The sequence below is a fragment of the Providencia sp. R33 genome (genome assembly GCF_019343475.1).
GTDB lineage: Bacteria > Pseudomonadota > Gammaproteobacteria > Enterobacterales > Enterobacteriaceae > Providencia.
The window spans coordinates 1,721,705-1,779,375 of the sequence record NZ_CP072453.1 but is presented as its reverse complement, the minus strand read 5'-3'; the positions used below and the strand labels follow the sequence as shown (position 1 = coordinate 1,779,375).

At 42.4% G+C, this 57,671-nt stretch carries 56 protein-coding genes and 1 tRNA gene (2 of these 57 running past the window's edge); 33 read left to right on the top strand and 24 right to left on the bottom strand.

Going from position 1 to position 57,671, the window contains the following annotated elements; genetic code table 11:
* The 6 genes in view from prfA to J6836_RS08360 are tightly spaced (at most 45 nt apart) and all read left to right on the top strand, a layout consistent with a single transcriptional unit that may run on beyond the window.
* Nucleotides 1-469 carry the 3' end of a peptide chain release factor 1 gene (prfA, locus tag J6836_RS08385; RefSeq protein WP_219248445.1) on the top strand. Its footprint begins 614 nt before the window's first position, so only the last 469 of its 1,083 coding nucleotides appear in the window; its start codon lies beyond the left edge, outside the window; the stop codon is at nt 467-469.
* Nucleotides 469-1,302 (top strand): peptide chain release factor N(5)-glutamine methyltransferase, encoded by an 834-nt coding sequence (prmC, locus tag J6836_RS08380; protein ID WP_219248442.1) that lies wholly within the window; start codon nt 469-471, stop codon nt 1,300-1,302. Before prfA ends, prmC begins: the two co-directional genes overlap by 1 nt.
* 23 nt (nt 1,303-1,325) lie before the next feature.
* The gene (gene sirB1, locus J6836_RS08375) at nt 1,326-2,135 is read left to right on the top strand and encodes an invasion regulator SirB1 (protein ID WP_219248440.1); all 810 of its coding nucleotides are present in this window, start codon (nt 1,326-1,328) and stop codon (nt 2,133-2,135) included.
* Between the two features lie 45 nt (nt 2,136-2,180).
* Complete coding sequence (gene kdsA, locus J6836_RS08370) at nt 2,181-3,035, top strand: 3-deoxy-8-phosphooctulonate synthase (protein WP_219248439.1); 855 nt, start codon at nt 2,181-2,183, stop codon at nt 3,033-3,035.
* A gap of 11 nt (nt 3,036-3,046) precedes the next feature.
* Complete coding sequence (locus tag J6836_RS08365) at nt 3,047-3,949, top strand: TIGR01212 family radical SAM protein (RefSeq protein WP_219248437.1); 903 nt, start codon at nt 3,047-3,049, stop codon at nt 3,947-3,949.
* Nucleotides 3,950-3,969: 20 nt separating this feature from the next.
* On the top strand, nt 3,970-4,707 hold the full coding sequence (locus J6836_RS08360; protein WP_219248435.1) for a tetratricopeptide repeat protein: 738 nt from the start codon (nt 3,970-3,972) through the stop codon (nt 4,705-4,707).
* Nucleotides 4,708-4,765: 58 nt separating this feature from the next.
* Here the strand turns inward: J6836_RS08360 and dauA are convergent, their stop codons facing one another.
* From dauA to J6836_RS08330, 6 genes are all read right to left on the bottom strand, one after another.
* A complete protein-coding gene (gene dauA / locus J6836_RS08355; RefSeq protein WP_219248432.1) occupies nt 4,766-6,499 on the bottom strand; it encodes a C4-dicarboxylic acid transporter DauA in 1,734 nt (577 codons plus the stop codon).
* A gap of 289 nt (nt 6,500-6,788) precedes the next feature.
* Complete coding sequence (locus J6836_RS23160) at nt 6,789-7,190, bottom strand: hypothetical protein (RefSeq protein ID WP_219248430.1); 402 nt, start codon at nt 7,188-7,190, stop codon at nt 6,789-6,791.
* Nucleotides 7,187-8,527 carry a phosphatase PAP2/dual specificity phosphatase family protein gene (locus J6836_RS08345; RefSeq protein WP_219248428.1) on the bottom strand — a complete coding sequence of 447 codons (1,341 nt, stop codon included), beginning with the start codon at nt 8,525-8,527 and terminating at the stop codon, nt 7,187-7,189. The genes J6836_RS23160 and J6836_RS08345 overlap by 4 nt, the downstream gene beginning before the upstream one ends.
* Before the next feature lie 206 nt (nt 8,528-8,733).
* The gene (locus tag J6836_RS08340) at nt 8,734-10,500 is read right to left on the bottom strand and encodes a bifunctional alpha/beta hydrolase/class I SAM-dependent methyltransferase (RefSeq protein WP_219248425.1); all 1,767 of its coding nucleotides are present in this window, start codon (nt 10,498-10,500) and stop codon (nt 8,734-8,736) included.
* 9 nt (nt 10,501-10,509) lie between these two features.
* Nucleotides 10,510-11,133: a CDP-alcohol phosphatidyltransferase family protein gene (locus J6836_RS08335; protein ID WP_219248423.1), complete on the bottom strand. Its 624-nt coding sequence runs from the start codon at nt 11,131-11,133 to the stop codon at nt 10,510-10,512.
* Nucleotides 11,134-11,378: 245 nt separating this feature from the next.
* A complete protein-coding gene (locus tag J6836_RS08330) occupies nt 11,379-12,182 on the bottom strand; it encodes an AraC family transcriptional regulator (protein WP_219248421.1) in 804 nt (267 codons plus the stop codon).
* Between the two features lie 154 nt (nt 12,183-12,336).
* On the opposite strand from J6836_RS08330, the gene J6836_RS08325 reads away from it, so the two are divergent.
* The 5 genes from J6836_RS08325 to J6836_RS08305 all read left to right on the top strand — a co-directional run bounded on the left by J6836_RS08325 (nt 12,337) and on the right by J6836_RS08305 (nt 18,529).
* Complete coding sequence (locus tag J6836_RS08325; RefSeq protein ID WP_219248418.1) at nt 12,337-13,287, top strand: proline racemase family protein; 951 nt, start codon at nt 12,337-12,339, stop codon at nt 13,285-13,287.
* 10 nt (nt 13,288-13,297) lie between these two features.
* Nucleotides 13,298-14,545, top strand: a complete 1,248-nt coding sequence (locus tag J6836_RS08320) for an NAD(P)/FAD-dependent oxidoreductase (RefSeq protein ID WP_219248417.1) — start codon at nt 13,298-13,300, stop codon at nt 14,543-14,545.
* A 17-nt stretch (nt 14,546-14,562) separates the two neighbouring features.
* Complete coding sequence (gene dapA / locus J6836_RS08315; protein ID WP_219248414.1) at nt 14,563-15,429, top strand: 4-hydroxy-tetrahydrodipicolinate synthase; 867 nt, start codon at nt 14,563-14,565, stop codon at nt 15,427-15,429.
* Nucleotides 15,430-15,439: 10 nt separating this feature from the next.
* Nucleotides 15,440-16,924, top strand: a complete 1,485-nt coding sequence (locus J6836_RS08310) for an aldehyde dehydrogenase (protein WP_219248413.1) — start codon at nt 15,440-15,442, stop codon at nt 16,922-16,924.
* Between the two features lie 87 nt (nt 16,925-17,011).
* A complete protein-coding gene (locus tag J6836_RS08305; protein WP_219248410.1) occupies nt 17,012-18,529 on the top strand; it encodes an alanine/glycine:cation symporter family protein in 1,518 nt (505 codons plus the stop codon).
* A 9-nt stretch (nt 18,530-18,538) separates the two neighbouring features.
* On the opposite strand, the gene J6836_RS08300 is transcribed toward J6836_RS08305, so the two are convergent.
* Nucleotides 18,539-18,626, bottom strand: a tRNA-Ser gene (locus tag J6836_RS08300).
* A 336-nt stretch (nt 18,627-18,962) separates the two neighbouring features.
* Here J6836_RS08300 and ghrA point away from each other — a divergent pair.
* Together ghrA and J6836_RS08290 are read left to right on the top strand one after the other, a co-directional pair.
* Nucleotides 18,963-19,904 (top strand): glyoxylate/hydroxypyruvate reductase GhrA, encoded by a 942-nt coding sequence (ghrA, locus tag J6836_RS08295; protein WP_219248408.1) that lies wholly within the window; start codon nt 18,963-18,965, stop codon nt 19,902-19,904.
* Nucleotides 19,905-20,048: 144 nt separating this feature from the next.
* Nucleotides 20,049-20,600, top strand: a complete 552-nt coding sequence (locus J6836_RS08290) for a TorD/DmsD family molecular chaperone (protein WP_219248406.1) — start codon at nt 20,049-20,051, stop codon at nt 20,598-20,600.
* A 134-nt stretch (nt 20,601-20,734) separates the two neighbouring features.
* On the opposite strand, the gene J6836_RS08285 is transcribed toward J6836_RS08290, so the two are convergent.
* A complete protein-coding gene (locus J6836_RS08285; protein WP_206084148.1) occupies nt 20,735-21,295 on the bottom strand; it encodes a lipoprotein in 561 nt (186 codons plus the stop codon).
* 38 nt (nt 21,296-21,333) lie between these two features.
* Nucleotides 21,334-22,539 carry a multidrug efflux MFS transporter MdtH gene (gene mdtH, locus J6836_RS08280; RefSeq protein WP_219248404.1) on the bottom strand — a complete coding sequence of 402 codons (1,206 nt, stop codon included), beginning with the start codon at nt 22,537-22,539 and terminating at the stop codon, nt 21,334-21,336.
* 761 nt (nt 22,540-23,300) lie between these two features.
* Here mdtH and rimJ point away from each other — a divergent pair.
* The 4 genes from rimJ (at nt 23,301) to J6836_RS08260 (ending at nt 26,704) form a co-directional block, all read left to right on the top strand.
* A complete protein-coding gene (gene rimJ / locus J6836_RS08275; protein ID WP_219248402.1) occupies nt 23,301-23,888 on the top strand; it encodes a ribosomal protein S5-alanine N-acetyltransferase in 588 nt (195 codons plus the stop codon).
* Nucleotides 23,889-23,971: 83 nt separating this feature from the next.
* Nucleotides 23,972-25,510, top strand: a complete 1,539-nt coding sequence (gene murJ, locus J6836_RS08270; protein ID WP_219248400.1) for a murein biosynthesis integral membrane protein MurJ — start codon at nt 23,972-23,974, stop codon at nt 25,508-25,510.
* Nucleotides 25,511-25,842: 332 nt separating this feature from the next.
* Complete coding sequence (locus J6836_RS08265; RefSeq protein ID WP_219248399.1) at nt 25,843-26,079, top strand: hypothetical protein; 237 nt, start codon at nt 25,843-25,845, stop codon at nt 26,077-26,079.
* A gap of 52 nt (nt 26,080-26,131) precedes the next feature.
* A complete protein-coding gene (locus J6836_RS08260; protein ID WP_219248397.1) occupies nt 26,132-26,704 on the top strand; it encodes a helix-turn-helix transcriptional regulator in 573 nt (190 codons plus the stop codon).
* Nucleotides 26,705-26,723: 19 nt separating this feature from the next.
* Here the strand turns inward: J6836_RS08260 and argS are convergent, their stop codons facing one another.
* On the bottom strand, nt 26,724-28,454 hold the full coding sequence (gene argS / locus J6836_RS08255) for an arginine--tRNA ligase (protein WP_219248395.1): 1,731 nt from the start codon (nt 28,452-28,454) through the stop codon (nt 26,724-26,726).
* Between the two features lie 166 nt (nt 28,455-28,620).
* Between argS and J6836_RS08250 the strand changes: the two genes are divergently transcribed.
* Together J6836_RS08250 and cutC are read left to right on the top strand one after the other, a co-directional pair.
* Nucleotides 28,621-29,175, top strand: a complete 555-nt coding sequence (locus tag J6836_RS08250; protein ID WP_219248393.1) for a VOC family protein — start codon at nt 28,621-28,623, stop codon at nt 29,173-29,175.
* A gap of 184 nt (nt 29,176-29,359) precedes the next feature.
* On the top strand, nt 29,360-30,121 hold the full coding sequence (cutC, locus tag J6836_RS08245; protein WP_219248391.1) for a copper homeostasis protein CutC: 762 nt from the start codon (nt 29,360-29,362) through the stop codon (nt 30,119-30,121).
* 78 nt (nt 30,122-30,199) lie between these two features.
* Here the strand turns inward: cutC and cmoB are convergent, their stop codons facing one another.
* From cmoB to J6836_RS08220, 5 genes are all read right to left on the bottom strand, one after another.
* Nucleotides 30,200-31,171 (bottom strand): tRNA 5-methoxyuridine(34)/uridine 5-oxyacetic acid(34) synthase CmoB, encoded by a 972-nt coding sequence (gene cmoB / locus J6836_RS08240; RefSeq protein ID WP_219248389.1) that lies wholly within the window; start codon nt 31,169-31,171, stop codon nt 30,200-30,202.
* A gap of 2 nt (nt 31,172-31,173) precedes the next feature.
* Complete coding sequence (cmoA, locus tag J6836_RS08235; RefSeq protein ID WP_219248387.1) at nt 31,174-31,923, bottom strand: carboxy-S-adenosyl-L-methionine synthase CmoA; 750 nt, start codon at nt 31,921-31,923, stop codon at nt 31,174-31,176.
* Nucleotides 31,924-32,047: 124 nt separating this feature from the next.
* A complete protein-coding gene (locus J6836_RS08230; protein ID WP_219248386.1) occupies nt 32,048-32,446 on the bottom strand; it encodes an MAPEG family protein in 399 nt (132 codons plus the stop codon).
* Between the two features lie 149 nt (nt 32,447-32,595).
* Nucleotides 32,596-33,000: an NUDIX hydrolase gene (locus J6836_RS08225; RefSeq protein WP_219248384.1), complete on the bottom strand. Its 405-nt coding sequence runs from the start codon at nt 32,998-33,000 to the stop codon at nt 32,596-32,598.
* Nucleotides 33,001-33,111: 111 nt separating this feature from the next.
* A complete protein-coding gene (locus tag J6836_RS08220) occupies nt 33,112-33,435 on the bottom strand; it encodes a DUF4377 domain-containing protein (RefSeq protein WP_219248382.1) in 324 nt (107 codons plus the stop codon).
* Nucleotides 33,436-33,952: 517 nt separating this feature from the next.
* On the opposite strand from J6836_RS08220, the gene aspS reads away from it, so the two are divergent.
* From aspS to ruvB, 6 genes are all read left to right on the top strand, one after another.
* The gene (gene aspS, locus J6836_RS08215; RefSeq protein WP_219248380.1) at nt 33,953-35,722 is read left to right on the top strand and encodes an aspartate--tRNA ligase; all 1,770 of its coding nucleotides are present in this window, start codon (nt 33,953-33,955) and stop codon (nt 35,720-35,722) included.
* An 8-nt stretch (nt 35,723-35,730) separates the two neighbouring features.
* Complete coding sequence (gene nudB / locus J6836_RS08210; RefSeq protein ID WP_219248378.1) at nt 35,731-36,162, top strand: dihydroneopterin triphosphate diphosphatase; 432 nt, start codon at nt 35,731-35,733, stop codon at nt 36,160-36,162.
* Between the two features lie 30 nt (nt 36,163-36,192).
* Entirely contained in the window at nt 36,193-36,936 is a 744-nt protein-coding gene (locus J6836_RS08205; protein WP_210835615.1) for a YebC/PmpR family DNA-binding transcriptional regulator, read from the top strand.
* 232 nt (nt 36,937-37,168) lie between these two features.
* Nucleotides 37,169-37,690, top strand: coding sequence for a crossover junction endodeoxyribonuclease RuvC (gene ruvC / locus J6836_RS08200; RefSeq protein WP_206084169.1), 522 nt, complete (start codon nt 37,169-37,171; stop codon nt 37,688-37,690).
* A gap of 141 nt (nt 37,691-37,831) precedes the next feature.
* A complete protein-coding gene (gene ruvA / locus J6836_RS08195) occupies nt 37,832-38,449 on the top strand; it encodes a Holliday junction branch migration protein RuvA (protein WP_219248376.1) in 618 nt (205 codons plus the stop codon).
* Nucleotides 38,450-38,465: 16 nt separating this feature from the next.
* Nucleotides 38,466-39,476: a Holliday junction branch migration DNA helicase RuvB gene (ruvB, locus tag J6836_RS08190; RefSeq protein ID WP_219248374.1), complete on the top strand. Its 1,011-nt coding sequence runs from the start codon at nt 38,466-38,468 to the stop codon at nt 39,474-39,476.
* Nucleotides 39,477-39,535: 59 nt separating this feature from the next.
* On the opposite strand, the gene J6836_RS08185 is transcribed toward ruvB, so the two are convergent.
* The 3 genes from J6836_RS08185 to znuC all read right to left on the bottom strand — a co-directional run bounded on the left by J6836_RS08185 (nt 39,536) and on the right by znuC (nt 41,693).
* Nucleotides 39,536-40,003 (bottom strand): hypothetical protein, encoded by a 468-nt coding sequence (locus tag J6836_RS08185; RefSeq protein ID WP_219248372.1) that lies wholly within the window; start codon nt 40,001-40,003, stop codon nt 39,536-39,538.
* A gap of 144 nt (nt 40,004-40,147) precedes the next feature.
* Nucleotides 40,148-40,933, bottom strand: coding sequence for a zinc ABC transporter permease subunit ZnuB (gene znuB, locus J6836_RS08180; protein ID WP_219248370.1), 786 nt, complete (start codon nt 40,931-40,933; stop codon nt 40,148-40,150).
* Nucleotides 40,926-41,693, bottom strand: coding sequence for a zinc ABC transporter ATP-binding protein ZnuC (gene znuC / locus J6836_RS08175; protein WP_219248368.1), 768 nt, complete (start codon nt 41,691-41,693; stop codon nt 40,926-40,928). Before znuC ends, znuB begins: the two co-directional genes overlap by 8 nt.
* A gap of 76 nt (nt 41,694-41,769) precedes the next feature.
* Between znuC and znuA the strand changes: the two genes are divergently transcribed.
* From znuA to J6836_RS08155, 4 genes are all read left to right on the top strand, one after another.
* The gene (znuA, locus tag J6836_RS08170; protein WP_219248366.1) at nt 41,770-42,729 is read left to right on the top strand and encodes a zinc ABC transporter substrate-binding protein ZnuA; all 960 of its coding nucleotides are present in this window, start codon (nt 41,770-41,772) and stop codon (nt 42,727-42,729) included.
* 29 nt (nt 42,730-42,758) lie between these two features.
* Nucleotides 42,759-44,093 carry a murein DD-endopeptidase MepM gene (gene mepM, locus J6836_RS08165; RefSeq protein ID WP_219249445.1) on the top strand — a complete coding sequence of 445 codons (1,335 nt, stop codon included), beginning with the start codon at nt 42,759-42,761 and terminating at the stop codon, nt 44,091-44,093.
* A gap of 118 nt (nt 44,094-44,211) precedes the next feature.
* Complete coding sequence (lpxM, locus tag J6836_RS08160; protein ID WP_219248364.1) at nt 44,212-45,186, top strand: lauroyl-Kdo(2)-lipid IV(A) myristoyltransferase; 975 nt, start codon at nt 44,212-44,214, stop codon at nt 45,184-45,186.
* A gap of 161 nt (nt 45,187-45,347) precedes the next feature.
* Nucleotides 45,348-45,776, top strand: coding sequence for a DUF7832 domain-containing protein (locus J6836_RS08155; protein WP_219248362.1), 429 nt, complete (start codon nt 45,348-45,350; stop codon nt 45,774-45,776).
* A gap of 48 nt (nt 45,777-45,824) precedes the next feature.
* Here the strand turns inward: J6836_RS08155 and J6836_RS08150 are convergent, their stop codons facing one another.
* The 4 genes from J6836_RS08150 to J6836_RS08135 form a co-directional block, all read right to left on the bottom strand.
* Entirely contained in the window at nt 45,825-46,685 is an 861-nt protein-coding gene (locus J6836_RS08150) for a substrate-binding domain-containing protein (protein ID WP_219248360.1), read from the bottom strand.
* Nucleotides 46,686-46,696: 11 nt separating this feature from the next.
* Nucleotides 46,697-48,661 carry a TonB-dependent receptor gene (locus tag J6836_RS08145; protein ID WP_219248358.1) on the bottom strand — a complete coding sequence of 655 codons (1,965 nt, stop codon included), beginning with the start codon at nt 48,659-48,661 and terminating at the stop codon, nt 46,697-46,699.
* A 219-nt stretch (nt 48,662-48,880) separates the two neighbouring features.
* A complete protein-coding gene (pyk, locus tag J6836_RS08140; protein WP_219248356.1) occupies nt 48,881-50,323 on the bottom strand; it encodes a pyruvate kinase in 1,443 nt (480 codons plus the stop codon).
* Nucleotides 50,324-50,522: 199 nt separating this feature from the next.
* Entirely contained in the window at nt 50,523-51,368 is an 846-nt protein-coding gene (locus J6836_RS08135) for a MurR/RpiR family transcriptional regulator (protein WP_219248355.1), read from the bottom strand.
* Nucleotides 51,369-51,837: 469 nt separating this feature from the next.
* Here J6836_RS08135 and zwf point away from each other — a divergent pair, with 469 nt between their 5' ends.
* Nucleotides 51,838-53,313, top strand: a complete 1,476-nt coding sequence (zwf, locus tag J6836_RS08130) for a glucose-6-phosphate dehydrogenase (RefSeq protein ID WP_219248353.1) — start codon at nt 51,838-51,840, stop codon at nt 53,311-53,313.
* A 74-nt stretch (nt 53,314-53,387) separates the two neighbouring features.
* Here zwf and pdxK read toward each other — a convergent pair whose 3' ends face one another.
* Complete coding sequence (gene pdxK / locus J6836_RS08125) at nt 53,388-54,236, bottom strand: pyridoxine/pyridoxal/pyridoxamine kinase (protein WP_219248351.1); 849 nt, start codon at nt 54,234-54,236, stop codon at nt 53,388-53,390.
* Between the two features lie 633 nt (nt 54,237-54,869).
* Between pdxK and mdtJ the strand changes: the two genes are divergently transcribed.
* Both mdtJ and mdtI read left to right on the top strand, forming a co-directional pair.
* Complete coding sequence (gene mdtJ / locus J6836_RS08120) at nt 54,870-55,298, top strand: multidrug/spermidine efflux SMR transporter subunit MdtJ (protein ID WP_219248349.1); 429 nt, start codon at nt 54,870-54,872, stop codon at nt 55,296-55,298.
* 1 nt (nt 55,299) lies between these two features.
* A complete protein-coding gene (mdtI, locus tag J6836_RS08115) occupies nt 55,300-55,632 on the top strand; it encodes a multidrug/spermidine efflux SMR transporter subunit MdtI (RefSeq protein ID WP_042843883.1) in 333 nt (110 codons plus the stop codon).
* 296 nt (nt 55,633-55,928) lie between these two features.
* On the opposite strand, the gene J6836_RS08110 is transcribed toward mdtI, so the two are convergent.
* Nucleotides 55,929-56,276 (bottom strand): RidA family protein, encoded by a 348-nt coding sequence (locus J6836_RS08110; protein WP_004254978.1) that lies wholly within the window; start codon nt 56,274-56,276, stop codon nt 55,929-55,931.
* A 151-nt stretch (nt 56,277-56,427) separates the two neighbouring features.
* On the opposite strand from J6836_RS08110, the gene J6836_RS08105 reads away from it, so the two are divergent.
* Nucleotides 56,428-57,671, top strand: partial view of an ATP-dependent DNA helicase gene (locus J6836_RS08105; protein ID WP_219248347.1) — the 5' portion only. The gene runs 679 nt beyond the window's last position; only the first 1,244 of its 1,923 coding nucleotides appear in the window; its start codon is at nt 56,428-56,430; its stop codon lies beyond the right edge, outside the window.

The following is a 57,671-nucleotide window of genomic DNA, read 5'->3' as shown; positions in this document are numbered from 1 at the left end:
TTTGCCTGAATTGCCAGAAGCTGAGTTACCTGAAATTAGCCCTGCGGATTTACGTATTGATACTTTCCGTTCATCAGGGGCGGGTGGTCAGCACGTTAACACCACCGACTCGGCAATCCGTATTACTCACCTTCCTACAGGAATTGTGGTGGAATGCCAAGACGAGCGCTCGCAACATAAAAACAAAGCGAAAGCGATGTCAGTATTAGGTGCGCGTATTCGCCAAGCCGAAATGGACAAACGCCATGCGGCTGAAGCGTCAGAGCGTCGTAACTTGCTGGGTTCTGGGGATCGTTCAGACCGCATCCGTACTTATAACTTCCCGCAAGGTCGAGTCACGGATCACCGCATCAACTTGACGTTATACCGTTTGGATGAAGTGATGGAAGGAAAATTGGATGCATTAATCCAGCCTATCATCAACGAATACCAAGCAGACCAACTTTCTGCACTTTCTGAGCAGGAATAATGCAGTATAGCGAATGGCTAAAGCAGGCAGTCAGCAGACTGTCTGCAAGCGATAGCGCAAAGCGGGATGCAGAAATCCTGCTTGAACATGCCACGGGTCGCAGCCGTACCTACCTTTTTGCTTTTAGTGAGAATGAACTTAGCGCGTTAGAACAGCAGCAAGCTGAACAGCTATTGCAACGCCGAGAGAAAGGTGAGCCAATTGCCTATATTATCGGCGAGCGTGAGTTTTGGTCGTTACCACTTTATGTATCACCTGCCACATTAATTCCAAGGCCAGACACAGAATGTTTGGTCGAACAAGCATTAGCACGTTTAACAAATCAACCTTGTCATTTATTGGATTTAGGCACGGGGACGGGCGCGATTGCTTTGGCTGTAGCCTCCGAGTTGCCCAACAGCCTCGTTATTGGCATTGATTTCAATCCTGAAGCAGTAAAATTAGCGCAACGAAATCAACAACGTTTGAATATTGCTAACGTCCAATTTATACAAAGTGATTGGTTTACTTCCCTATCATTTCAACAATTTGATATGATTATGAGTAACCCGCCTTATATTGACGAAAATGATAATCATCTGAGTGAAGGTGACGTGCGTTTTGAGCCAGCAACCGCATTAATTGCAAAAAATGAAGGGCTAGCTGATTTAGCATATATCATTGATAAATCAAAAAACTATCTTAAAAATCAAGGCTGGTTGCTTCTTGAGCATGGCTGGACACAAGGTTCAGCCGTGCGTGATTTATTTGCAAAACATGGGTACACCCAAATTGAGACGTGTCTCGATTACGGTGGGCAAGAAAGAGTTTCACTCGGTCAATGGAATGGTTAAGTGGGCACAGTAGTGGGAATGTAATGAAGACCATAGCGAATATTGAATTTAATCAGCTCCCCTTAAGCGAAGGGATTATGACCGTTTCTCAATGTATCCGTCATGATTTCCCGTTGATGAAAGTCCAAGCTCAACTAGATAGCCTTGTTGTATCTGCAAAATCGACCATCGATTTACATGCAGATAATGAAACTAAAGTAGAGCAATTGATTTCATTGTTTTATCAACAATGGTCATTTGGCCCTGCTCAGGGCATCTATGCATTATCAGATATGCTTTGGCTTGATAAAGTATTAGCGTCCAAACAAGGTACACCTGTGACACTGGGTGCCATTTTGTTGTATATCGCTCAGCATTTAGATATTGATATCCGACCTGCCATTTTTCCAACTCAATTATTAATTATTACTGAAAAACGCGATGGAAAACCGTGGTTTATTAACCCAGCAAATGGTGAGTCACTATCACTGCATACATTGAATATGTGGCTAAAAGGTACTGTTGACCCTTTCTCAGAGTTTTTCCAAGATCAACTCGATGTAGCTGAAAATAGTATTATTGTTCGCAAGATTTTTGACACGCTAAAAGCGGCGTTGATGGAAGAGAAAAAAATGGAGGTAGCGTTGCGAGTGTGTGAAACACTGCTCACGCTAGACCCTGAAGACCCTTATGAAATTCGTGATCGCGGGTTAATACTGGCACATTTAGATTGCAATCATGTGGCGTTAAGTGACCTTAATTATTTTATTGAGCACTGCCCAGAAGACCCTGTATCTGAAATGATCAAAATTCAAATTTATTCATTGGATAACCATCCAATCGTATTACATTAATTAACGTAATGACAGGCAGCCTGTCTTAATTTTAAAGGTAAGAGTATGCAACAGAAAGTAGTCAATATTGGTGATATCAATGTCGCGAACAACTTGCCATTTGTGTTGTTTGGTGGAATGAACGTCCTTGAATCTCGCGATATGGCAATGAAAGTGTGTGAGCACTATGTTACTGTGACGCAAAAATTAGGCATTCCTTATGTGTTTAAAGCGTCATTTGATAAAGCGAATCGCTCATCTATCCACTCTTACCGTGGTCCAGGTCTTGAAGAAGGAATGAAAATTTTTCAAGAACTGAAACAAACCTTTGGTGTGAAAATTATCACCGATGTGCATGAACCTTCACAAGCTGCACCAGTTGCGGAAGTCGTTGATGTAATTCAACTTCCAGCATTTTTAGCACGCCAAACCGATCTTGTTGCTGCGATGGCAAAAACGGATGCTGTTATTAATATCAAAAAACCACAGTTTATTAGCCCGGGCCAGATGGGTAATATCGTTGAGAAGTTTATTGAAGGCGGTAATGACAAAATTATTCTGTGTGACCGTGGTGCAAACTTTGGTTATGATAATTTAGTCGTTGATATGCTTGGTTTTAATGTCATGGTGCAGTCGTCTAAAGGCTGCCCAGTGATTTTTGACGTGACCCACGCACTGCAATGCCGTGACCCATTTGGTGCAGCATCAGGTGGTCGCCGTGCTCAAGTTGCTGAATTGGCAAGAGCAGGTATGGCAGTGGGTATCGCTGGCTTATTCCTTGAAGCGCATCCAGACCCAGATAACGCACGTTGCGATGGCCCATCAGCATTACCTTTAGATAAACTGGAGCCATTCCTCAAGCAAATGAAAGCTATTGATGATGTGGTGAAAGGGTTCCCTGAGTTAGACACTAGCCGTTAAGCTTGGCGTAAATGCAACTCACTGAAGTCGTTTCCATGTTCGGCGCTGATCTCCAGCGCCGATATGGCGAGAAAATTTATAAAATTACCTTACACGGGGGCTTTAGCTGCCCAAACCGCGATGGCACCCTTGGCCGAGGGGGCTGTACCTTCTGTAATGTGGCCTCTTTTTCCGATGAGAGCCAATCCAGCCAAACCATTAGTGAACAAATATCAGACCAAATCTCCCGTATTTCCCGCGCTAAACGTTATCTTGCCTACTTTCAAGCCTATACCAGCACTTATGCAGAAGTACATTTACTCAAACAACTGTATGAAGAGGCGTTGCAACAAGCTGATATTATTGGTTTATGTGTTGGCACACGCCCTGATTGTGTGCCTGAATCAGTTTTATCGCTATTAAGTGAATATAAACAACAAGGTTATGAAATTTGGCTCGAACTTGGGTTACAAAGTGCACATGATAAAACATTGCATCGGATTAACCGCGGTCATGGGTTTGATGCTTATCAACAAACAACACAAAAGGCACGTCAACTGGGCTTAAAGGTATGTACGCACCTAATCTGTGGCTTACCTGGTGAGGATGCACAGATGAATATGCAAACCTTAGAAAAAGTACTTGAATGCGGTACAGATGGTATCAAGCTGCATCCTTTGCATATTGTTGAAGGCAGTGTGATGGCTAAAAGTTGGCGAGCAGGGCGTTTATCAACATTGTCGTTAGACGAGTACACCGCTATTGCGGGGGAAATAGTACGCCATACACCGAAAGACATTGTTTATCATCGCATTAGCGCCAGTGCAAGGAAGCCGACTTTACTCGCACCGCAATGGTGTGAAAACCACTGGGTTGGCATGAATAACTTATACCAATATTTTTTACAATATGGTGGACAGGGTTCTGCACTGTAGCCGATTAATTGAGAGTATCTATGAAATTTACCCTTAAAAAAACAATTATTACCCTTTCCTTATTTATGCCTCCTTTTCAAACGATTGCACAGCTAGACCTGACTCCTGAAGATAAGCAGCTTTTTTCGCAGACAAAGCAAAAAGCAGTGAATAACGATGCATCAGCACAATATCAGTTGGCTGAAATGTACTATTCAGGCTTGGGTGTTATGCAAAACTTAAATAGTGCACGTTTGTGGGCAAACGCAGCGGCAAAAAATGGTAACCCAGAAGGGTATACCTTATTAGCAGATATTAGCTTGCTAAGTGATAGCTATTTTAAGCAAGAATTTGTTGATGCGAGGAAATTTGCAACAAAAGCAGTTGAACAAGGTAGTGTAAAAGGCAAAATTAGTTTAGCGGAATCATTAATTAACCCAATTGCGGGTAAAACAGATTACCCTCAATCCATTAAATTGCTGGAAGAGGTAGTTGAACTTAATAACCAAGACTATTTTACTGCTCCAGTGCTGCTCGGGATCATTTATTTAGACGGGAAAGGTGTTCCAAAGGATGAGCAAAAAGCACAGCAATGGTTTGATAAAGCGGATGCGATGACATATGCAGGTTATGCAGAGTGGATGGCTGCTTTTAAGTTTGCAGAAGATAACACTGGTACAGTGACACTAGATCAACAAAAAGCTAAGAAATTAAGAGGCTTGGCCTGTGAAAAAGGCAGAAAAGAAGGTAATGAAATGTTTTGCTTGGGCGAACAATAAAGAAGAATAACGTATCCCCATTACCACGTTGCTTTGTGGTAGTGGGGATACAGTGCAATTATGCTGTTTCAGCATCATTGTAAGTATTTAGTTTCTTAGATTGCTCAATCGTTTTAACTGCTTCTAGTGCGTTATCCATGGAATTATGGAAGCTCAATACGCCATCAATTGGTGCAACTTTAGCGCGCGCCAAGGTTTTTAGTGGCTGGAATGGAATATCACACACCATCACATGAGTGTCTTTACGCACGGCATCAATGAATTTCTCAAAGGCTTCTAACCCCCCCGCATCCAGTACAGGTACCGCATCCCATTGCATGATAATGGTTTCATATCCTGCACTTTTTACGCGCAACTCATCGAAAATACGTTCTGCGGCGGCGAAAAAGAGTGGGCCATTAATACGCACGACTAATCGGCTATTTTCTTCATCCGTTTCAGCTAGTTGTGTTGAACGTGTCATATTCGCAATACGGCGCATAAATAACAGTGATGCCAACACGATACCTACAGTAATGGCAATGACCATGTCGAATAGAACGGTTAAAGACATACATAACACGAGAACGATGATGTCATCTTTAGGTGCGCGTTTGATGAGATAAACCACTTTCCCTGCTGCGCTCATATTCCATGCCACAATCAACAGTAATGCTGACATTGCCGCCAGTGGTAAGTATGAGAGCATTGGTGCCAGCACCAGTAAGGTCAGCAACACTAAAATTGAGTGAATAACCGCAGAAATAGGGGATGTGGCTCCCGCGCGGACGTTTGCTGCGGAGCGGGCAATTGCTGCTGTTGCGGTGATCCCACCAAAAAATGGCGCTGCAATATTACCAACGCCTTGGCCAATCAGCTCACTATTTGAATGGTGCTTTTTACCTGTCATATTATCAAGTACAACGGCACAAAGTAGTGATTCTATCGCGCCCAACACGGCCATCGAAAATGCCGCAGGCATAAGTGCGGTGATCATTGCCCAACTAATTGGCGCACTACCGGGCAGTTCCCACGGTAAAATAAATTGCGGTAAAATAGGGGGGATACCACTTCCTTCAGTGCCATCAGGCAGAAAATAACTAAATTCAGAGCCAATCGTGGCGACTTCCATCCCAAATAATGAAAGCACCCACATGACGAACGTGCCGACGATAAGTGCAGGCAAGTGCCCTGGGAATTTTAACTTTAACTTAGGCCAAAAGATTAAGACAAGCAGAGTGGATAAACCAATCAGCGTGTCACTGTATTGAAACGTTGAGAACGTATTACCAATGGCAATGAGTTTATCAACATAGTTCTCAGGAACATGTTCCATCTGCAAGCCAAAGAAATCCTTGATTTGCATGGTGGCAATAGTGATGGCAATACCTGAAGTAAAGCCCAAAGTCACCGACACAGGAATATACTCAATAAACTTACCAAAGCGAGCAAAACCCATCGCCAGTAAAATAACACCCGACATCAGCGTGGCAACTAATAAACCACTGAGGCCAAACTGTTGTGAAACAGGATATAAAATAACCACAAACGCAGCGGTAGGCCCTGAAACGCTATAACGAGAACCACCCGTAATAGCGATAATAATACCCGCAATCGCTGCGGTATAGAGGCCATACTGAGGAGGGACACCACTGGCAATTGCTAAGGCCATGGCTAATGGAATGGCAATAATCCCAACCGTAATACCCGCAATTAGGTCTTTTATAAACCGTGCTGCGGTATATTTTTCTTTCCAACATGAATCGATTAATGCGCTAAAAGGGCGCAACCTATTAATATTTTTTGTACTCATTATACCCTACCAAATAACAGGGTGAAAAATAAACGAAAATGTACCTATAAGGATACGCTTAGCTAAGCTCAAAAAATCTGTTATGTATCAATGAAACGCCAATTATCATAACGTTTTCAGTAACAAAAGTAAAAACCATCTAATGTATAGAGTAAATAAAACCAATAAATAATTATAAATATAAAAACTGATCTAAAATCTATTTGGTAAATAAATAATAAGTTAACGATATTAAAAGCTTATATTAAGACTAAATTATAGATTAAAAAAATAATATTAACCTAGCCTATTATAATGCTATTACAGTCACTAATAGCCATATCCAAAGGATAACAACAGACAAGAGAGCACGATTAAATAAGGTTTTTGTGCCTTGCCAACGCTGCTCCATTGTTCGGTTGGTGGGTTTGTTTGGTATCAAAAAATTTAATGCATAATCAAAGGGTTCAATCGTTCCTTGCTGATAAATCACTTTAAAAAAATGGTTATCAAGCCACAAACGATAAATATAATAGTGGCTAATAATAAATAAAATTATGCTGATAAATAAATAATACTTCCCGTTATTTATCCCTAAAAAAAGACTAAGTTGAAAAATTAAACTCAGAGCAGATCCAATCGCTAAATAGGACCAACTTCGCGTCAATACCCGAATGACTTCGCCGCAGTTTTTATCGGTAAGTTGGTTCATTTTTGCTTCCTATTTAAATGATAACGTGCAAACCAATTATTTAATTGTTCTTTAGTTGCTGGGTTTAAAATAACTTGTGGCCTCGCGTGTTCAACCATTTCAACCGCTTTATCTATTGTTTGAGCATCACCATGGTGAACTAACCACGCAACAGCAACCGTGGCACTGCGCGAATAGCCTAGTTTGCAATGAATATAGACTGCACCATGCTGGGCCAAGTCATCCATCGTGTGGACAGATTGCTCAATATCTTCTGCGCTTAGTGGTAACAGATCGATTTGTGGCTGGCTACAATATTTCAGCCCTTTGCTATAAGAATTGCGAGGCCATTCGCAAGTCATGTCTAAAACGGCTGCGGTTTGCAAAGGATAAAGCGGGCGGCCTCCCAAAACGATATGCTGGTTCACTATACTGGGTTGCCGACAATGCTTAGCAAAGTAATGATAGGTTCCCCAAGCAATGAGGCGATAAGGTAACAATAAAATTGCAGCGGACGGGGAAATCTTGCCATCGGGTGTTTTTTGAAAAACACTGGCGCCAGCGCCTAAGTAACCGAGGGTAATAAACAATAAAGCAATAGCGGGCCACAGCAACACCCAAGCTGTACCCTGAATTAAAAAAGCGAGAGCAAAGCAAGCTATTGAGCCGAGGCCGTAATTTTTGCTCATTTTAAAACTACGTGGCGACCCAGTGTAGTGCCATTGCCAGCGTGTATTAATAGGTAACAAATAACTGACAAGCAAACCCACCGCAAAGCCAGAAATAACATCAATAAAATGATGCTGCCATGTAGTGAGGACAGAAACTAAGATTAATACAGACCAACCGTGGAGTAACCAGCGCCATTGTGTTGGTGTATGAGCACGAAAACGTAACCATAGGAGCCATAACAAAATGATATGTAATGAAGGGGCTTGGTTAAATGGCAGGTCAAACAGTTCTAAGCTGTCAAACATCCATCCAAAAGCGCCATCCGTTGTGGGGCGAGGAAAACTAAATTTAAGTGGGAATAACAAGAAACCAACACAAGCACAGATAGAAGCGGCAATTAATCGTAGCCCATGGATTGTTTGCTCACGTCGTGTTGTACAGATAAATAATGATAACCCATAGAATAGGTCAATACTCCAATAGGGAATAATGGTCCAAGGAACAAATGGAATGTGTTTTTCCCATGAATACACAAAGGAAGGGACCTTGGTTAAGGTAGCCGTGTAGTTGTTGACTTGTCCATAAGTGAGAAAGAAAAATGGCGCTAAAAATATCAGCCACAATAGGCCAAACAACAAAATTTGTCGTTTAGATGATGGCTTAGTAGGTTGGCGAAGGGCTGTCATCGTCCTTTTCAATATTCCTTTGTGCTTTAGAAGTCATCTAAGGGGAAATCGTGAGTACTGCAATTACTTGTTTGTAGAAAGAAAATATCTATTTAACTAACAACATAGGGGCTTTGCCAAAAAGAAGCAATAGAGATAGCCAATACTAGCAAGCTTGAGGCTGGCTGCATTAACGGCAACCAACCTCAAATGGCAGGTTAAAAAAATCAACGGCGTCTTGCTATTGATACGCTGAATATACCCCAGTTATCAATAGACTGGTTTAGTTTTTCGAAACCCGCCTCGTCGACTAACGCATCCATTTCTCCTTGGCTGCGGCAGCGCATAACCCAAGCTTGCCCTCCTTGGTGGCTGGGTAAAACGCGGGCAATCATTTCCACTTGAGGGTGCCATGGTTGGCAAGTGTAAATGAGGAGTCCACCTGAAGGTATTGCTCTTGATAGTCCATCTAATGAAGCTTTAATTAATTGGTTGCTTGGAAATAACTCATATAAACCACTTACGACACCTAGCGTTGGAAATGGCGTCACGGAAGCTAAATCATCAGCGTCGAAGGCATTGCCTTCAACAAACTGGATTTTATCTTCGAGGAAGCGCTCTTTAATGTGTAAACGGCCTTGTTCTACGTTAATTGGGCTGTAATCACGTAAAAGAATAGATTCGACTTTGCCATAATCGTTAATTGCATCAAAGATATAGCGGCCTTGACCCGCGGCAATATCCATAATACGTACTGGCATATTGTTATCTGTTAAGTCGCGGATAGCTTGGCGTAAGGTATTCTCGATATTCACTTTTCGCTGGCGGATCCCTTGCCAGCCAATGCTATTGAGGTATTGCCTGTCAATTAAGCGTCCAAATAGGCCTTTGCCATCGGCTTTATCACGATAAACATAGTCTAAGGTTGAGCCTGAATCGAAGCCTTTATCGTAACCAATACGAACTCCTTCAGAAGCTTTTCCCAAAGTGCTCATTGAGTTGCTCATAACTTTGAAGGCGAGGTTTTTTGGGCACCATTTTGGTAGCGGAGTCGCCAGCTTACGGTAATTTTCTGCGCTAGTACTCCATGTATCTTCATACTGATAATCGTGTCGGTAAACAGGGAGACTAAATAATTTACCGATAAAATCACGTATTTTTTCGATAGGAATGTGCCGCTCTTTTTCACCTAACGTATCGTGATAAAAGCCCGGTAAAACATGTTTTTCTTTGATTGGTGTATTTAAGCGCTCAAAAAATTGATGTTGTGGGCGGTGATGAACAACATGGTCGCTGCCAGATATAAACAACTGAGTTGGCAGGGTAATTGCGCTGGCATCAGCAACGACTCTATCTGCCGTTTTATACAATTCAAGTAAGATATTAACGGCAATAGGGCGAGTGATCAGCGGGTCGCGGTTAAACGAATCAATACGCTGCTCATCATGGGTTAGATACTTCGCTTTTACATAAGAATTAACATAGAACAAGCCTCGCATTTTTTGCATCAATGCTAACCCTGTGCGGGCAAAAGGAACATATAGCTTAACTTTAAAAGCAGGTGAGGCTAAGACCATTCCGCGAATTTTTGGTGCATAGTCATGTACCCATGCTGAGACTAAAACGGCGCCTACGCTTTGCCCAATGACAATAATATTTTCTAAGGGGATTTGATATTGGGTGGATACATATCGAACAAATTCATCAACATCATGTATAGATGTGCCGAGGGAAGGGCTATAGCCTCTTGGGCCTTCATTTCGACCATGACCACGTGCATCCCAAGCGAACATGGCATAGTCAGGAAGATTTAACTCATCAACAAGGTGTGCTACACGGCCTGAATGCTCATGGCCTCGATGGAATAGAATAATGGCTTTATCCGTCGGCGCTTGCGTTGGCCAATGGCGATAAAAAAGCGCAGTGTGATCACTGGTCGTAAATTGCGACTCTAAAACAGGGCGTTGCGTCAGATAATCTGTCTGAGCGTTCATAATTATTCCTTAATTATTATCTGAAGGCGTGCGAAGTTCATCCAATGCACGGCGAATACGGTTATAGCAGGTATAAAGCAGCAACAAAGATAGAATAACAAAGAGATAGTTTACCCAGCCTGCAAGCAGTAGCTGCGGGAAAATGCTAATGAACAAACCGAGGGCGCCAAAAATAAAGGCGCGGTCGCTTTTCCCGATAGGGCCGTCATAGCGCCTAGAAGCGCCTATTGCTTGTGCGGTAACGCCAATAAACTCAGTGAGTAATGAGAGAAATAAAATAAGTAAAATTAGCCAAATCGCGTGAGGAAAAATAATGGCGAAAGGTAGGTATAACGCAACATCAGAAACAACATCACCCACCTCATTGAGTATCGCACCTAAGTGGCTTTTTTGGTGATGATCTCGCGCTAACATGCCATCTATTGCATTGAGCGCCATGCGAATAAACAACACAAACGGCAATAAAATAAACAGATGTGGGTTTGGGAAGAAAAACAAAACTAACCCGATAATCACAGAGAGTAATAGCGCAGCCAATGTCACCTGATTAGCCGTGACCCCAGCATTAAATAATTTACTGACTATCGGGCGAAGCAGATCTTGAAATTTTGGTTTCAGATCATAAATGGTCATTTTTTTTCCTTTTATATGCCATGCAAGAGCACTTTTCTTTGTGACATATCAATACGCTATTCATCAACAGCCGCAATAAGAGCTATCTTAAGTTAATATATTTCACGTAGGAATATAGCGAAGGTAAAAGGATGGTTTATTGATTAAGCTATTGAAATAATATGAAAAAGTCACATATCAACAAAACTTAAACCAAGTTTGTTTAATATGAAATAAAAATGGCAAATGGATAATAAGATACCCGATCACGCGATTATTTTTTTCTTATCAATCGACGAGCGCATGCGTTTAAACTGACTGGGCGTCATAGTGGTCATTTCTTTAAATTTTCGGCAAAAAGCACTGTGATCAGTATAAGCGCACTTAATCGAAATATCGGTAATTGAAAAGTCATCTTCTAATAACTCAATGGCGTGTTCGAGACGTTTTTTCTGGATATATTGTTGAGGGGTAATTAAAAAAATAGCTTTAAATTGACGATTTAATTGTGAAAGTGAAAGCCCTGAAATATCGGCAAGTTCCGTGATTTTAATTGCGGTATCAAAATGGTCACTAATATAGCGTTCGACTAGGCTAAGTTGATTATTCAGTTTTGGGCTAACAGACTTAATATCTTGTAAATCTACAGAAATTCCAGCCACACCAATCACTTGATTGCGCGTGTTAAATATCGGTACTTTCGTCGTTAAACACCAACCGAGCAATCCCGCTTTATAAAGATGCAGCTCAAGCTTATTTATTACACTGATTTTCTTTTCCATCACAAGGTAATCTTGCGAACTATAGCTTTGCCCTAATTCTGCGTGAAATAATTCTTCTGCACTTTTACCAATCACATCATTAATTCCCTTCATTTTACAGCGAATTGCCAGATTATCATTGGCAAGTAAATACCGTGCATTATGGTCTTTCACAAAAAAAGTAACATTGGGGAGCGTATTAATTAGTGGCATGACTAAACCGAGATGATTGAGCAAAACTTCAATGTTATCAACAGGAAAAAGCATGTTTTCCTGACTGATTAATAATAACTTATTTAAATTGATCATGCTGCGCTCCCAAATATTAAATTATTGTTAATAATTTTCTTAAATATTTTTAGATTGTGCAGAAAAACGCATAAGTTCGATGGAAAGATATCAAGATTGATTAACAAAAATCAAGCAATCTATTAACAAATTATAATTAATAGGGTGTTAATCAATGCAATCTAAATATTCTAAAATTGAAGTAATAGACTCCCATACCGCAGGGGAGCCAACACGCTTAGTGATTGATGGGTTCCCTCCGTTAGGTGATGAAAGCATGGCGGCACGCTTGGCAATACTGCGTGATAACCATGACGAATGGCGAAGAACTACCATTCTAGAGCCACGTGGTAATGACATTCTGGTGGGTGCACTGTTGTGTAAACCACAAAACCCACAAGCCGCGGCAGGGGTGATCTTTTTTAATAACGAAGGTTACCTTGGGATGTGCGGGCATGGAACGATAGGCTTAGTCGCTTCCTTGCATTTTCTTGGGGAAATTTCATACGGAAAGCATTTGATTGAAACCCCTGTAGGAGAGGTCACGGCGGAACTGCACAGGGATGGTAGCGTGAGCATCCAGAACGTGTATTCGTATCGTTATCGCAAAGGGGTGCAAGTTGATGTACCCGATGTCGGCATTATCACAGGCGACATCGCGTGGGGCGGCAATTGGTTTTTTCTTGTGGAAAACTCACCCGTTTCGATTGATTTCAAAGAGGTTAAATCGTTAACAGAAGTGAGCTTGAAAATTAAACAAGCACTTGTTGACCAAAAAATATTTGGTAAAGACGGGCAAGAAATTGATCACATCGAATTATTTGGCTCACACCCGATTGCAAATAGCCAAAGCTTTGTGTTATGCCCTGGTGGTGCTTATGACCGCTCGCCTTGCGGTACAGGTACCAGTGCCAAATTAGCCTGTTTGGCAGCGGATAAAAAACTTGCAGCGGGAGAAATTTGGCAACAAGCCAGTGTGATTGGCAGTGAGTTTCAAGGGAGTTTCCAGCCTGCGGATGAAAACGGCATTATCCCTACCATTCGCGGAAATGCCTATATTAGCGGGCAAAATACACTGCTTATTGATGAGCAAGACCCATTTCGTTTCGGTATTTCGGTTGCGTAAGGGGATGGCGATGAAGAGTCAATATTCAGTGATTGTTGTCGGCGGTGGAATTATTGGCCTAAGCATTGCGCTTACTGTACAAGCTAATGGTACCGACGTCCTGCTGGTGGATAGAAATGAAATTGGCTCAGGGGCGTCACTTGGTAACGCAGGGCATATTGCGACAGAGCAAGTTTTTCCCATTGCGGACCCTTCTGTTTTGAAATCGATTCCGAAAATGCTGCTCGACCCGCTTGGCCCATTACGTTTGGATTGGCGCTATTTATTACCGCTCACGCCATGGATGTTAAAGCTATTAGGTAACATGCGGCATAAGCCGTTTACTCATATTCATCAGACACTTATGACACTCAATAGTGCAGCTTTTGAATCATGGCAAGCTTTCATTCAAAAGTGGCAGCTTGATGGCCTTGTTAAAATGCAGGGGTCATTATTAGTGGCTGAAAAACAAAAAACACTCGAAAAGCTCCATCAGCATGGCGAGTATTTGCAAAAAATTAACGTACACAACTCAATAATCAATCAATCGGAGTTGCTTGAGCGCGAACCTGCACTTGCTATGAACCAACTTGGGGGGCTATTTTTTCCAAATACTGGGCATGTGGTTGATTTAGCAGAATTACACTCAAAACTTGCGCAATCATTTGTTGCGTTGGGTGGCGCTATACTGACCGGCTGTGAAGTCACTGCGATATCTTCGACATCAAATAAAGAAGCCATTATCACCACAGCTCAAGGGAAATTCACAGGGCAAAAAGTGGTTATCGCAGGCGGTGCATTTTCTAAGTCATTAGTCAAAATGGTCAGTCGCATTAATGTGCCGCTTGAAACAGAGCGAGGCTACCATTTAATGCTACCGCAAGAACAAGGGCGGCTGAGCATTCCTGTATCCAGTATGGACAGACGTTTCATAATGACACCGATGACAGGGGGATTGCGCCTTGCTGGTACGGTTGAATATGCTGGGTTAAAGCGCCCTGCAAATATGCAGCGAGCTCGTCACTTTTTGCCACTGGCAGCCCCCATGTTAAAGGCTCCACTAAATGATGGGCAATCGTCACAGTGGATGGGGTTTCGCCCATCAACATCTGATTCATTGCCTGTCATTGATAATAAAGGTCCGTATATTTTTGCCTTTGGTCACCAACACTTAGGTCTCACACAGGCAGCAATCACCGCTGACCTTGTAAATAGTTTTATTCACGAGCAGCCGACAGCTATCGACTGCACCCCTTTTTCTATTGAGCGATTTTTATAATTTTAAGGAGAATTCAAATGAATTTTCATGGCATTCTTGTCCCTTTAGTTACCCCTTTTCATGATGATTATTCTTTAAATATTAGTGCATTAGCTGATTTAACTGAAAAACTTATTGGCTGTGGCGTCACGGGGTTAGTCGTCTGCGGCACGACAGGGGAATATTACGCGTTAAATGAAGATGAGCGAAAAACCGTTTTATCAACCGTGAGCAAAATTGCGAAGGGGCGCGTAACGTTGATTGCAGGAATTAATGATTTATCAACGGAAGGTGCGATCGCCCGCGCAAAACAAGCAAAAGACCTTGGATATGAAGGTTTAATGTTATCACCACCACCGTATAGTTTGCCTGACCAACAAGGGGTGTACGGGCATTATAAAAAAGTCGCAGAGGCCACAACGTTACCGATCATTATGTATAACTTCCCTGCGCGTATTGGTATCGAAATTGAATATGAAACGGTGGTTAAGCTGGCGGAAATCGACAACATCGTTGCCATTAAAGAAAGTAGTGGGGATTTCAGCCGTGCTTTGCACCTATTGCAGACACCATTTAAAAACTTTGAAGTCATTTGTGGCTGTGATGACCAACCCGTTGATTTCTTCTTTTGGGGTTCAAAAAGCTGGATAGCAGGTGCGGGCAATGTGTTCCCTGCGGAGCAGGTCGCTATTTTTAAAGCAACACAAAAGGGCGATTGGCAAGAAGCGAAAAAAATCATGAATGAAATATACCCGGGAATTTATTCCATGGAATCTGGTGATTATAACCAAAAAGCTAAAGCGGGTTGTTTAAATGGCACATTTAACGCAGGTCCTGTGCGTTTGCCGTTAACCAACTTGGCTGCTGAAGCTAAAGACGAATTCGTCAGATTAATCAAACGGTAAGGGTATAATAATGAGACTAAACCAACAGCAGGTTTTTGACCTCGCTAAGCAAGGGAAGCTGTGGGCAGGTAATTTAATTGATGGGGTGAATGCTTCTCAGGCTAAATTAGAAAACCGCACACCAATCGATAATAGCCTTATCGGATACATCGCTGATGGTGAGGCGCAAGATATTGATGCAGCTGTGAAAGTGGCGCGAGATGCTTTTAAACGTGGCGAGTGGAGCGCACTTTCTCCCCAAGAACGCAAAGAGATAATGCTCAAGTGGGCAGATTTAATTTCTGAACACAGTGAAGAACTCGCTGCACTTGATTGTATTGATGCAGGAAAACCCATTACGGAATGTATCAATACAGATATGCCCGCAACGGTTGAGACATTTTATTGGTATGCCGAGGCGATTGATAAGCTGTTTGGCAAAATAGCGCCCACAAGCCAACAAGAGCTAGGATTGATTGTGAGGGAGCCGATTGGGGTTGTGGGGGCTGTTCTGCCATGGAATTTTCCTGCTCAAATGTTTGCATGGAAAGTTGCACCTGCCCTTGCTATTGGCAATTCAGTGATTGTTAAACCCGCCGAGCTAACCTCATTGAGCGCTTACCGAATGGTTGAGCTGGCGTATGAAGCAGGCGTGCCGAAGGGAGCATTAAGTTTAGTTTGCGGATTGGGCGAAAAAGTAGGTGAAGCACTGGGGCGCCATCCTGATGTGGATGTGGTGTCATTCACGGGGTCAACCGAAGTGGGGCGCTTATTTTTAAAATATTCAGCGGAAAGTAACTTAAAAGAAATTGTCCTCGAATGTGGCGGCAAAAGTCCGCAGGTTGTTTTTGAAGATGCCAACCTAGATGCCGCCGTTCCTCATATCATGGCTGCCGCCTTTTGGAATATGAGTGAAAACTGTAGCTGTGGTTCTCGCTTAATTGTGCATGAAAATATTAAACAGGCACTACTGGATAAACTGGCTGTTGCAGCAAAAGAATGGAAAGTAGGAGACCCGAGACAGTCAGATGTATCAATTGGGCCAATGGTCGAAAAAGCGCATTTTGATAAAGTGAAATCGTTTTTAGCCCTCACGCAGAAAGAGGGAGCAAAGGTTGTAACTGGCGGCAAAATTCACCATGAAATAGGCTCTGGCTGGTATATCGAACCCACTATTTTCGATAATGTGACGCCAGATATGACTTTGTTTCAACAGGAAGTCTTCGGCCCTATTTTAGCGGTGACGTCATTTAAAACGGAAGAAGAGGCTATTGCATTCGCCAATGATACACAGTATGGATTAGCCGCTTCGTTTTATAGTCAAAATATTCACCAAACCATGCGAATTGCTCGCCAAATCAATGCGGGAACAGTGTCAGTTAATGGCTTTAGTGAAGGCAATATCACCACGCCATTTGGTGGTTTTCGTCAATCTGGTTTTGGCGGGAAAGACAATGGGTTAGAGGCTTTTGAGCAGTATAGCCAAACCAAAGTTATCTGGTTTGTTCATCAGTAAAATCACGTTGACCTGAGCCTACAAAGCTCAGGTTTTTTTTACCCTGCAAACACACAATAAACAATTACAATAACGAAGGAGTACAAAATGGAAGCCATCGTTAATACCATCGTTGGTTACATCTGGGGTAATGCACTGGTGTTCTTATCACTGGGCGTAGGACTCTACTTCACTTTAGCGACACGCGGCGTGCAATTTCGCTATCTCATCAAAATGGTTTGTTTATTAAAGGAAAATAAAGCGTCAAAAGAGGGAATTTCATCCTTTCAAGCCTTCTGCTTAGCATTATCAGGGCGTGTTGGGGTTGGTAATATCGCGGGTGTTGCAACAGCGATTGCCGCTGGTGGCCCGGGAGCTATCTTTTGGATGGTAGTCATGGGGTTATTAGGCGGTGCGAGCGCCTTTATTGAATCTACGCTTGCCCAAATCTATAAACAACGTTCAGATGGACAATATCGCGGCGGTTCCCCTTATTATATTGAAAAAGGGTTAAAGCTTAAGCCGTTTGCCATTATTGTTGCTGCGGTGATTTGCTTATCTTATGGCGTCTTAGTGCCGGGTATTCAGGCTAACACGATTGCTGACTCGTTCCAAACTTCATTTAATCTCCCACCGATGGCGACTGGGGCAATTGTCACGGTATTGATGGCATGGCTTATTTTTGGTGGCGTAAAACGTATCGCGAGCGCCGCAGATAAAATTGTGCCTTTAATGGCGATAGCTTATCTGGTGATGATGGTGATCATTTTGGGTAGTCACTATGAAAAAGTGCCTGCAATGTTTAATTTAATCTTCCAAAGTGCATTAGGAATGGATGCGGTCTTTGGCGGAATTGTTGGAACTGCGGTATCGTGGGGTGTTCGCCGTGCAGTATTTTCCAATGTGGCAGGAGCGGGTGAGGCAACATTTAGTTCAGCAGCCGCAGAAGTGAGCCATCCTGTCAAACAAGGACTTATTCAAGCATTCTCAATCTATATTGATACTGTTGTTGTGTGCACAGCCTCAGGCTTAATGATCCTCGTCACCAATATGTACAACGTGTTCCCCGATGGCTCTGCAACCGCGCTGGTGGAATATGTACCAGGTGTTGCAGCGGGAACAGCGTGGACACAAATGGCGGTTTCTACCGTATTTACCTCGGCGGGTTCAGGGTTTGTGTCGATAGCTGTGTTCTTATTCGCATTCACCACATTAATGGCTTATTACTACATTGCTGAAACAACCATTGTTTACCTTGATCGCAAATTAGCTTACCCCATGCTAAAACTGGTGCTTAAATTTGTGTTCTTAATTATTGTCTTTATGGGTAGTGTGCAATCAGTGAGTTTGATGTGGAGTCTAGGTGACATAGGGTTTGGCAGTATGAGTTACCTAAATTTAATCGCGATAGTGTTTCTTTCTAAACCTGCACTAAGAGCACTGCGAGATTATGAAAGACAGGAAAGATTAGGTGTAGACCCAGTATTCGACCCGAAAGTGGCTGGCGTAGAAAATGCAGAGTTATGGGAAGATATTAGCCGCGAATATCATGAACAAGGTATTGGAATTAAACAGAAGAATGATCAAAACAATGGGAAGTTACAGATAAAGGGAGAGGAAAACTAGAAGAAAAAATGGCGGTGAGGGAGGGATTCGAACCCTCGATACGTTGCCGTATACACACTTTCCAGGCGTGCTCCTTCAGCCTCTCGGACACCTCACCGTTTTTTCTAAATCCGTTGCATACCAGAGATAAATCCTGCTGTGCAACGGGGCGCTACTATAGGGAAAATAGCGTCTTGCGTCAACTCCCTATTTATTCTTTTTCTTACTTTTATTACCGTTTAGCTAAATAAAAATCAATTTGATTAATATCTAATCTTAATTGTTGCTTGTTAAGGCAAATCATTTTTTTAATGTTAATAAGAACTGCAAGGGGTAAGCATAAAATTCGTTATCCAGTTAACAAAATCCTCAATGAATGTGATCTTGGTTGCGGTATGGACTTGAAAATAAACGCCATTGCGCACACTCTGTTAGAAACCTAAGAGGAGTTGCCATGAATATTTTATTTTACCATCCATTCTTTAATTCAGAACAATGGATTGAAGGCATGCGTGCTAGATTACCACAAGCTAATATTCGCCAATGGGAAAAAGGGGATAACCAAAGCGCAGATTACGCCATGGTGTGGCTGCCACCCTATGAATGCCTTGCAGGGCGCAATGATTTAAAAGGTATTTTTGCATTAGGTGCAGGTGTGGATGCTATCTTAAAGCAAGAGCAAGATAAATCAGGAACATTGCCGGCAGGTGTGCCTGTCATGCGCTTAGAAGACACAGGGATGGCGATTCAAATGGAAGAATATGCTTGTGCCAAAGTCCTTGCATACTTTCGTCGTATGGATGAATACCGCCAATTGCAGTCACAGCGCCAATGGAAGCAATTGCCAGCATATCAACACGAAGAGTTTGTGATTGGCGTGATGGGCGCAGGCGCTTTGGGGCAAGCCGTTGCAAAGCGCTTAGTCAGCTTTGGCTTTCATGTTAGAACATGGAGCCGCTCCGAGAAACAAATTCCTGACGTAAAAAGTTATTATGGTAATGATCAGCTGTCTACATTCCTTTCGGGGACTCGTGTGGTCATTAACTTATTGCCAAGCACACCCGAAACGGTGGGGATTTTAAATCATCAACTGTTCAGCCAATTGCAAAAAGGCGCTTATGTGATTAACTTAGCCCGCGGCGCGCACTTAATTGAGCAAGACTTACTTTCCGCGCTGGATGCAGGGCAAATCGCGGGTGCGGCGTTGGATGTATTTGCTAGCGAGCCTCTATCCCAAATGCATCCGTTCTGGACGCATCCGCGTATTGCAATTACGCCACATGTGGCTGCATTTACGCAACCCAAAGAGGCTATGGACATGATAGTCAGTAATATCAAACGTATTGAAGCGGGAGAAGCCCCTGCTGGTGTGGTTGATATGGAACGTGGTTATTAATCACATCTAAAATAATTGCAAGCTACCCGCTTTTTGTTAGCTTGCAATTCTCCTGTGTTTTTCTTCTCTAATACGTTTCCTGTTTTTTCGGTATACTTAGCTTAAGAGCTGAGTCGCAACTGAATATTAAATAGGAAAACCCATATGAACGAATTCTCAATCGTCTGCCGTATTTTAGGGACATTGTTCCAACGCAGCGCTAATGATGACCTCGTCAAACCCCTGATGGAATTGATAGCGCAGGATAAACTGAAAGCGTCTTGGCCACTGGAGCAAGATGAATTATGGGCACGTATGGCGAAAGGGATGGATATCAACGCGATCAGTGCTGACTACCAAGCCATGTTTGTCGGTGAAAACGCGACAGTATCTATGCTGGCCAATGATTATGACGAGGAAGTCACTGAAGCTGAAATTCGTGAGTTTTTAACGGTGAGAGGCATGACCTTGACAGATGCACCAGTGAGCACATTTGGTGCGTTATTACTGGCGGCTTCTTGGTTAGAAGACCAAGCCGCAGAAGATGAAACCGCGGCGCAAGAAGAATTATTTGATAGCTACATTCTTAGTTGGTATGGCGCATTTTTAGGGAAGGTTGAAGCCCATGCCACGACGGCATTTTATCGCACATTAGCCCAAATCGCCCGTGATGCGGTTATTGCACTGCGAGATGAATTAGATTCAGAAGCCGAATAATTTTGACGTTATCACGTTGGATTTGAGCAGGATACTAAACTGTATTGATTAATATTTCTGATTGAATTAAAAAGGCAACGGATTTCCCTGTTGCCTTTAATGCTTTTCTTAATCGAAAAAATTTATGGTGAAAATTAATCCACTAATGGAATGACTAGCTTGCCCGGTTTAATCTCTAGCCCTTTAGCCAGCTTTTTAGCGGTTGCTTCAGCGGCCCCGTTATCTGGATTAAGCACATACACCGGTTGTGTTTCGAAGAAAGTCTCAAGGGAGCTATTGAGATAAGGGATCACGGCTGACATCGCGGTGTCCATATTCTCTGGAGTGACTTTATAGTTGCTGATATTCAGCTCTTTTAAGTAAATAGACCCTGTTTTTGCGTCAAAAATAGGTCGAGCCGTTAAGGTTAAGCTAATTTGCGCTTCTGCTTTACCAATTAATGAGTCTAATTTAACCGTTGCATCCCCATTTAAGGCAATTTTTCCCGGTTCACTACGGCCAATTTCTGATTTTAAATTCGCCAGTTGGATATCGGCGTCAGCAAGCCCAGAGATCCCAACTTTGTGGTCATACTTCACTTTATTAGCAAGGTAACTATTGATTTGTGACTCACTGATACTGAATTCAGATAATTGACTACAGCCCGTTATTAGAGTGATAAAACCAATCATTGTGGCCAATAAAAACTTTTTCATAATGACTCCTTTTACAATAATACCGCTAGTTTAGCGCATTACTGCCCACTCAACATGACTGTTTCAATTTTTTTACGGTTAAATTGCTTATGTAATGCCCACAGCGTGATAAAACCGATGATCCCCAATAAAAACCACGGTAGTTGAGGCATATTCCACTGATGACCAATATCGTACATCCAGCCCCCACCGGTATAGCCGACTGCACCACCTAGGGCAAGGCCGAGACGGCTAAAACCCATATAACTGCCGCGTGCGCGAGGGTCGGCAAGTGACGCGCTCAGCGTTTCCCTTGCTGGGTCGGCCGTTACCGTGCCTAAATAGAATAAGCAAATTAGTCCAAATAACATATTCAGTGAAGTTGTCATTCCTATCGGGAACATGCTTAAACTCATTAAAAATAGACCCGCCATCAACCGTTGTTCAAGGCGAAAATGTTTTTCGCTCCAGCGCGCAATAGGGTAAAGCAAAGTGAGGGAAATGGCAGCTTCGATGGCATACATCCATTTCACCGCCGTTGGTGTTCCCGCTAACTCATTGACGACAATTGGGAACATCAACATCACTTGAACGGAAAGCATAAAGTAACCCGCTAATGTCACAACATAGGTGACAAAGCGTTTGTCCTTTAAGACGCGGTTCATGCCTTCTTTAATTGGCGTTCTCACTGTTGAGATCCGGTAAGCGGGGAGTAGCCATGCATTACAGATAGCGGCAATGATAAATACAGCGGCGCCAGCCCAGCAGACATAGTGGAAGTCATATTGCAGCAGCCAACTACCAATTAGGGCACCAATAACAGCACCAGCGCTGTCTTGCATCAATAAAAGTGAGTAGAAACGGCCACGTTCATAAGGGCGGGTAAGTTTGATAACTAGCGCCGTTCTGGGGGGATCAAATAGTGTGCCACCAAGAGCTGAAAGCACACAAGATAACCATAATACCCAAGGGTCGTAGGCAACCGCCATGACAGCAAAACCGCTTGCACGCAAAAGCATCCCAATAACAATCATAGGTTTAGCACCAAATCGGTCAGCAATAGCGCCACCAAAAATGCCTAAACCCTGTTGAACAAATTGCCGTAGGCCCAATGCGAAACCTACCACGACGGCGGCCCAACCAAGTTGGTCAACAAATCGGATTGAAATCAAAGGAAAAACGACAAAAAAGCCGAGGACAACCAACATGTTGTCGAGCAAAAGAAAATATTTACCAAGGCTTCTTGCCCGTGACACCTGCGCCATGACACACCATTAAAAAATCGCTAAGGGGGGAAATGTTCCATAATGTTACTTATCAATAATATCAGTATAATAGCGGTCAATAGATGATATTTTTTTATCGAGGGTATGCTTGATGATCGATGATTTATTTTTATCGATGCAATAGCCGTCATACTTTGCACCGCAGCGTTGTTGGCGACACTTAGCTACCCTAATCACATACTTTTTGTATGCTCATAGGGATAGCTGCGCTTGCCGCCTAGCTGCAATACAAACTATTTAGGCTATTGAATTATCTAAGTCGTCATACTTTGCATCGCAGCGTTGTTAGCGACACTTAGCTACCCTAATCACATACTTTTTGTATGCTCATAGGGATAACTGCGCTTGCCGCCTAGCTGCAATACAAACTATTTAGGCTATTGAATTATCTAAGTCGTCATACTTTGCACCGCAGCGTTGTTGGCGACACTTAGCTACCCTAATCACATACTTTTTGTATGCTCATAGGGATAGCTGCGCTTGCCGCCTAGCTGCAATACAAACTATTTAGGCTATTGAATTATCTAAGTCGTCATACTTTGCACCGCAGCGTTGTTGGCGACACTTAGCTGTCCTGCAAACTTGAATGACTGAAAATGAAAACAAGAAAATTCATCTAACTAAATAGCTGATTTTAGATGCTCATCAGTAATAGAGAGTGCTACACTTTACTGCCTAAGTAACGGATTAATATGCACGGCTAGGAAGCCTAGCTATCTTAAATTAATTAAGGGTTAACGATGTTTGGTTATCGCTCAAATGTACCCAAGGTACGCCTGCTCACTGATAGAATGATGATTCGTTTGACTTATGAGCGAGATAATTACCGCCTAGCTGACTATTACAGTTTGAATAAAGACTTTCTTATTCCTTGGGAACCAACTCGTGATAATTCCCATTATCAGCCCGCGGGTTGGCAAAATCGTTTGCAAGTGATGAATGAAATGCACCGCGAAGGTAGCGCTTATCATTTTCTTCTATTAGATAAAGAAGAAAACGAGGTGATGGGTGTGGCAAATTTCAGTAATGTCCTGCGTGGCTCTTTCCATGCGTGTTATTTAGGGTATTCACTGGGCGAAAAATGGCAAGGGCAAGGCTTAATGTTTGAAGCACTAACCCAAGCAACTCGCTATATGCAACAACATCAAAAAATGCACCGCATCATGGCGAATTATATGCCTCATAATATGCGTAGCGGAAATCTGTTGACCAAGCTTGGGTTTGAGCGCGAAGGTTACGCAAGGCAGTATCTGCAAATCAATGGCGAGTGGCGTGACCATGTATTAACTGCACTGACGGATAATTCTTGGGCAACGAATAAAGCGTAAACTCTTAATTTACTTTTCAATCGTAGTCAGTAGCAGCTCACACTGTTAAACTGGTGCGATTGTTTACTTTTAGTCTATCAATCATGAATTTATTAAAATCGCTGGCGGCAGTAAGCTCAATGACCATGATGTCTCGGGTATTGGGCTTTATTCGCGATGCCATCATTGCTCGGGTATTTGGTGCCGGCGCCGCTGCCGATGCCTTTTTTGTGGCGTTTAAACTGCCAAACTTGTTACGCCGAATTTTTGCAGAAGGGGCTTTTTCTCAAGCGTTTGTCCCCATATTAGCGGAATATAAAAACCAACAAGGTGAAGAAGCCACTCGCACGTTTGTTGCTTATATTGCGGGGATGCTAACCCTCGCTTTAGCAATAGTTACTGTGCTGGGTATGATTGCGGCCCCTTGGATTATCTATGTAACGGCTCCTGGCTTTACGGATGATGCAGATAAATTTGTCTTAACAACTGACCTTCTGCGAGTCACATTTCCTTATATTTTTCTGATCTCACTCGCTTCCCTTGCTGGGGCAATCCTCAATACGTGGAACCGTTTCTCAGTACCTGCGTTTGCTCCCACATTACTGAATGTGAGTATGATCATTTTTGCTGCCTTTGCAGCGCCGTACTTTGATCCGCCAATTATGTCACTGGCGTGGGCGGTGTTAGTGGGAGGCGTACTGCAATTGGTGTATCAGCTTCCTCATTTGAAGAAAATTGGTATGTTAGTGCTGCCGCGCCTTTCGTTTCGCGATAGCGGAGTTTGGCGCGTAATGAAAATGATGGGGCCTGCGATTATCGGGGTGTCAGTCGCACAAATCTCATTAATTATTAACACGATATTCGCTTCGTTCTTGCAATCAGGGTCTGTTTCGTGGATGTATTATGCGGATCGATTGATGGAGTTACCCTCTGGTGTGCTTGGCGTAGCCTTGGGAACGATTTTACTACCCTCCCTCGCAAAAAGTTTTACGAGCGGAAACCAGAATGAATATCGTCAATTAATGGATTGGGGATTACGTCTTTGTCTGTTATTAGCCTTACCGTGTGCCCTTGGTTTAGCCATTTTATCTGAAGCATTAACTGTTTCGTTATTTCAGTATGGTAACTTTACAGCTCATGACTCGCTAATGACACAATATGCATTGATTGCCTACTGCGTGGGTCTAACGGGTATGATTTTAGTGAAGATTTTAGCGCCAGGCTTCTATTCCCGCCAAGATATCCGTACACCGGTTAAAATTGCGATTGTGACCTTAATTTTGACGCAAATAATGAACTTAGTCTTTATCGGGCCTTTGCAGCACGCGGGCTTAGCATTATCTATTGGCCTAGCGGCCTGTTTTAATGCGGGTGTTCTGTATTGGCAATTACGTAAACAAGATATTTTTCAACCACTCACGGGTTGGAAAGGATTCCTATTTAAATTACTCATCGCGTTAGTGGTGATGGGAGCTGTGTTGTTTGGTTTGTTGTACTTTATGCCATCTTGGCAAGAGGGCAATATGCTGATGCGTATGCTGCGTTTAATTGGTGTGGTGGTGGTTGGTGCAGGAAGCTATTTTGTTGCTTTATATGTGCTGGGCTTCCGACCACGTGATTTTATGAAAAGAAGCATCGCGTAACATGCTGAAGGTACGTTAATTTAATGAAAGCCCATTAATTTGGGCTTTTTTGTCTCGAAATTCTACCGTTTTAAACCTCATTGTATTTTCTATCCATTTTCAATCTTTTCGTCTCTTTTAATAATGACTAAATAAATAATGTCATAATTATTTTATGATATATCAAGTAATTGTTTTCATTAATAAAAATGAAATTCATTGTTTGTTTTAGGGTATATTTAATGCGCGCTTGTTTTTTTATCAATAAAGCGTAGGAGGCCACTAGAAATCGGCACAAATAGAGTGTTGACTAGTGTCAACGTATGTGGTTATAGTGTATTTATCGGAGGGCGATGAAAAAACATCCGAATAAGCATATTCAAGCAGCCATTGAATATGCGATTGCTAATGGCTGGTTTTGGGTGAGTGCAGGGAGTTCATCACATACATTTTGTAAATTACGTTGTGGTAATGCTGTCGAGGAGCACAAAACACATATGATGAGCGTTTGGTCAACACCAAGAGTGATGGAAAACCATGCCAAGCAGATCATCCGGAAAGTGGATCACTGTATTGCACTTTTGAAATAATTATAGCGGCTTAGGCCGCTTATTAGATGAAGAAACAGAATAAGGAGCTTTGATGGCGCAACACACATTCACATTAACACTTTCTGGGGTAACGGTAGATACAGTGGGCTTAGAGGATGCCTTATTTGCAGCAGGTTGTGATGATGCCTTGGTTTGCTACTATGGTAAGTCTGTTTATTTAGAGTTTGATAGAGAGGCGAGTTCACTAGATGCGGCTATTGAAGCGGCAATTGCTGATATTGAGAGTGCAGAAATTCCAATGCAAGTGGCGTCAGTAGATAGTACGTTGGTTGGTTTAAGTGATATTGCAGAGTTAGCAGGTTTAACACGCCAAGCTGTTGCATTATTAAAAGATGGAACGAGAGGCAAAGGCAATTTTCCAGCTCCAGTGCAACGTTTAAGTGGCAACTCACCCTTGTGGGATTGGGCTCGGGTAGCAACGTGGCTAAAAGATAATAATCGTTTAGGGCATGCCCCTGAACTTTGTGAAAAAGCAAGAACATTGTGTAAGTGGAACTTAGTTTTACAAAATTGCGCAAATGAAAACGTTGAAGAAATACAGATTTTGACGCAAAAATTACTTGCACAGCGTAAAGAAAAACAGCCCGCCGAAGCGAGCTGTTAATTAAATAACGCGAGAATAATTACATTCTTTCGACAGTTTCGATACCTAAAGTATCTAAACCTGTTTTTAAGGTTCTTTGCGTTAATGCGGCTAATTTTAAGCGGCTTTGGCGTACGGCTTCATCTTCTGTCGATAAAATCGGGCAATGTTCGTAGAAACCGGAGAATAAACCTGCCAGCTCGTATAGATAAGCACACATAACATGTGGAGTTCCATCACGCGCAACAGTGAGAATGGTTTCTTCAAACTGCAATAAACGTGTTGCCAGCGCGATTTCACGTGGGTCTTGCAGTAAGATTGGTAACGTGAGATCTGCTTGCGTTAAGTTGGCTTTTTTGAAGATAGAGGCAACACGGGTATACGCATATTGCATATAAGGTGCGGTATTACCTTCGAAGGCTAACATGTTATCCCAATCAAAAATGTAGTCCGTGGTTCTGTTTTTTGATAGGTCTGCATATTTCACTGCGCCGATACCAACAACATTTGCCACATTCTGTAACTCATCTTCTGGCATGTCAGGGTTTTTCTCGCGGATCAGTGCTTGAGCACGTTCAACAGCTTCATCTAACAAATCAGATAGGCGAACAGTGCCACCAGTACGGGTTTTAAATGGCTTGCCATCTTTGCCTAACATCATGCCAAACATGTGGTGCTCAAGTGCCATAGACTCAGGGATGTAACCCGCTTTACGGACAATGGTCCAAGCTTGCATCAAGTGTTGGTGCTGACGTGAATCGATATAATACAATGAGCGATCAGCATGAAGTGTTTCATAACGGTATTTCGCACAAGCGATGTCAGTCGTGGTGTATAAGAAGCCGCCGTCTTTCTTCTGGACAATCACGCCCATCGGCTCGCCTTCTTTATTTTTAAATTCATCAAGGAAAACGACCGTAGCGCCTTCACTTTCAACAGCTAACCCTTTGGCTTTTAAATCCGCAACAATACCAGGTAACATGCTGTTATATAAGCTTTCACCCATGACATCATCTTCAGTTAATGTCACGTTTAGGCGTTGATAGGTTTCTTGGTTCTGCTTCATTGTGATATCAACGAGCTTGCGCCACATTGCACGGCAGTATTCATCACCGGATTGCAGTTTTACAACATAGCCACGCGCGCGCACTGCGAATTCTTCATCTTCGTCATAGTGTTTTTTGGCTTCGCGATAAAACTCTTCCAGATCAGCCAACGCCATATCATTGGCATTTTCATTTTGCACTTTTTCAAGATAGGCAATTAACATGCCGAACTGGGTTCCCCAGTCGCCAACATGGTTAGCGCGGATCACACGGTGACCGATAAACTCTTGAGTACGCGCTGCCGCGTCACCAATAATGGTTGAACGCAGGTGACCTACGTGCATCTGTTTTGCTACGTTAGGCGCGGAATAGTCGATAACGATAGTTTCGGCTTTCACGGGGGCAAGGCCTAAACGTTGTGATGCAAGGGCGTCTTCAACGTGTTTTTCAATCCAAGAAGGTTCAAGGAAGATATTAATAAAGCCAGGCCCTGCAATTTCGACTTTGCTGGCAATGCCGTCTAAATCTAAGTGAGTGAGGATTTGTTCAGCGAGTTGTCGTGGTGGCATCCCCAGTTTTTTAGCCGCGCCCATCACGCCATTGGCTTGATAATCACCAAACTGTGCTTTAGCGGATTGACGCACGAGCGCATCGCTGTCTGCTGGAGCACCCGCTGCAAGCATTGCAGCACTAATTTTATCTGAAAGAATCGCCTGAATATTCACTGAATTACCTTAAATTACCAACATAGTTACCACATTGTGCCATCACATGGGAAGAACTAAAAGGTGGAAGAGAAAAATCGGCAGGTTTTATACCATATTTTGGGGGAGTCATGCTACAGTCAGCGCCATTGTTTAGCGGATTAGTAGATAAAAAGAGGTTTTTGTTGTGCTGCCATTTTGTGAAGTTCCACAATTAAATGATTTATGGGAAGACTTACCTAAATTTGCCGACCAATTACAAGCAATGGCGCAACAGCTTGATTTGTCACTAACAGATTATGTTATTGACCATATTTCAATGCGTTGCCATCACCTTGAAACAGCCTTGCGTTGGCATGAGGGGTTGCTGCAATGTGGGCAGCTTATTTCCGATAATATTATTAATGGTAGGCCAATCCGCTTGTATGAGATTGATAAACCTCTGCAAATTGCAGGGCAGGATGTGTTTATCATCGAGCTACCATTCCCAAAAGACAAAAAATACCCACAAGAAAGCTGGGAACATATTGAAATGGTGATTGATGTACCGCCAATTGAACTGGAGAAAACCGCGCGAGCTTTGTTACCTAAGGAGCTACCGGTAGGTTTTAGCATAAAAGTAAGTCAACCTAAAGGTCAGCAAGAACGGTTGCCTAATCCAACATTGGCAGTATCAAATGGCAATATAACCGTTAAATACCATCCATTTTCGCTAAAAAAGATAATTGAAAGTGAAAAATAAGTGATGCAATTAACGTTATTGATCAATAATGCCAGTGTTTTTTTCGGGGTGTGATATCCATCCGATAACATTTTTTAATAAATGGCATTATTCGAAACGGAATCAACAATACATATTCTGCCCCTAACTATTTGTATTAGGGAAATTTAAAGCATGGGCTTTATTACCACAGTTGGAGGTAATCATGGCAAAACTGGAAATTTGCTGTTTCGGAATTGAATGTGCTCAAGTAGCGCAAGAATACGGAGCTGATCGTATCGAATTATGCTCTGGTGCCGCAGATGGCGGTTTAACACCAAGCTACGGCTATCTGAAATTAGCAAGGGAAAAGCTTCACATTCCAGTTCATCCTATTATTCGTCCTCGTGGTGGTGATTTTTGCTATAACGTCAGTGAGTTTGACGTTATTCGTGAAGATTTAATCATGATTAAGGAAATGGGGTTTCCGGGGGCTGTCATCGGTATTCTTGATAGCGAAGGGCGCATTGATATTAACCGTATGCATGGGTTGATGGAAATCGCTAAAGGAATGAATATCACTTTCCACCGCGCATTTGATATGTGCATTAACCCACTCCTTGCCTTAGAGCAACTAAATGAATTGGGTGTGGCACGAATTCTCACATCAGGCCAACAGCAAAGTGCTGAATTAGGTTTGCCGTTATTGAAAGAATTGCACGAAAAAAGCCAAGAAATCAACGGCCCGAAAATTATGGCGGGGGCTGGGGTTCGTTTAGCCAATTTAAGCAAATTTATGGAGATTGGGCTTGCAGAAGTCCATAGCTCAGCGGGCAAAACAGTACCTTCAACTATGAACTACCGCAAAGTTGGTGTAACGATGGCGTCTAACAGCGAAACGGATGAGTTCACACATTATTGTGTTGATGGGCCGACAGTGGAAGCCATGAAAGACTTTATTTCTATCACGGAAAAAGTCATAGCTTAAACTATTCACCTAGTTAACTGTGATGGCGGCGCGATTAAAATATGTGCCTACGGCTTACACCGATAGGCACATTATTTGTTATGGCTTACGTGCAACTAAAATGGCGCGTAATGGGGCAGGGTAGCCTTCAATGGTTTTAGTTTGATCGTTCGGGTCTAAAAATTCGGCGAGAGAGTCTGTTTTCATCCATGGCGTTCGGCGTTGTTCTTCTAACGAGGTTACCGCTTGGTCAACAATACGCACATCCACAAAACCGCATTTTTCTAACCACACTTTAAGCATTTTAGCGGAAGGAATAAAATAGACGTTACGCATTTGGGCGTAGCGGTCACCAGGGATAAGGCATTGAAATTCATCACCTTCAACCACTAAACTTTCGAGCACTAATTCACCTTCACTCACTAACTGGTTTTTCAATTGCCATAAGTGATCAAGTGGGGAACGACGGTGATACAGAACCCCCATGGAGAATACGGTATCAAAGGCTTTTAACTCAGGAAGTTGTTCAATACCAAGGGGTAATAAATGCGCCCGTTGGTCATCACCCAATAACTTTCTTACCGCTTCAAATTGGCATAAAAAAAGCTCTGTAGGGTCAATGCCGACAACAAATTTGGCTTCTTGCCCTAACATACGCCACATGTGGTAGCCACTACCACAGCCAACATCTAACACATATCGGTCTTTTAGTGATGAAATATGCGGTAAAACGCGATCCCATTTCCAATCGGAACGCCATTCGGTATCAATATTGACGCCATAAAGGGAAAATGGGCCTTTACGCCATGGCATTAATTGCTCAAGGATATTATTCAAACGGCGTGTTTCGCCAGAGGTAAGCTCAGGCTCGCGAGTTGCGGTCACGCTATTGACTAAGTCCAGCTGAGTTGGGTGCATGATAGGCAAATTATCGAGCATTTTTTCCCACGAGGAAAAACCACCGTGTAAACCTTGTTTTTTCCACTCAGTTAACTGCGCAGGTAATGTTTCTAACCAATGGCTTAATGGGCCAACGGCAATTTGTTGGTAAAAACGACCGAAATCAATCATCTTTAAGCCTCTTTAAGCGCTAACAGTGAGCCGAAATTAAAACATTGGAACCATACTTCGCAGTGGCTAAACCCAACCTGTTTTAGGCGTGCTTTGTGTGCTTCAACGGAGTCAGTCAACATCACGTTTTCTAACATGCTGCGTTTTTGGCTGATTTCGAGCTCGCTATAGCCATTTGCACGCTTGAAATCATGGTGCATATTGAACAGTAATTCACCAATTTCGTTATCTTCAAAATTAAATTTTTCGGAAAGCACTAAAATGCCACCAGGTTGTAACCCACGATAAATTTTTTCGAGTAATAACAGACGGTCATTTGGGTTGAGAAACTGCAAAGTAAAATTGAGCACAACCATTGATGCATTTTCAATATTTACATCACGAATATCCCCTTCGATAACCTCAACAGGGGTTTCTGCACGGTAGGCATCAATATGACGGCGGCATCGTTCCACCATTGCGGGGGAGTTATCGATAGCAATAATTTTACTATTTTCAACGGCAATATTGCGTCGAATTGAAAGCGTTGCCGCACCCAATGAGCATCCCAAATCATAGACGTGGCTATTTGGCTTCACAAAACGGCCAGCAAGCATACCAATCATGGTAATAATATTGGAATAACCCGGCACAGATCGCTGGATCATATCGGGGAAAACTTCGGCAACTTTTTCATCAAATTGCCAATCACCAAGGTTAGCAATCGGCGCGGAAAAAAGACTGTCTTTATGGTTAGGATCCTGACTTGACATAAGTTCTGTATTAATAAGCAAACAAAAGTAGTGGGGGATTGTACCAGAAAGGCGGCGTAGTGAAAATCAATCCATTGAGAATGAAATAATGAGGCGGCACATTAAGTTGTGCCGTAGAAAGCGGTTAAAGATTGAATGACACGATTTGAAGCCACGGTAGGTAATAAGTATTGGCGATAACCATTAATGCCATCGAAAGATAAGTGGCAACCATACCCGAGCGGCGATAAGAATAATCATGATTTTTTAAACCATAAGAATGAAGTAGTCGACCAGCAATCAAAATTATGCCACAAATGTGGATCATCCAAACTTGCGCACCGTTCATCTCCATTAAAAGCAATAAAATAAGGGAAATAGGAATGTATTCAATGGCATTACCATGAACACGGATTGCTGTTTGTAGTTCATAAAAACCGCCATCACCATAGGCTATACGGTACTGGTTACGTAGTTTCACAACATTTAAGGATAATCTAAGCAGCAGTAAGGCACCTAGTACAGCGTACAAAGAGCTGACCATTTTTTACTCCACCATAAAACGAATCAAATTATGAAAACACCTAAAAATATAAGTTATAGTAATGGGTATTAACGATATTTTCTAAATTGTAAATCCTAACATGCCGTTCGACAAATGAATTCACAACTTTTTTGAGTAATAACTTAGGGTTATTTGACTAAACCATCTTGTTTTAATTGGGATAGAACAGCGGCGGCGGTTGTGGAGCAGCGCGGCAAATCTTCACTGGTAAACCACGCTAGCTCAGCAATTTCAGCAGCGGGCTGTGGTTCTCCTTGGTAATTTGCAAAGTAACAACGAATACGCACTTGCGTCCCGTCTTGTTTTCCATCAGCTTGCCCCAAAAATTCACCATAAAAACGAATTGTGGCAGTATCTAATTGCAACGTTAATTCTTCTTCAGTCTCGCGATATAAAGCTTGCTCATCGCTTTCACCTTGCTCGCGTTTTCCGCCTGGGATGTAAAACAAGCTTTTATTGTGAGAGCGCACCATGGCAACTTTATTTTCAGACAAAGCAATCAACCCAAGTTTATCAATAATTTTATCACTCATAATTTCGCCACTCTTGTTATTTACGATGGTTATTTGAATCAATCTGGTTGACATAAAATAAAGTCATTAAGCATGTAATAGACCCACTTAATGACTATCAATAATTAAAATTTATTTCTTTTCAACAATCTTTACAAGTTCATAGCGGATGCTTGGCGCATCAGCCGGTGGGTTTGGTACATCAAATTGTTTAACTTGTAAGATATAAGAAAAGCCTGGCTGATATTCAAAACCTTGAATAGAACTGTAGAATAACTGCCAGTCATCATTCGGGTTTTCTTTGATTTTCATACATTTCATTGGGGCAACACCTACACAGTCTGCGAGTGTAGAATCAACATAAAATGTTTTATTGTTATCAATATCTGTGGTTTTCGTGGTTTGGCATCCAACCAGTAACATCAGCATAGATGAAGCAAGTAACAGTTTTTTCATGTGCAATCCTTAAGCGGCAGACGATGATTAATTAGGCTTATTACCTAGTTGACGGGATTATAGCAAACAGAAAAAGGTAACAATTCCTAAATCGACCCAATCATCGAAATGAATACGTTTTTTAGAATAAAAAATAGGGTGAATATCGTACGGCATAAGGTTCGTATTCTTTTTGTACAGCTACAAGTCAATATAGAAATAAACCTCTGTTGCAATATATACATGGCGACTTTAGTCCCTTAAAATCAACTTAACCATATTCTTCATCTGCCCTACTTAGGGGTGATAATTTCATTGAAATTGATTAACCATCGTAAAATTGATGAAAATATGATTAAAAACAAAATGGTTTAGGCGATAAGCGGTATTCGCAACTATTTGTCTAACAGAATTTCCTGTATAATGTCTGCCTTTTTGACATTCTGAATTTTCAGCCCGTGTTTAGCCAATAGGGTTCAGCAAAATGCCAAAATCCCGCAGCAAGCAAAAGCACAACAGCTGAGTAAAAGGATATTGTATGCGTACTAATTATTGTGGGCAGTTAAACATCGCTCACGAAGGCCAACAGGTCACTCTTTGTGGATGGGTAAACCGCCGTCGCGACTTAGGTGGTTTGATTTTTATCGATATGCGCGACCGTGAAGGCATCGTTCAGGTTTTCTTCGATCCAGATCGTAAAGACATATTTGAAAAAGCGTCAGAGCTGCGTAATGAGTTCTGTATCCAAATCACAGGGACAGTACGCGCGCGTCCAGATAGCCAGAAAAATAAAGATATGGCGACTGGGGAAATTGAAATTTTTGCGCAAGAGCTTCACGTGTTCAATAAATCAGAACCGTTGCCACTTGATAGCAACCAAACGAATACTGAAGAACGTCGCTTAAAATACCGCTATTTAGATTTACGTCGCCCAGAGATGTCTGAGCGCTTACGCACTCGTGCGAAAATCACCAGCTTTGTTCGTAATTTCATGGACACAGAAGGTTTCGTTGACGTTGAAACGCCAATGTTAACCAAAGCAACTCCTGAAGGCGCACGTGACTATTTAGTTCCAAGTCGTGTTCATAAAGGTAAATTTTACGCGCTGCCACAATCTCCACAACTGTTTAAACAGTTACTGATGATGTCAGGCTTTGACCGTTATTATCAAATCGTAAAATGCTTCCGTGATGAAGATTTACGTGCTGACCGTCAACCTGAATTTACCCAAATCGACGTTGAAACCTCATTTATGACCGCAGAGCAAGTGCGCGAAATCATGGAACGCATGATCCGCAACTTATGGTTAGATGTGAAAAACGTGGATTTAGGCGACTTCCCAATTATGACGTTCGCAGAAGCCATGCGCCGTTATGGTTCAGATAAACCAGACCTTCGTAACCCAATGGAGCTGGTGGATGTTGCTGATATCGTTAAAGATGTCGAGTTTGCAGTATTCTCTGGTCCTGCGAATGACCCGAAAGGCCGTATTGCAGCATTAAAAGTGCCAGGTGGCGCAGCAATGACTCGTAAACAAATTGACGAATATGGCCAATTTGTGGGTATCTATGGCGCTAAAGGCTTAGCGTGGATGAAAGTCAACGAGCGTGCTAAAGGGTTAGAAGGTATTCAAAGCCCAGTGGCGAAATTCCTCAGTGAAGATGTGATTAACCAACTGTTAGACCGTACTGGTGCAGCAGATGGTGACATCATTTTATTCGGCGCTGGTGCGAAAAATGTCGTTACCGACTCTATGGGCGCACTGCGCTTGAAAGTGGGTCGTGATTTCGAACTGACAAACTTAAATAGTTGGCAGCCACTGTGGGTTATCGACTTCCCAATGTTTGAAGAGGATGGAGAAGGTGGCTTAACAGCGATGCACCATCCATTCACATCACCGAAAGATTTCTCACCAGAAGAACTGGCAAGCAAACCTGAAGATGCGGTTGCTAATGCTTACGATATGGTGATCAATGGTTATGAAGTAGGTGGCGGCTCAGTGCGTATTCACCGCAATGAAATGCAACAAACCGTGTTTAGCATTTTAGGTATTAATGAAGAAGACCAACGTGAGAAATTTGGCTTCTTATTAGATGCACTGAAATACGGTACACCACCACATGCAGGTTTAGCATTTGGCCTTGACCGTTTAGTGATGTTGTTAACTGGAACAGATAACATCCGTGATGTTATTGCTTTCCCGAAAACAACCGCTGCGGCATGCTTAATGACCAATGCACCAAGCCATGCAAACCCAGACTCATTAACCGAGCTGGCGATTGCCGTTGTGGCGAAAGACGAAGAGTAAGACGGCGAATGACCGTATTTAAGCGCCCTGAATCGGTATTAGTCATCATTGTGGCTGAAACAAGCGGCCGGGTGCTTATGCTACGGCGTAAAGATGACCCAGACTTTTGGCAGTCCGTGACCGGAAGTCTGGAATCTAACGAAAAACCGTATGAAACTGCGTGTCGTGAAATCAAAGAAGAGACAGGTTTTGACGTCGAACAAAACGAGATACAGGACCTGTTCCATAGCACCATCTTTGAAATTTTTCCGCATTTCAGGCATCGTTATGCACCTGATGTAACACATTGCAAAGAGCATTGGTTTAAAATGGTGCTTGATGAAGAACACATGCCATTACTGACTGAACATACTGAATTTCGTTGGTTAAGCCCAAATGAAGCGGCGAAACTCACTAAATCATGGAGTAACAGTCAGGCTATTTTAGAATTTGCTAATTAATTATTGTATTGACGTTTTTGGAGATATTTCATGGCAGGTCATAGTAAATGGGCCAATACCAAACACCGTAAAGCAGCCCAAGATTCTAAGCGCGGTAAGATTTTCACAAAAATTATTCGTGAGCTCGTCACCGCTGCACGTTTAGGCGGTGGTGATACAGGCACTAACCCACGTTTACGTGCCGCAGTGGACAAAGCATTATCAAATAACATGACTCGCGACACCTTAAACCGTGCAATTGCACGCGGTGTGGGGAATGATGAAAATGATAATATGGAAACCATCATTTATGAAGGTTATGGCCCTGGCGGTACCGCTGTTATGGTTGAGTGCTTAAGTGACAACCGTAACCGTACCGTATCTGAGGTTCGCCATGCGTTCACTAAAACAGGCGGTAACTTAGGCACTGATGGTTCAGTATCTTATTTATTCACCAAACGTGGTGTTATTACTTATGCACCGGGTGTGGACGAAGATGCATTGATGGAAGCAGCGCTTGAAGCGGGCGCTGATGACGTTGAAACTTATGACGATGGTGCAATTGATGTTTACACCACGTTTGAAACGTTTGGTACCGTTAAAGATGCATTAGACGCTGCTGGTTTTACTAGCGAAGCGGCTGAAGTTTCGATGATCCCATCGATTACCGCAGAACTTGACGCAGAAACAGCTCCAAAATTAATGCGCCTTATCGACATGTTAGAGGACTCTGACGACGTTCAAGAAGTTTACCATAACGGTGATATTTCTGACGAAGTTGCAGCGACACTATAATTAGTGGCGTACTATTTTACATCTGTAATCTAGTCCCTCCGCGTAGAGAAAGCGGGCTGACGCAGCCTGTTTTCTCTAACGCCTTTGTTTTTTCTTCTTCTATACTTTTTGTATATCCTTTGCTTAACACGAAGAATCAAATAGCTATTTAATTGAAATAGATAGTATTATGCTGCTAAGTAATATTATGAATAACGAGCAATAAATATTAAGAGGCATAAATCGATTCTTTATGGCAATTATATTAGGAATTGACCCCGGTTCTCGCGTCACCGGTTATGGCGTCATTCGCCAACAAGGCAGACAACTACTGTATCTAGGCAGTGGCTGTATTCGCACACAAGTTGATGATTTACCAAGTCGTCTGCAACGCATTTATGCGGGTGTCTCGGAAATTATCACCCAATACCAGCCAGATGTTCTTTCAATCGAACAAGTTTTTATGGCAAAAAACCCAGATTCAGCGCTCAAATTAGGCCAAGCTCGCGGGGTGGCGATTGTCGCAGCAGCAAATTTAAGTATTCCTGTATTTGAATATGCGGCTCGCCAAGTGAAACAAACGGTTGTTGGCACTGGAGCGGCTGAAAAAAGCCAAGTACAACATATGGTTAAATCAATTCTTAAACTATCCGCTAACCCGCAGTCAGACGCTGCGGATGCATTGGCGATTGCGATTACTCATTGCCACTTCAATCAGAACTTATTAAAAGTGGGTGATCCACGTTTGGTCTTAACGCGTGGGCGGCTAAGGTAAAAGTTTGTCCGAAAGCGTAGGGTGTGAAAACAAATAGCTTGCAACTGGATATGCATCCAGCCTTTTTTGTGGTATAAACAGCACTATTAATAACGTTTGACTAAACAGATTTCGGCTTAGGCCATAATAGAGGAATTCAATGTGATTGGTCGTTTACGTGGCATCGTATTAGAAAAGCAACCACCAATAGTTTTATTAGAACTGCAAGGCGTAGGTTATGAAGTCCATATGCCTATGACGTGTTTCTATGAATTACCTGATATTGGCCAAGAAGCCATTGTTTTCACACATTTTGTTGTACGCGAAGATGCCCAATTACTGTATGGTTTTAACGATAAGCAAGAAAGAGCGCTGTTTAAAGAATTAATTAAAGTTAATGGTGTTGGGCCAAAGCTTGCATTAGCCATTTTGTCTGGTATGTCTGCTCAACAATTTGTCTCTGCTATCGAACAAGAAGCAATTGCCTCATTGGTTAAATTACCTGGGATCGGCAAAAAGACAGCTGAGCGCTTAGTTGTTGAAATGAAAGACCGTTTCAAAGGGTTGAATGGTGACTTATTCAATCAAACTAGCGATATCAACTTACCAGATGTTAATAGCAAAGTGCCTAGCACTGCTGATATTGAAGCAGAAGCGGCGGCTGCATTAATTGCATTGGGCTACAAGCCACAAGAAGCTAGCCGTATGGTGAGCAAAGTCGCGAAACCAGGCAGTGATTCGGAAACATTGATCCGTGATGCCTTACGTGCAGCACTCTGATTAAGAGGCCATTGAGATGATTGAAGCAGATCGCCTAATTACCGCTGAAGTTTTGCAGTCGGATGAAGAAGCCATTGATCGTGCGATCAGGCCGAAACTGCTTAGTGAATATATTGGGCAGCCGCAGGTAAAAGATCAAATGGAGATTTTTATTCAAGCAGCTAAAATGCGGGGTGATGCTCTCGACCATCTGTTGATTTTTGGCCCTCCAGGGTTGGGTAAAACCACGTTAGCTGGGATTGTTGCCAATGAATTAGGTGTAAATTTACGGACAACGTCAGGGCCAGTGCTGGAAAAAGCGGGTGATTTAGCTGCGATGCTAACCAACTTAGAGCCACACGATGTGCTCTTTATTGATGAAATTCACCGCCTCTCACCCGTTGTTGAAGAAATACTGTATCCCGCAATGGAAGACTATCAATTAGATATTATGATTGGTGAAGGGCCTGCTGCACGTTCTATCAAAATTGACCTCCCTCCATTTACCTTAATTGGTGCTACAACACGAGCAGGTTCGCTGACATCGCCATTGCGTGATAGATTCGGGATAGTACAGCGACTCGAGTTTTACCAAGTTGCGGATTTGCAATATATTGTCAAGCGCAGTGCCCAATATATGGGGCTTGATATTACGGAAGAAGGGGCGATGCAAGTCGCAATGCGTTCTCGTGGTACACCACGGATCACAAATCGTCTATTACGGCGTGTACGCGATTTTGCTCAAGTTAAAGGTGATGGTTCAATTGATGGGCTAATTGCAAATCAAGCGTTGGATATGCTCAATGTCGATGCTGCTGGCTTTGATTATCTAGACCGTAAATTACTTGTTGCGATTATCGATAAATTTATGGGTGGGCCTGTTGGTGTTGATAACTTAGCCGCTGCCATTGGCGAAGAACGTGAAACTATTGAAGATGTTTTAGAACCTTATTTAATCCAACAAGGTTTTATTCAGCGTACCCCTCGAGGGCGAATGGCAACAGCGCATGCTTATAACCATTTTGGTTTAACACCAAAAGAGGCTTAGTTGGTAACCCCACCGATTAAAGGTGGGGGAGCTTAAATGTTTAGTGCAAGATTTGGCGACTATCGGGAGTTTGGGTCAGTCGTAAAATCAATATCGATATCATTGCTGTCTTCTGGTATGCCAAAATCCAATATACTGTAGAGATTCAAGTTTGCTTGCGATTTGCACGCTTTTTTACTGATAATTTTATCACCTTTATAAACGATAACGCCCTGATAATACCAACCTTTGCCTTCCCCATCATACAATACATAATTATAGTCACCATTTTGGAAACGAATATAGACAGAGCTTGCACCGCCTATAAACATTCCTTGCCCGACAAAAATATTTTCTTTACCTTTGGCATTAGCGGGTAGGGTGATTTCAGTTTTACCTAATGTTCCATAGCGATAGACGGGCGTTTTACCTTTTTCTACAACAACGCTAACTAATTTGTTATTTTCTAATTGGCATGAATATTCTATTGCGCTTGCCGATGCTGAAAATAATCCGAGAGAGACTAAAAGCGTGAGGGCTTGCTTCATCTTACTATCCTGTAATTTGAATTATTAGTTTTGAGTATGAAAGATGAGCAAAGGAAAAGCTATTTATATTAATTAATTTAATATAAATAAAAATGCCGTTGTTCAAAACAAACAACGGCGTGAGATAAATTTTAGGGTTATCAATTAATTTTTTGCTTTAACTGTTAAGCTGAGTACAAACAGAACAGCAGAAACTAAAACAACAGATGGGCCTGCGGGGGTATCATAAAATGCAGAAAATGCTAACCCGCCCGTGACAGATATCATGCCAAACAATACTGCGATAAAAGCCATTTGCTCTGGTGTACGGGCAAAACGGCGAGCGGTAGCAGCTGGAATAATCAATAGCGAAGTAATAATCAGCGCACCCACAAATTTCATGGCAATACCAATGGTTAATGCAGTCACTAACATCAGTAATAAACGCAGGCGTTGAATATTGATGCCATCAACAAAAGCAAGCTCAGGGCTAACGGTAATAGATAAAAGCGCCCGCCAACGATAAAAAAGCAACCCGCAAACGATAATCACGCCAATAAATATCGTGATAATATCTTCATAGCTAACGGAAAGTAAGTCGCCAAACAAATATGCCATCAGGTCAACACGGACATTTGCCATTAAGCTGACAACCACTAGACCAAGTGATAGTGAGCTATGTGCCATAATTCCAAGTAATGTATCAACAGCGAGTTGTGGGCGTTTTTCGAGCCAAACTAAGATTAAGGCAAGTAAAAGTGTAACAGCAATAACGGCATAGAAAGGGTTGATATTCAGTAATAACCCAAAGGCAACGCCTAATAAAGACGCATGCGCTAAAGTATCGCCAAAATAGGACATGCGGCGCCAAACAACGAAAGAGCCTAAAGGCCCCGCGGCGATCGCAAGTAACATGCCTGCTATCCAGCCAGGTAATAATAACTCAATCATGCTTGCAGTCCTTGCTGTGTTGGTGGCCGTTAATAATATTACCTTCTAAATCATGCTGGTGGTTATGTTGATGGCGATAGACCCCAAGTTGTTGTGCACCACGGTAACCGAACATAGCAACAAATTCAGGGTGATTGGATACGACGTCTGGTGCGCCAGAACAGCAGATATGGCCATTAATACAAAGCACCTTATCTGTTTTTGCCATCACTAAATGCAAGTCGTGGGAAACCATAAGCACAGCGCAACCAAGCTCTGATCTTAATTGGTTAATTAAATCATATAGTGCAACTTGGCCTGTAATATCAACACCTTGTGCTGGTTCATCAAGCACTAAAAGATCTGGTTTATTGAGCAACGCACGTGCTAATAAGACACGCTGTGTTTCACCACCCGATAATTTTTGCATCGGTTGGTTTAGAAGGTGGGTTGCATTAACACGCTCAAGTGCAGGTAATAAATGTTCTTGGCGAACACCCAGTTTAAGTAGCATAAAACGCTTCACCGTTAGGGGGAGCGTGGTATCTAAATGCAGTTTTTGAGGAACATAACCAATAGCAAGTATCGAGGCTCGTTTAATAGAACCTGATGTCGGGGGAAGAAGCCCCAGAACAACACGTACTATGGTTGATTTTCCCGCACCATTTGGGCCTAAAAGCGTTACGATATCGCCTTTATTAAGTTCAAAGGAGACATCTTTGAGAACCTGTTTATCACCAAATGAAACAGAAATTTTATTTAAAGTCAGTAATGGTTGCATATGAAAAACATCTTGCAGAAATCATGTTGTGTTATATTATAACATTTCAAAATTAAAATCACGGAAAAAGACTGCTATGATACATAAATCGAAACACATTGCCCGCAAATTTCTTTTCGGGGCGGTGGCAACCTCCGTATTAAGCGCAACAATGGCATCAACAGCTAATGCAGATGTCGTCACATCAATTCGCCCACTGGCTTTTATTGCATCTGGTATTGCTGATGGCGTGACAGAGACGCAAGTTTTACTGCCAGACGGCTCATCACCCCATGATTACGCATTAAAACCTTCTGATTTGAAAAAAATTAAACAAGCAGACTTATTTGTGTGGGTTGGGCCTGATATGGAAATGTTTTTACAGAAGCCTATCAACACGTTACCTCAGAATAAACGTCTGGCACTAGCGGAACAAGCAAATATCAAATCACTACTTATGGCTGAATCTCATGAAGATGAACATGGCCACGAACACACTGATGAAGCTAATCATGATAAGGATCACGAACATCATCACCATGGTGAGTATAATATGCACATCTGGTTATCCCCAGAGATAGCAAATTTCGCTGCACAGGACATTCACGATCGTTTAGTAGCGCTTTATCCTGAGAAAAAAGATAAGCTAGACGTAAACCTTCGTAAATTCAGAGAAAATATGACGCAAAATGATCAGGAAATTGCTAATATTTTACAGCCAGCTAAAAACAAGGGTTATTTTGTTTTTCACGACGCTTATGGCTACTTTGAAAAACACTATCAGCTCGCCCCTTTAGGGCATTTTACGATAAACCCAGAAATACAGCCTGGTGCGCAGAAATTACATCAAATACGAACTCAATTGGTTGAGCACAAAGCACAATGTGTTTTTGCTGAGCCACAATTCAGGCCTGCTGTGATTGAAAGTGTAGCACGTAATACGGGAGTCAAAATGGGAACTCTCGACCCACTCGGAATTGGGCTGGCACTTGGACCAGATAGCTACATGAAGTTTTTGACACAATTGTCAGAACAATACGCCAGCTGCCTGAATTAAAAATAGAAGGAATTGTTTAAGTGCAGCAAATGGCCAAAGGTCTGGCTCAGGTATATGGTAGCCTGTCTAGAACTCACAAAATTGTATTAAGTACGCTCACAGTCGCTACCATGGCCGTCGCAATTTGGCGGCCAGTACATGTTCCAACCACTTCTGAATATGATGGTACGCCTGATACCATCATTCCTTTAGCTTTATTACCCTCCACTGATGCAACTGACGATATTATTCAAGATAGTAGCGAGCAGCTACCCGATGAAGGCCTTGCCGATACAGATGTAGACGCAGATGCAGACGGTGCAGGGGGAGAGACGGCTCCGCTAGCCCATGAATATGTTGTTGCAAGTGGTGATAACTTAACGACAATTTTAACTCAGTTTGGTATTGAAGCTGGGGATGTTGCAACACTTTCGAATCAACATAAATCACTCAGAAACCTAAAGATTGGTCAAACACTGAATTGGTCTTTGACAGAGCAAGGTGAATTAGAGTCGTTAACATGGGAAGTGAATCGCCGCGAAACACGGGTGTTTAACCGTGTCGGTGAAACTAATAAGTTTGAAGAAGTTAAGCAGATTCGTACAGGTGAATGGACTAACAGTGTCTTAAAAGGCACCGTTGACGGTTCTTTTGCACAAAGCACGAGTAAGGCGGGTTTAACACGTAATGAAGGCCGTGAGGTTATCAAGGCGCTGCAATGGCAAGTTGATTTTCGTAAACTGAAAAAAGGCGATAAATTCAGTGTATTAATGAGCCGTGAAATGCTTAATGGCCGCAGTGAGCAAAGTCAACTTGTTGGCGTACGTTTGCAAACTAATGGCAAAAGTTATTTTGCATTCCGTGCTGAAGATGGCAAATACTACGATAGCGAAGGAAATGGCTTAGAACGTGGTTTCTTGCGTTTCCCAACATCTAAACAATTTAGAGTTTCTTCCCAATTTAATCCTCGTCGTGTTAACCCAGTAACAGGTCGTGTTGCACCACATAAAGGCGTGGACTTTGCAATGCCTGTTGGCACGCCAGTTTTAGCTGTTGGTGATGGCGAAGTGATTGTATCGAAATACAGTGGTGCTGCGGGTAACTTTATTGCTATTCGTCATGGTCGACAATATACGACTCGATATATGCATTTACGTCAATTACTTGTTAAACCAGGTCAAAAGGTCAAACGCGGTGACCGCATCGCATTGTCAGGCAATACAGGGCGTTCGACTGGGCCGCACTTGCATTTTGAAATGTGGGTGAATCAACAAGCGGTTAACCCTTTAACTGCGAAACTACCAAGTTCAGGTGGGTTAACAGGTAAAGAGCGCAAAGAATACTTAGCGTTAGTTAAAGAAACAAAACCTCAACTAAAGCTGTAATACATTGTTCTTCTTCATAACTGGCAGGTACTTGTATCTGCCAGTTTTTTTTGAAATGCTTCCATAAATCATTATTTTAAGCTATAAAAAATATAGCCATTATTCACTTGAGCGTAGTATGAATAAAGATAAAGACACTGACAGTAAAAAAGGCTATGTGCCAACGTTTCACCGTTCTTATTTATTGCCAAAATATTGGGGCGTTTGGTTGGGAGCTGCTGTATTAGCAGGGCTTGCTTATACTCCAGTTAAAGTTCGTGACCCGATGCTGGCTAAAATAGGTAAGTGGGTTGGACGGATAGCGAAAAGTGCCCGTCGCCGTGCAAAAATCAATTTACTTTATTGCTTTCCTGAATATTCAGAGGAACAAAGGGAAGATTTACTTGACCGCATGTTTGAAACAGCACCACAGTCTTTTGTTATGCTTGCGGAGCTGTGCCTTCGTGGAGCCGATAAAACACTAGCACGTACACATTGGCATAATGAAGAAATCATCCAACGGTTAAAAGAGCAACAAAGTAATGTGATTTTTATGGTGCCACATGGCTGGGCGGTGGATGCTCCTGCCATGTTATTAGCAGCAAGAGGCCAGCAAATGGCTGCAATGTTTCATCATCAAAAGAACCCTGTTGCTGATTATCTTTGGAACAAAGCGCGTTATCATTTCGGTGGCCGTCTCCATTCGCGAGAAGCGGGAATTAAGCCATTTATCGCATCTGTCAGACAAGGTTACTGGGGATTTTATCTTCCTGATCAAGATCATGGTGAGGAACACAGTGAGTTTGTTGATTTTTTTGGCACATACAAAGCAACGCTTCCCGCTATTGGCCGCTTAATGAAAGTATGCAAAGCTAAAATCGTACCTTTGTTTCCTGTGTATGATCATAAAACGCATCAATTACACATTTATATCCGTGAGCCAATGGATGATATCGATGGGAAAGATGATGAATATATCGCACGTAGGATGAATGAAGAGCTTGAATACCTTGTTTCACCCAATATTGAACAATATACCTGGATCTTAAAGTTATTGAAAACCCGTAAAGAAGGGGAAATAGAGCCTTATCAACGTAAGGACCTGTATCGATAATTGTGTAAAATAGACGTACGCTAACCACCACTCTACGTGGTGGTCTTCTATTCCAAATAACGAAAATCTGTCACGTTATCTCCGAATTTCCTATCTATTAAATGAATTTAACCCTGTATAGTAATCCTTGTTGATAAATAATAATGAAGGTGTGAAAGGCAATGGCAATTGATCGCATGGATTGGCACTATGGTGGTGATTATCCAGAAGGACTTCCAACTGAAAATGGTGGAACACACATCGGTTTTTACCTTACGTGGATCATTCAAAATGATTTAGTGGGCGAGTTTCACCTTGAAGAGTCAGAGGATGAAATTGCGTTGGTTAAAGCGCGTAAATTGGATGGCCGCGAATTTTTAATTTCTATGTGTGATGAAAAATTTATCAGTGAAGATTTAAACGATGAAGGTAACGAATTCACTGAATTCTATTATGCGGCGGAAGAAGGTGGGTATTTCGATGATTATGAGCGCATTTTGCAAAGTACGCTCCCCACTACATATCATGTCGAAAATAATTGGGAAAATTACGATAAAATCGCTGCGGTGATCAGCGATGCTTATGCAAAATGGAAACAAGCGAAGTCTTGAAGACAGGTATATGATAAAGGCAGCGAATAACCGCTGCCTTTTATGTAACTACTTGTCTATGCCAGCATAAGGCCAAACGGGATAAAATAATGGCCTGCCATCATTGACTACGCCATCGTAACTAGCTAAAAAAACTTGAATTTCTTGACTTAATAAAAAATCGGCAAGTGCTTTAGCCCCTTGATAATTGACGTTCGGGTGACGAATGGGATTGGTTTCCATAACAATATACGGTCGGCGCATAGTCGGATCCTGGTCAACAAGAATAGCCATTTTATCGTTAGCTTTCCACTTTCCAACATAGACTGGCATTCGCCCAGTAATAATGTAAGCATTTCGGTCAGCGACCTGCTGCAGAAAATCTGGCCCACCGCGTAAATCATCCTTTAGCACCCAATCGCCAACAGGTTTTACGCCCGCTTTTCGCCATAAGTTATGTGCCATTTCACGAGGGCCGATTCCTTGAAAATCGATCCAAGGTGACTGAGTATTGGCAATTTTTGCTAAAGCTGCAGCGCCATCTGTCATGCCTCGAATACCCGCAGGATCAGAACTTGGCCCCCAAATAACAAGGTCGTTGCGTGTCCATGGACGCATGTTGACACCATGGCCATCAGCAACGAGATCTGTGGTAATATCACCTGAGTGCATAGTCAGTAAATCAACATTGCCAAGCTCAATTGCTTCTTTAAGTTCAGGGCGCTCTCCTGATATGACCACTTGAACTTCATAACCTGTTTTTTCCTCAAAACGCTGAGCAATTTCGCGCCATAAATCAGCGTAAACCATGCCTCCAATAACGGCCACTCGCACAATTTTTTCTTGTGTAGGCTGCGCAATGCTTTGCAATGGAGTTAAAAATATAAGCATTGCTAGCAATAATAATGAACGTCTAGTTTGTCTTAACATATGTATTTCCATCAAAATTCAGTTTTTACTTGGAAGAACCATTCTCTGCCTGGACGAGGGAAGTTCAGTGCTTGCTCGTAGTCTTTATCGAAAAGGTTTTTGACCGTAAATTGCCAAGTGACAGGTTTCCATGGTGAAATGCCAGACAAGCTGAAATCCACTAATTGATAATTATCTAATTTAACGGGTGTTTGCGTTTTACCTTGATATTGCACGCTATCCCAAAATGATTGCGCTTGGATAGAGGCATGCATATCGAGAGGCAAATCTGCGTTTAATCCAATGGCTACACTGTGTTTTGGGCGGCCTTGCAAAGCAGATTTTGAATTGTCATTTCCCTTATTTTTGGCTTTTAACCAAGAATAGCCCACAGTTACATCAATACCGTCGGTGATAAAGTAGCTCAAGTCTGTTTCGATACCTTGAAAGCGGTAGTGATCAAAGTTTTCATAACGTTCACCAGAGTCAGTCGTTGCTTTCTCGATATAATCATAAATATCGCTGGAATATAGGCTTAAATGCAGTTGTAGATCCGTCAAAATGAGTTGCTCTAAACCAATCTCATAATAGTTAGAAGTTTCCGGTTTTAAGGATGAGTTACCAAACTCAGTTTCATATAACTGGCGCAGATCAGGATAACGAATACGATGAGATGCAGAACTATATAAGCATGTATCTTCAGTCGGGTACCAAAAGGCAGAAATTTGCCCAGCATAATCAACACTGTGAGCGGGATTATTGTGGTAACCACCTCCACCAACCGCAATTCCATAGGTTTTTACGGGATGATATTGATACTCCACTACCCATTCTTGCTGGTCAATTGTGCGATGTTGGTTTTCAGTCCCGCATTCGCCGGTGCAACGCCAGTTGTCTTGGAAAATACGCAATCCATTAGTGACTGTATAATTTTCTTGTGAATAAACCCATTGCAGGTTACCACCATAGCTTTGACTAACAGTACGCTGATCACCAGGGAAAGCATAATGTTTATAATGGATATCTCGGGTTTCACGTGAGTACCATGTATATCCACGCAATGTATTTGTATCGGTTAATTGTGTATCAAATGTAGTTTGAATATTGTAGTGCTCAGAAGGGTTAACACGCTGATATTTATTATTTTGTTTAGTATTATTGTTGGTTGGTACTAAGGCGTTATGAACAACGTTATTTCCGCTGCCATTTCCGCCGCCATTTCCGCTGCCGTTTCCACCTCGATTTAATTTATCGGGTACACCCCAATTATCTCGATGAAAATCGATATTAAGCCCAAGTTGAGTGAGTTCAGTCGCTTGCCAATTTAACGAGGTCGATATTGCATGGCTTTTACTATCGCTATTTTCTCGTAATCCTTTGCCTTGGTGGTTTAAGGGGTCAAAATGACTAGACATAGGGAATCCATTACGACTATCGAAAACATAACTCGCGGTGTATCCAAGTGAATCGGTTATACCTGAAGTGCTACCACTTAAATTATAATGTTCACCATTACCCGCCCCCAAAGAAACGCGTGTTTTTGGGGTATATTGCCCATGAGTAATCACATTGATCACACCACCAAAACCGCCTGCACCATATAACAGTGAACCTGAACCTCCTTTGATGATATCGACGCGTTCAATTTGTTCTACTGGGATCAGTTGTGGGTCAAATTGGCTATTCCATGCATTATTTTGAGGAACGCCATTGACTAAAAATGTGATGTGGCGAGACTTATATCCCCGAATATCAAGTTGTGGGACACCTTGTCCACCGTAACGTAGTTGAATTCCAGGGGTGTTTTGTAAAACATCTGCTAGGTTCAAGCTGCCTTGTACTTCCATCATTTCTTTACTGATAGAAAGAGATGTGGATGTCATGGCCTGTTGGTTTGGCATCGTGGAGTTTACCACGATGACATCTGAGACATTACTTAAAGAAGCCAATGAAAAAGGGGAGAAGAGGAGTAGCGCCAATGAAGAATGACGGTGCATTGCTATGTTTCCTTTATTATTTTAATAAGTAAATATTGTCGCCATTACAGCGAAAAGAACGAGAGGGGTTGATGATACCGATCAAACTAGCGTTATATAAGATTTAATATATCGAATTTTGGCACAATGTTATGGTTTCATTATGACTTAAGGTCGAAAAAGGAAATTAAAAAAGGAGATAGGCAAAAGAACCCCGCTCGGTTGAGCGGGGTGGGAAGATTATTCGACTTCTAAGATACGACAAGTGTTAGTGCTTCCGACTGTACCCATTAAGTCACCTTGGGTCACGAGGACAATATCACCACTCATTAAATAGCCGTTATCACGTAAACGGGTAACAGCTTCCGCCGCAGCCTCGATGCCATCAGTGTGTGTGCTACAAAATACAGGGGTAACACCACGATACAGTGAACATTGGTTCAGTGTTTTTTCATGGCGCGACATAGCAAAAATAGGCAAACCAGAACTGATGCGGGACATCATACGTGCTGTACGGCCTGATTCAGTCATCGCAATAATCGCTTTGACGCCTTTCAGGTGGTTAGCAGCGTACATCGTTGACATCGCAATGGCTTCTTCTGGGCTACTAAATTCAGCATCTAAACGGTGTTTAGACACGTTTAAGCCTGGCATTTTTTCTGCACCAAAACAAACTTGTGCCATCGCGGCAACGGTTTCTGCTGGGTATTGCCCTGCGGCAGTTTCTGCAGATAACATCACCGCATCGGTACCATCTAACACCGCATTTGCCACGTCCATGACTTCTGCACGGGTTGGCATTGGGTTAGTTATCATCGATTCCATCATTTGGGTTGCAGTGATAACCACGCGGTTTAATTGACGTGAACGGCGGATCAGTTTTTTCTGAACAGCAACAAGTTCTGGGTCACCAATTTCTACACCTAAGTCACCACGCGCTACCATTACAACGTCAGATGCCATGATGACTTCATCCATCACTTGGTCGTTTGCCACGGCTTCTGCGCGCTCAACTTTCGCAACAATTTGGCATTCACAACCTGCATCGCGAGCTAAACGACGTGCGTAATCTAAATCTTCGCCAGAGCGTGGGAAGGAGACCGCTAAGTAATCGACGTTAATTTTAGCAGCAGTTATAATGTCTTCTTTGTCTTTGTCTGTTAACGCTTCAGCGGAAAGGCCACCGCCTAATTTATTGATACCTTTGTTATTTGATAATTGGCCACCCACAGTCACTTCAGTAAAGACTTGCAAACCTTGTACTTCACGGACTTTCAATTGAACGCGCCCGTCATCGAGCAGCAGGATATCGCCAGGAACAACGTCAGCGGGTAACCCTTTATAGTCAATACCGACTTTTTGCTGGTTACCTTCACCTTTACCTAAGTTGGCATCAAGAATGAATTTATCACCGATATTTAAGAAAACTTTACCGTCTTTAAACGTAGAAACACGGATCTTTGGACCTTGTAAATCACCGAGGATCGCAACATGGCGGCCTAAACGAGCGGCGATTTCACGCACTTTGTTAGCGCGTAATTGATGGTCTTCTGGAGTTCCGTGGGAGAAGTTAAGGCGAACAACGTTGGCACCTGCATTGATGATTTTTTCGAGGTTATTATCACGATCGGTAGCTGGACCAAGGGTTGTAACAATTTTAGTTCTTCTAAGCCGTCTAGACATGTATGACTCCGTTGACCTGTAATGGCGTTGATAAAAGGGTGAAACCATTTCACCCCATTTCGAAACCTGTTTACTGCAAATAGGGATGCTGACACGAACACAGCTATTATATACTGCGAATTTCTTAATGCTATCAGGTCTGTAAAACTATTAAAGCCCGATAAACATAGAAAGACACTTTATCCTGCCAGTTTTAGCTTTAGACGTTATCAAACCGCGAATCACGCAAGGCTTCTTTGACGCGCTTCAAGTTATCTCTAAATTTTTCACCTCTTCTTAACGTAAACCCAGTTGTTAAGACATCTATAACGGCAAGTTGTGCCATTCGAGAAACCATTGGCATGTACATATCTGTATCTTCAGGGACATCAATAATGATAGATAACGAAGCGGCTTGTGCTAGAGGGGCATTCTCTGAGGTGATAGCAATGACTGTCGCATCATTTTGCCGTGCCAATTGAGCCATCTCGACAAGGGCTTTGGTTCTTCCTGTGTGAGAAATTAACACAATCACATCCCCTTCAGTACTATTCATACAGCTCATGCGTTGCATGACAATATCATCAAAATACATGACAGGAATATTAAAACGAAAGAACTTATTCATCGCATCGTGAGCCACGGCAGCGGATGCGCCAAAGCCAAAGAAACTAATTTTTCGAGCTTGAGTGAGCAAGTCGACAGCACGGTTAACCGCGCTGATATCGAGGGTATGCTTCACATGGTCAAGGCCCGCCATTGCAGACTCAAAAATTTTGTGCGTGTAGGTGTTTACTGTATCCGTTTCTTCTATATGTCGATTAACGTAGGGCGTGCCATTAGCGAGGTTTTGGGCAAGGCGAAGTTTGAAGTCTGGAAAGCCTTTAGTTTCCATTTTACGGCAAAATCGGTTAACGGTAGGTTCACTGACATCAGCTAATTGTGCAAGAGCCGCAATACTGAGATGAATAGCGCGCTGTGGCATCCCTAAAATCACTTCAGCCACTTTTTTCTCCGATTTACTTAAAAAATCGAGGCTGGTTTTCATTTGTTCTAAAATATTCATATAGCAAAGCGCCTATTTCATCAAAAGGAGAAATTTTTCTGCCATCACGCTATGTTATGTTTGATTATAGCTTGCTGTCGTGAGGCAATCACTTAGAGTGAAAATATACTATGTAGGGTAAGTAGGCTATCTGAATGCGGGTGATCAATGGCAGCTTTTTTATGAAACTTTGAAGCGTATCTAATTTTCACCTCAGTAAGTTGAGCACTTTTTTTGTTATTTTATTACTAAAGCTGGCTCCTTTCAGTTTTTGAGCAAGATTTAAGGGTAGGATGGCATAAAGTGTATAATGACAGTTAAGAACAATGATATGCTGCTTTTTTCAGCATAAAAACTGTGATCAGTATCATGAAGATTTACTGAACACCAGCAACAGGGTACATTAGCGGAATTAGGGCTAATTTTAACAAAATTACAATAGGGCCTATCCTAGTTAGGTCTTAGATTCCGCAAATTGAGGAGAACCAATATGGCGGTACATAATGCTGCTCAAGCTTGTGACTTAATTATTTTCGGTACCAAGGGAGACCTCGCTCGTCGTAAGCTGCTTCCTTCTTTATATCAGTTGGAAAAGGCGGGTTACATCCACCCTGATACCCGAATCATCGGTGTAGGCCGTGCAGATTGGACACAAGCTGATTATGTCGAATTCGTTAAAGAAGCGTTAGACAAATTCTTAAAAGAAGAACTCGATTCAGCATTGTGGGAAAAACTCAGTGCCCGCTTAGATTTCTGTAATTTAGACGTTAACGAAACAGACAGTTTTGTGCGTTTAGCGGATATGCTAAAGCAAGACTCACATCCTGCTATTCATTACTTTGCTATGCCACCAAGTACATTTGGTGCAATGTGCCAAGGTCTTGGTCACGCAAAATTAAATAAAAAACCAAACCGTGTGGTGATGGAAAAACCATTAGGCACTGATTTGGAATCTTCCCAAGAAATCAATAACGAAGTGGCAAAATACTTTGACGAAAGCCAAGTTTACCGTATTGACCACTACCTGGGTAAAGAGACAGTTTTAAACCTATTAGCGCTGCGTTTTGCAAACTCGTTATTTATCAATAACTGGGATAACCGCACTATCGACCACGTGCAAATTACTGTTGCAGAAGAAGTTGGGATTGAAGGTCGTTGGGGTTATTTTGACCAAGCTGGTCAAATGCGTGACATGATCCAAAACCACTTACTGCAAATCCTAACAATGATTGCCATGTCCCCGCCTGCGGATTTAACCACTGACCGTATTCGTGATGAAAAAGTGAAAGTACTACGTTCATTACGTCGTATTGACCATACAAATGTACGTGAAAAAGCGGTTCGTGGGCAATATACGGCAGGTTTTGTTCAAGGTAAAAAAGTACCAGGTTATCTTGAAGAAGAGGGCGCTAACAAGCAGAGCATGACGGAGTCATTCGTTGCACTACGTGTGGATATCGACGATTGGCGTTGGGCGGGCGTACCTTTCTATTTACGTACAGGTAAACGCCTACCAGCAAAATGTTCAGAAGTAGTTGTTTACTTTAAAAAACCTGCGCTGAATATTTTCTCAGAAAGCTATCAAGATTTACCACAAAACAAACTGACTATTCGTTTGCAGCCAGATGAAGGGATTGATATCGAAATTATGAACAAGGCGCCGGGTCTTGATCATAAACACCGCTTACAAACCACAAAGCTGGACTTAAGTTTCTCTGAAACGTTCAACCAAACTCACTTGGCTGATGCCTATGAGCGCCTGCTGCTTGAAGCAATGCGTGGTATCCAAGCATTATTCGTTCGTCGTGATGAAGTCGAAGAAGCATGGAAATTTGTTGATTCCATCATGGATGCATGGGCGATGGACAACGAAGCACCAAAACCATACCAAGCAGGTACGTGGGGGCCAATTGCCTCTGTTGCAATGATTGCCCGCGATGGCCGTTCTTGGAATGAGTTTGAATAATCGATAACTAAACGCGATTTATTGATAAAAGCCAAACCTTCGAGTTTGGCTTTTTTATGGCGTATGGAAATGAATTAAAGCACTAACTCACTGCGACCCGTTGCCACCATATGGATGATCCCTTGCTCGATACGTAAACATGCCATTTTTGCAGCATCAGGGACGGATAGGCCAGCAAGGAGTTGTGCAGTCAGTTCTGCCCCAAATAAATCACCTGTTCCCTTTGGCGTGACAGGGTAACGTTTATGGCGGATCACGGCGACATCATTTTTTGTCACGCAGACCACTTCAATATTATCGTCATCAGGTTGGAAGGCACTGGTAATAATTACCCATTGCGTATGACCTTTTAATAAGCTGCGAGCGGCAATAATCGCTTCGTCTAAGTCATTAACCTGCTGCCCACTTAAGGTCATCAATTCGAATTTATTCGGGATAATACCTGTTGCTAATGGGATCACTTTGTCACGATAGACATCCGCAATTTCAGGTGGAATATAAAAACCGCTATCTTCATCCCCCATTACTGGGTCGACAATGACTGGTAATGTAGGGCGCTGTTCACGCACTTTTGCCAGCCAATCTGCTAAATCCCGCGCTTTGTCTGGTGAACCTAAATAACCCGTTAGAATTGATCTGACGGAGTCTAAGCTACCGCGTTCGACAAAACCGTTTAAATAACCACGAAACCATTCACCCGGTAATTCACCGCCATAACAGGTTGGATAGTGAGGGGTATTACTTAATACGACGGTTGGAATTGCAGCAACACGTAAACCTTGCTTGGTCAGTGCAGGAACGGCGATACTGTTTCCCACACTGCCATAAATCACTTGGGATTGAATAGATACGACATCATAAGGGAGTGGCGTTGCGTCTGCGGCATTTTGAAAGCTATTGGAGGTTAGGCTGAAGGTGTTCATGTCTCTCTCTTTGGTGTAACTCAATCATATGGTTACTATAAGAAGCTTGTTCCTTTAGCTTGTCAATGTGAAAGATCAAACAGCGCACGCATTGGGCTAGCAAAGTCAAAAAAGTGGTAAAAATAAATTTTTTTATTAAAAAACACTAAAAGAAAATGTCGAAATAGCGGTTGGATATTCGGTTGAAGCTTGATGGCTCTAGGGTTAGTTAGCATATTAATGAATAAGTATGCATATTTTTATGCAATATAAAAGGTGTTTGTATTCATTGACTTAATAAAAAAGGCATGCTAAAAATAAGCTGTAATCAACTATCAACATGAGGGTTCGGAGTAAATTGGGTGGATGTCCGCCTGATGAAAAGAATAAGATATCATGCTTAGCTCAACTAGCGGCAAGATCAGCAAGTCCCAAAAAAGAACGACACACAGGCTTTTCCTTTCAGCTATCCTTTCCAGTGAACACTACTGGTGTGGTGCATTATAGCGTCTCTCTCGATTATTCATTTCGCTGAATAAACTCAGCATCGTATTGTTTTTATTTGAATTTTCAACAACTGCGTTAACGCTTTCTGTTCGCATGATCTGTACAAAAAACAGGCTGTGACGCGGCTGTATATAGAGAGATATTATAATGATTTATTGGATATTTTTAATATTAGCTATCGTAACTGAAGTTATTGGTACCTTATCAATGAAACACGCCAGTGTGAGCGGCGATTTCACTGGTATGGTGGTCATGTACGTGATGATAGCCACTTCTTACATTCTTCTCGCGATTGCGGTAAAAAAAGTCGCATTAGGTGTTGCTTACGCACTTTGGGAAGGTATCGGTATTTTGTTTATTACTACCTTCAGCGTTATGTGGTTTGACGAAACCTTATCACCAATGAAAATAGGTGGATTAGTATTACTGATCACCGGTATTGGTCTGATTAAATCAGGAACCAAAAAAGCAACAGTTCGCGAGTCGGCTCAAAAAGTAAAACAAGCCACTCAACATGCGGTCAACGCAGCCAAATCAAGTGCTTTAGTTGGACGCGAAGCTAAGTCGGAGGCGTAATATGGCCAGTCATTTTGAATGGTGGCATGCTGCGTTTTTGATCCTAGCCGTTGTATTGGAAATCATTGCGAATATCTTGTTAAAAATGTCGAATGGCTTTAAACGATATTGGCTTGGTATCCTCTCGCTGGTGGCTGTGCTGGGGGCATTTAGCTCTCTCGCGCAAGCGGTAAAAGGCATTGAGCTATCCATCGCTTATGCGCTCTGGGGCGCATTCGGGATCATCGCAACAGTGGCAGCAGGGTGGATACTGTTTAACCAACGGCTGAATTATAAAGGCTGGGGTGGAATAGTGTTGCTGTTGTTAGGTATGGTGTTGATTAAGATGTCCTAATGCACGTCATGCGCGTTATATTTTGTGCTGTAGCGTTGTTGGCTGCACTTGCTAACCCAAGTCACATACTTATTATGCTCCTTGGGATTAGCGCGATTGCCGCCTAGCTACACCACAAACTATTTAGCGCATGAATGTGTTGTATATTGTGTCGTCAGGTTGTTGGCTGCACTTGCTAATCCAAGTCACATACTTATGTATGCTCCTTGGGATTAGCGCGATTGTCGCCTAGCGACACCACAAACAAAAAAGGGCTTACCAAAAACGGTAGCCCTTTTCTCTATGAAAAAACTGGCTTAATCAATTGCCGCAACAATTTTGATTTCAACTTTGTATTCAGGTTTCATCAGTAGGGCTTGAACTGTACAACGAACAGGTGCGCTACCAGCAACTACCCATGCATCCCATGCTTGGTTCATCCCCGCAAAGTCAGCTTTATCCGCAAGGAAAATGGTGGCATCAAGAATTTTACTCTTATCAGAACCGACACGCTCTAACATCACGTCAATAGCGGCTAATGTATTCGCTGTTTGAGCGACAATATCGGCATCCAAATTTTCGGGAACACTGGTGTAATAAATCACATTATTGTGAATAACAGCTTCAGACCAACGATTATCGGGGTCAATACGTTTAATAGTCATAATTATTCCTTCTTATTTATTCAGTTAAAGGATAGCAGCTTGCGGGCGGGATGAAAATCGCTTGATCAATGAAACCATAATTAGAACAGCACAGAGTAATAACTCATGGTAAAGTGAGCGTCTTATTTTTGCTGACAAATAGGTTTCTGTAGTGCACGACGACTTTTCTGCTGACGGCTTTTTGGCTAAAACAATTTCAGGTTTTCAACCGCGTGCCGCGCAGGTGACGATGTCTAATGCAGTCACAGAGGCCATTGAACAACAACATGTTTTAGTCGCAGAAGCGGGTACAGGAACAGGGAAAACCTACGCGTATTTAGTACCAGCGCTAAGAAGCGGTAAAAAAGTAATTGTTTCCACGGGGTCAAAAGCACTGCAAGACCAACTTTATCACCGTGACCTGCCAACGATTATTAATGCGATGAATTACACCGGGCGTACAGCTTTACTAAAAGGGCGCTCGAACTATTTGTGCTTAGAGCGGTTAGATCAGCAATCATTGGGTGGGGGGAGCTTAGAGCCTGAAATTTTATCCGCCGTGGTGCGATTGCGCAGCTGGTCTATTGAATCTGAGCTAGGTGATACCAGCACTTGCCATGACATTGCAGAAGATAGCCCTGTTTGGCCATTGGTGACTAGCACCAACGACAACTGCCTAGGCAGTGACTGCCCGCGTTACCAAGAGTGCTTTGTGTTAAAAGCGCGCCGAAAAGCGCTAGAAGCGGATGTCGTGGTGGTTAACCATCACTTGTTTATGGCGGATCGCGTTGTTAAAGACACCGGTTTTGGGGAATTGATCCCACAAGCCGATGTGATGATCTTCGATGAAGCCCACCAAATTCCTGATATTGCTAGCCAATATTTTGGTCAACAGCTAAGTAGCCGGCAATTGCTCGATCTTGCTCGCGATATGATAATGACCTATCGCACGGAATTAAAAGACCAAGTTCAACTGCAAAAAAGTGCTGATAGACTGACACAGAGCACTTTAGATTTTCGCTTGAATCTGGGGGAAAATAGCTTCCGTGGCAATTTGCGTGATTTATTAAAACTGAATGAAGTTCAGCGTGCCTTAACCTTGCTCGATGATTCCTTAGAACTTTGTTATGAGGTAATTAAAACGTCGTTAGGGCGTTCCCAAAGTTTAGACTCTATTTTTGAGCGCGTGACTATCTACCGTAACCGATTGAATCGCTTAAAAGATGTTACTATTCCTGGCTACAGTTATTGGTTCGAAAGTTATGGTCGTCACTTTTTACTCGCATTAACCCCCCTCACGGTTGCAGATAAATTTAGCGAAATGATAGCAGGTACACCAGCGAGCTGGGTGTTTACCTCTGCGACGCTTTCTGTGAATGAAAAATTGAGCCACTTTACGGATCGTTTAGGGCTCAC

Bases quoted from the DNA above. Each gene is read 5' to 3' on its own strand.
- prmC (WP_219248442.1), top strand. From the start codon at position 469: ATGCAGTATAGCGAATGGCTAAAGCAGGCAGTCAGCAGACTGTCTGCA.
- sirB1 (WP_219248440.1), top strand. From the start codon at position 1,326: ATGAAGACCATAGCGAATATTGAATTTAATCAGCTCCCCTTAAGCGAA.
- kdsA (WP_219248439.1), top strand. From the start codon at position 2,181: ATGCAACAGAAAGTAGTCAATATTGGTGATATCAATGTCGCGAACAAC.
- J6836_RS08365 (WP_219248437.1), top strand. From the start codon at position 3,047: ATGCAACTCACTGAAGTCGTTTCCATGTTCGGCGCTGATCTCCAGCGC.
- J6836_RS08360 (WP_219248435.1), top strand. From the start codon at position 3,970: ATGAAATTTACCCTTAAAAAAACAATTATTACCCTTTCCTTATTTATG.
- dauA (WP_219248432.1), bottom strand. From the start codon at position 6,499: ATGAGTACAAAAAATATTAATAGGTTGCGCCCTTTTAGCGCATTAATC.
- J6836_RS23160 (WP_219248430.1), bottom strand. From the start codon at position 7,190: ATGAACCAACTTACCGATAAAAACTGCGGCGAAGTCATTCGGGTATTG.
- J6836_RS08345 (WP_219248428.1), bottom strand. From the start codon at position 8,527: ATGACAGCCCTTCGCCAACCTACTAAGCCATCATCTAAACGACAAATT.
- J6836_RS08340 (WP_219248425.1), bottom strand. From the start codon at position 10,500: ATGAACGCTCAGACAGATTATCTGACGCAACGCCCTGTTTTAGAGTCG.
- J6836_RS08335 (WP_219248423.1), bottom strand. From the start codon at position 11,133: ATGACCATTTATGATCTGAAACCAAAATTTCAAGATCTGCTTCGCCCG.
- J6836_RS08330 (WP_219248421.1), bottom strand. From the start codon at position 12,182: ATGATCAATTTAAATAAGTTATTATTAATCAGTCAGGAAAACATGCTT.
- J6836_RS08325 (WP_219248418.1), top strand. From the start codon at position 12,337: ATGCAATCTAAATATTCTAAAATTGAAGTAATAGACTCCCATACCGCA.
- J6836_RS08320 (WP_219248417.1), top strand. From the start codon at position 13,298: ATGAAGAGTCAATATTCAGTGATTGTTGTCGGCGGTGGAATTATTGGC.
- dapA (WP_219248414.1), top strand. From the start codon at position 14,563: ATGAATTTTCATGGCATTCTTGTCCCTTTAGTTACCCCTTTTCATGAT.
- J6836_RS08310 (WP_219248413.1), top strand. From the start codon at position 15,440: ATGAGACTAAACCAACAGCAGGTTTTTGACCTCGCTAAGCAAGGGAAG.
- J6836_RS08305 (WP_219248410.1), top strand. From the start codon at position 17,012: ATGGAAGCCATCGTTAATACCATCGTTGGTTACATCTGGGGTAATGCA.
- ghrA (WP_219248408.1), top strand. From the start codon at position 18,963: ATGAATATTTTATTTTACCATCCATTCTTTAATTCAGAACAATGGATT.
- J6836_RS08290 (WP_219248406.1), top strand. From the start codon at position 20,049: ATGAACGAATTCTCAATCGTCTGCCGTATTTTAGGGACATTGTTCCAA.
- J6836_RS08285 (WP_206084148.1), bottom strand. From the start codon at position 21,295: ATGAAAAAGTTTTTATTGGCCACAATGATTGGTTTTATCACTCTAATA.
- mdtH (WP_219248404.1), bottom strand. From the start codon at position 22,539: ATGGCGCAGGTGTCACGGGCAAGAAGCCTTGGTAAATATTTTCTTTTG.
- rimJ (WP_219248402.1), top strand. From the start codon at position 23,301: ATGTTTGGTTATCGCTCAAATGTACCCAAGGTACGCCTGCTCACTGAT.
- murJ (WP_219248400.1), top strand. From the start codon at position 23,972: ATGAATTTATTAAAATCGCTGGCGGCAGTAAGCTCAATGACCATGATG.
- J6836_RS08265 (WP_219248399.1), top strand. From the start codon at position 25,843: ATGAAAAAACATCCGAATAAGCATATTCAAGCAGCCATTGAATATGCG.
- J6836_RS08260 (WP_219248397.1), top strand. From the start codon at position 26,132: ATGGCGCAACACACATTCACATTAACACTTTCTGGGGTAACGGTAGAT.
- cutC (WP_219248391.1), top strand. From the start codon at position 29,360: ATGGCAAAACTGGAAATTTGCTGTTTCGGAATTGAATGTGCTCAAGTA.
- cmoB (WP_219248389.1), bottom strand. From the start codon at position 31,171: ATGATTGATTTCGGTCGTTTTTACCAACAAATTGCCGTTGGCCCATTA.
- cmoA (WP_219248387.1), bottom strand. From the start codon at position 31,923: ATGTCAAGTCAGGATCCTAACCATAAAGACAGTCTTTTTTCCGCGCCG.
- J6836_RS08230 (WP_219248386.1), bottom strand. From the start codon at position 32,446: ATGGTCAGCTCTTTGTACGCTGTACTAGGTGCCTTACTGCTGCTTAGA.
- J6836_RS08225 (WP_219248384.1), bottom strand. From the start codon at position 33,000: ATGAGTGATAAAATTATTGATAAACTTGGGTTGATTGCTTTGTCTGAA.
- J6836_RS08220 (WP_219248382.1), bottom strand. From the start codon at position 33,435: ATGAAAAAACTGTTACTTGCTTCATCTATGCTGATGTTACTGGTTGGA.
- aspS (WP_219248380.1), top strand. From the start codon at position 33,953: ATGCGTACTAATTATTGTGGGCAGTTAAACATCGCTCACGAAGGCCAA.
- nudB (WP_219248378.1), top strand. From the start codon at position 35,731: ATGACCGTATTTAAGCGCCCTGAATCGGTATTAGTCATCATTGTGGCT.
- J6836_RS08205 (WP_210835615.1), top strand. From the start codon at position 36,193: ATGGCAGGTCATAGTAAATGGGCCAATACCAAACACCGTAAAGCAGCC.
- ruvC (WP_206084169.1), top strand. From the start codon at position 37,169: ATGGCAATTATATTAGGAATTGACCCCGGTTCTCGCGTCACCGGTTAT.
- ruvB (WP_219248374.1), top strand. From the start codon at position 38,466: ATGATTGAAGCAGATCGCCTAATTACCGCTGAAGTTTTGCAGTCGGAT.
- J6836_RS08185 (WP_219248372.1), bottom strand. From the start codon at position 40,003: ATGAAGCAAGCCCTCACGCTTTTAGTCTCTCTCGGATTATTTTCAGCA.
- znuB (WP_219248370.1), bottom strand. From the start codon at position 40,933: ATGATTGAGTTATTATTACCTGGCTGGATAGCAGGCATGTTACTTGCG.
- znuC (WP_219248368.1), bottom strand. From the start codon at position 41,693: ATGCAACCATTACTGACTTTAAATAAAATTTCTGTTTCATTTGGTGAT.
- znuA (WP_219248366.1), top strand. From the start codon at position 41,770: ATGATACATAAATCGAAACACATTGCCCGCAAATTTCTTTTCGGGGCG.
- mepM (WP_219249445.1), top strand. From the start codon at position 42,759: ATGGCCAAAGGTCTGGCTCAGGTATATGGTAGCCTGTCTAGAACTCAC.
- lpxM (WP_219248364.1), top strand. From the start codon at position 44,212: ATGAATAAAGATAAAGACACTGACAGTAAAAAAGGCTATGTGCCAACG.
- J6836_RS08155 (WP_219248362.1), top strand. From the start codon at position 45,348: ATGGCAATTGATCGCATGGATTGGCACTATGGTGGTGATTATCCAGAA.
- J6836_RS08150 (WP_219248360.1), bottom strand. From the start codon at position 46,685: ATGTTAAGACAAACTAGACGTTCATTATTATTGCTAGCAATGCTTATA.
- J6836_RS08145 (WP_219248358.1), bottom strand. From the start codon at position 48,661: ATGCACCGTCATTCTTCATTGGCGCTACTCCTCTTCTCCCCTTTTTCA.
- pyk (WP_219248356.1), bottom strand. From the start codon at position 50,323: ATGTCTAGACGGCTTAGAAGAACTAAAATTGTTACAACCCTTGGTCCA.
- J6836_RS08135 (WP_219248355.1), bottom strand. From the start codon at position 51,368: ATGAATATTTTAGAACAAATGAAAACCAGCCTCGATTTTTTAAGTAAA.
- zwf (WP_219248353.1), top strand. From the start codon at position 51,838: ATGGCGGTACATAATGCTGCTCAAGCTTGTGACTTAATTATTTTCGGT.
- pdxK (WP_219248351.1), bottom strand. From the start codon at position 54,236: ATGAACACCTTCAGCCTAACCTCCAATAGCTTTCAAAATGCCGCAGAC.
- mdtJ (WP_219248349.1), top strand. From the start codon at position 54,870: ATGATTTATTGGATATTTTTAATATTAGCTATCGTAACTGAAGTTATT.
- mdtI (WP_042843883.1), top strand. From the start codon at position 55,300: ATGGCCAGTCATTTTGAATGGTGGCATGCTGCGTTTTTGATCCTAGCC.
- J6836_RS08110 (WP_004254978.1), bottom strand. From the start codon at position 56,276: ATGACTATTAAACGTATTGACCCCGATAATCGTTGGTCTGAAGCTGTT.